At 72.5% G+C, this 55,121-nt stretch carries 57 protein-coding genes; 27 read left to right on the top strand and 30 right to left on the bottom strand.

What is annotated here, in order from left to right:
- The first annotated feature begins 97 nt into the window (after window positions 1-97).
- Entirely contained in the window at window positions 98-2,449 is a 2,352-nt protein-coding gene (locus tag VNL12_RS03810) for a sodium-translocating pyrophosphatase (protein WP_325591633.1), read from the top strand.
- Between the two features lie 125 nt (window positions 2,450-2,574).
- On the opposite strand, the gene VNL12_RS03805 is transcribed toward VNL12_RS03810, so the two are convergent.
- Complete coding sequence (locus tag VNL12_RS03805) at window positions 2,575-3,324, bottom strand: class I SAM-dependent methyltransferase (RefSeq protein WP_325591632.1); 750 nt, start codon at window positions 3,322-3,324, stop codon at window positions 2,575-2,577.
- 88 nt (window positions 3,325-3,412) lie between these two features.
- On the opposite strand from VNL12_RS03805, the gene VNL12_RS03800 reads away from it, so the two are divergent.
- Window positions 3,413-3,820 carry a RidA family protein gene (locus VNL12_RS03800; protein WP_325591630.1) on the top strand — a complete coding sequence of 136 codons (408 nt, stop codon included), beginning with the start codon at window positions 3,413-3,415 and terminating at the stop codon, window positions 3,818-3,820.
- A gap of 112 nt (window positions 3,821-3,932) precedes the next feature.
- On the opposite strand, the gene VNL12_RS03795 is transcribed toward VNL12_RS03800, so the two are convergent.
- Complete coding sequence (locus VNL12_RS03795; protein WP_325591629.1) at window positions 3,933-4,910, bottom strand: DUF7065 domain-containing protein; 978 nt, start codon at window positions 4,908-4,910, stop codon at window positions 3,933-3,935.
- A 60-nt stretch (window positions 4,911-4,970) separates the two neighbouring features.
- Between VNL12_RS03795 and VNL12_RS03790 the strand changes: the two genes are divergently transcribed.
- Window positions 4,971-5,366, top strand: a complete 396-nt coding sequence (locus VNL12_RS03790; protein ID WP_325591628.1) for an SCP2 sterol-binding domain-containing protein — start codon at window positions 4,971-4,973, stop codon at window positions 5,364-5,366.
- Complete coding sequence (locus VNL12_RS03785) at window positions 5,366-6,202, top strand: DNA-formamidopyrimidine glycosylase family protein (RefSeq protein WP_325591626.1); 837 nt, start codon at window positions 5,366-5,368, stop codon at window positions 6,200-6,202. The genes VNL12_RS03790 and VNL12_RS03785 overlap by 1 nt, the downstream gene beginning before the upstream one ends.
- 21 nt (window positions 6,203-6,223) lie before the next feature.
- Here VNL12_RS03785 and VNL12_RS03780 read toward each other — a convergent pair whose 3' ends face one another.
- A complete protein-coding gene (locus VNL12_RS03780) occupies window positions 6,224-7,213 on the bottom strand; it encodes a malate dehydrogenase (RefSeq protein ID WP_325591624.1) in 990 nt (329 codons plus the stop codon).
- Between the two features lie 48 nt (window positions 7,214-7,261).
- Here VNL12_RS03780 and VNL12_RS03775 point away from each other — a divergent pair, with 48 nt between their 5' ends.
- Genes VNL12_RS03775 through VNL12_RS20795 form a run of 4 tightly spaced genes read left to right on the top strand, consistent with a single transcriptional unit; the run spans window position 7,262 to window position 9,018 of the window.
- Entirely contained in the window at window positions 7,262-7,807 is a 546-nt protein-coding gene (locus VNL12_RS03775) for a gamma-glutamylcyclotransferase family protein (RefSeq protein WP_325591622.1), read from the top strand.
- Between the two features lie 41 nt (window positions 7,808-7,848).
- On the top strand, window positions 7,849-8,118 hold the full coding sequence (locus tag VNL12_RS03770) for a hypothetical protein (protein WP_325591620.1): 270 nt from the start codon (window positions 7,849-7,851) through the stop codon (window positions 8,116-8,118).
- Between the two features lies 1 nt (window position 8,119).
- Window positions 8,120-8,500 carry a hypothetical protein gene (locus VNL12_RS03765; protein ID WP_325591619.1) on the top strand — a complete coding sequence of 127 codons (381 nt, stop codon included), beginning with the start codon at window positions 8,120-8,122 and terminating at the stop codon, window positions 8,498-8,500.
- Window positions 8,497-9,018 carry a DUF4031 domain-containing protein gene (locus VNL12_RS20795; protein WP_349257789.1) on the top strand — a complete coding sequence of 174 codons (522 nt, stop codon included), beginning with the start codon at window positions 8,497-8,499 and terminating at the stop codon, window positions 9,016-9,018. Before VNL12_RS03765 ends, VNL12_RS20795 begins: the two co-directional genes overlap by 4 nt.
- On the opposite strand, the gene VNL12_RS03760 is transcribed toward VNL12_RS20795, so the two are convergent.
- From VNL12_RS03760 to VNL12_RS03720, 9 genes are all read right to left on the bottom strand, one after another.
- Complete coding sequence (locus VNL12_RS03760; RefSeq protein ID WP_325591617.1) at window positions 8,912-10,342, bottom strand: aldehyde dehydrogenase family protein; 1,431 nt, start codon at window positions 10,340-10,342, stop codon at window positions 8,912-8,914. The two genes, VNL12_RS20795 and VNL12_RS03760, sit on opposite strands and share 107 nt — an antisense overlap.
- 203 nt (window positions 10,343-10,545) lie before the next feature.
- A complete protein-coding gene (locus tag VNL12_RS03755; protein ID WP_325591616.1) occupies window positions 10,546-11,220 on the bottom strand; it encodes a hypothetical protein in 675 nt (224 codons plus the stop codon).
- Between the two features lie 135 nt (window positions 11,221-11,355).
- A complete protein-coding gene (locus VNL12_RS03750; RefSeq protein WP_325591614.1) occupies window positions 11,356-12,573 on the bottom strand; it encodes an NADP-dependent isocitrate dehydrogenase in 1,218 nt (405 codons plus the stop codon).
- Window positions 12,574-12,642: 69 nt separating this feature from the next.
- A complete protein-coding gene (locus tag VNL12_RS03745) occupies window positions 12,643-12,915 on the bottom strand; it encodes a hypothetical protein (protein WP_325591612.1) in 273 nt (90 codons plus the stop codon).
- 143 nt (window positions 12,916-13,058) lie between these two features.
- Entirely contained in the window at window positions 13,059-15,236 is a 2,178-nt protein-coding gene (locus VNL12_RS03740; protein ID WP_325591610.1) for a DUF4012 domain-containing protein, read from the bottom strand.
- The gene (locus VNL12_RS03735; protein ID WP_325591608.1) at window positions 15,233-15,583 is read right to left on the bottom strand and encodes a hypothetical protein; all 351 of its coding nucleotides are present in this window, start codon (window positions 15,581-15,583) and stop codon (window positions 15,233-15,235) included. Before VNL12_RS03735 ends, VNL12_RS03740 begins: the two co-directional genes overlap by 4 nt.
- Before the next feature lie 107 nt (window positions 15,584-15,690).
- Window positions 15,691-16,575 (bottom strand): methylenetetrahydrofolate reductase, encoded by an 885-nt coding sequence (locus VNL12_RS03730; RefSeq protein ID WP_325591606.1) that lies wholly within the window; start codon window positions 16,573-16,575, stop codon window positions 15,691-15,693.
- Between the two features lie 65 nt (window positions 16,576-16,640).
- A complete protein-coding gene (locus VNL12_RS03725; protein WP_325591605.1) occupies window positions 16,641-17,732 on the bottom strand; it encodes an alpha/beta fold hydrolase in 1,092 nt (363 codons plus the stop codon).
- Between the two features lie 160 nt (window positions 17,733-17,892).
- Window positions 17,893-18,192 carry a hypothetical protein gene (locus tag VNL12_RS03720; RefSeq protein WP_325591604.1) on the bottom strand — a complete coding sequence of 100 codons (300 nt, stop codon included), beginning with the start codon at window positions 18,190-18,192 and terminating at the stop codon, window positions 17,893-17,895.
- Between the two features lie 326 nt (window positions 18,193-18,518).
- Here VNL12_RS03720 and VNL12_RS03715 point away from each other — a divergent pair, with 326 nt between their 5' ends.
- Both VNL12_RS03715 and VNL12_RS03710 read left to right on the top strand, forming a co-directional pair.
- Entirely contained in the window at window positions 18,519-19,523 is a 1,005-nt protein-coding gene (locus VNL12_RS03715) for an ATP-binding cassette domain-containing protein (RefSeq protein ID WP_325591602.1), read from the top strand.
- Window positions 19,520-20,410 carry an ABC transporter permease gene (locus VNL12_RS03710; RefSeq protein ID WP_325591600.1) on the top strand — a complete coding sequence of 297 codons (891 nt, stop codon included), beginning with the start codon at window positions 19,520-19,522 and terminating at the stop codon, window positions 20,408-20,410. The genes VNL12_RS03715 and VNL12_RS03710 overlap by 4 nt, the downstream gene beginning before the upstream one ends.
- An 82-nt stretch (window positions 20,411-20,492) precedes the next feature.
- Here the strand turns inward: VNL12_RS03710 and VNL12_RS03705 are convergent, their stop codons facing one another.
- The 3 genes from VNL12_RS03705 to purN all read right to left on the bottom strand — a co-directional run bounded on the left by VNL12_RS03705 (window position 20,493) and on the right by purN (window position 23,750).
- Window positions 20,493-21,380 carry a bifunctional 5,10-methylenetetrahydrofolate dehydrogenase/5,10-methenyltetrahydrofolate cyclohydrolase gene (locus VNL12_RS03705; protein ID WP_325591599.1) on the bottom strand — a complete coding sequence of 296 codons (888 nt, stop codon included), beginning with the start codon at window positions 21,378-21,380 and terminating at the stop codon, window positions 20,493-20,495.
- Window positions 21,381-21,478: 98 nt separating this feature from the next.
- Complete coding sequence (purH, locus tag VNL12_RS03700; protein ID WP_325591597.1) at window positions 21,479-23,134, bottom strand: bifunctional phosphoribosylaminoimidazolecarboxamide formyltransferase/IMP cyclohydrolase; 1,656 nt, start codon at window positions 23,132-23,134, stop codon at window positions 21,479-21,481.
- Between the two features lie 4 nt (window positions 23,135-23,138).
- Window positions 23,139-23,750 (bottom strand): phosphoribosylglycinamide formyltransferase, encoded by a 612-nt coding sequence (gene purN, locus VNL12_RS03695; RefSeq protein ID WP_325591595.1) that lies wholly within the window; start codon window positions 23,748-23,750, stop codon window positions 23,139-23,141.
- Between the two features lie 135 nt (window positions 23,751-23,885).
- On the opposite strand from purN, the gene VNL12_RS03690 reads away from it, so the two are divergent.
- On the top strand, window positions 23,886-25,154 hold the full coding sequence (locus tag VNL12_RS03690) for a hypothetical protein (RefSeq protein ID WP_325591593.1): 1,269 nt from the start codon (window positions 23,886-23,888) through the stop codon (window positions 25,152-25,154).
- A 171-nt stretch (window positions 25,155-25,325) separates the two neighbouring features.
- Here VNL12_RS03690 and VNL12_RS03685 read toward each other — a convergent pair whose 3' ends face one another.
- The 3 genes from VNL12_RS03685 to sucC all read right to left on the bottom strand — a co-directional run bounded on the left by VNL12_RS03685 (window position 25,326) and on the right by sucC (window position 28,337).
- The gene (locus tag VNL12_RS03685) at window positions 25,326-26,075 is read right to left on the bottom strand and encodes a hypothetical protein (RefSeq protein WP_325591591.1); all 750 of its coding nucleotides are present in this window, start codon (window positions 26,073-26,075) and stop codon (window positions 25,326-25,328) included.
- Between the two features lie 218 nt (window positions 26,076-26,293).
- Window positions 26,294-27,178 carry a succinate--CoA ligase subunit alpha gene (gene sucD, locus VNL12_RS03680; protein ID WP_325591590.1) on the bottom strand — a complete coding sequence of 295 codons (885 nt, stop codon included), beginning with the start codon at window positions 27,176-27,178 and terminating at the stop codon, window positions 26,294-26,296.
- 19 nt (window positions 27,179-27,197) lie between these two features.
- The gene (gene sucC / locus VNL12_RS03675) at window positions 27,198-28,337 is read right to left on the bottom strand and encodes an ADP-forming succinate--CoA ligase subunit beta (RefSeq protein WP_325591588.1); all 1,140 of its coding nucleotides are present in this window, start codon (window positions 28,335-28,337) and stop codon (window positions 27,198-27,200) included.
- 149 nt (window positions 28,338-28,486) lie between these two features.
- Here sucC and VNL12_RS03670 point away from each other — a divergent pair, with 149 nt between their 5' ends.
- Window positions 28,487-29,035, top strand: a complete 549-nt coding sequence (locus VNL12_RS03670; RefSeq protein ID WP_325591586.1) for a hypothetical protein — start codon at window positions 28,487-28,489, stop codon at window positions 29,033-29,035.
- 83 nt (window positions 29,036-29,118) lie between these two features.
- Here the strand turns inward: VNL12_RS03670 and VNL12_RS03665 are convergent, their stop codons facing one another.
- Genes VNL12_RS03665 through VNL12_RS03655 form a run of 3 tightly spaced genes read right to left on the bottom strand, consistent with a single transcriptional unit; the run spans window position 29,119 to window position 34,210 of the window.
- On the bottom strand, window positions 29,119-30,627 hold the full coding sequence (locus VNL12_RS03665; RefSeq protein WP_325591584.1) for a class I adenylate-forming enzyme family protein: 1,509 nt from the start codon (window positions 30,625-30,627) through the stop codon (window positions 29,119-29,121).
- Window positions 30,624-31,844, bottom strand: coding sequence for an alkaline phosphatase PhoX (locus VNL12_RS03660; RefSeq protein WP_325591582.1), 1,221 nt, complete (start codon window positions 31,842-31,844; stop codon window positions 30,624-30,626). Before VNL12_RS03660 ends, VNL12_RS03665 begins: the two co-directional genes overlap by 4 nt.
- A 50-nt stretch (window positions 31,845-31,894) precedes the next feature.
- Window positions 31,895-34,210: a UvrD-helicase domain-containing protein gene (locus VNL12_RS03655; RefSeq protein WP_325591581.1), complete on the bottom strand. Its 2,316-nt coding sequence runs from the start codon at window positions 34,208-34,210 to the stop codon at window positions 31,895-31,897.
- A gap of 299 nt (window positions 34,211-34,509) precedes the next feature.
- On the opposite strand from VNL12_RS03655, the gene VNL12_RS03650 reads away from it, so the two are divergent.
- Complete coding sequence (locus VNL12_RS03650; RefSeq protein ID WP_325591580.1) at window positions 34,510-35,631, top strand: lysylphosphatidylglycerol synthase transmembrane domain-containing protein; 1,122 nt, start codon at window positions 34,510-34,512, stop codon at window positions 35,629-35,631.
- Between the two features lie 45 nt (window positions 35,632-35,676).
- On the opposite strand, the gene VNL12_RS03645 is transcribed toward VNL12_RS03650, so the two are convergent.
- The 3 genes from VNL12_RS03645 to guaA all read right to left on the bottom strand — a co-directional run bounded on the left by VNL12_RS03645 (window position 35,677) and on the right by guaA (window position 38,594).
- Window positions 35,677-36,078 carry a DUF393 domain-containing protein gene (locus tag VNL12_RS03645; protein ID WP_325591578.1) on the bottom strand — a complete coding sequence of 134 codons (402 nt, stop codon included), beginning with the start codon at window positions 36,076-36,078 and terminating at the stop codon, window positions 35,677-35,679.
- 102 nt (window positions 36,079-36,180) lie between these two features.
- The gene (locus tag VNL12_RS03640; protein WP_325591577.1) at window positions 36,181-36,561 is read right to left on the bottom strand and encodes a hypothetical protein; all 381 of its coding nucleotides are present in this window, start codon (window positions 36,559-36,561) and stop codon (window positions 36,181-36,183) included.
- A 455-nt stretch (window positions 36,562-37,016) separates the two neighbouring features.
- Window positions 37,017-38,594 (bottom strand): glutamine-hydrolyzing GMP synthase, encoded by a 1,578-nt coding sequence (gene guaA / locus VNL12_RS03635; RefSeq protein WP_349257792.1) that lies wholly within the window; start codon window positions 38,592-38,594, stop codon window positions 37,017-37,019.
- 89 nt (window positions 38,595-38,683) lie between these two features.
- Between guaA and VNL12_RS03630 the strand changes: the two genes are divergently transcribed.
- From VNL12_RS03630 to VNL12_RS03615, 4 genes are all read left to right on the top strand, one after another.
- Window positions 38,684-38,914, top strand: coding sequence for a DUF4160 domain-containing protein (locus tag VNL12_RS03630; RefSeq protein WP_349257788.1), 231 nt, complete (start codon window positions 38,684-38,686; stop codon window positions 38,912-38,914).
- Between the two features lie 9 nt (window positions 38,915-38,923).
- Window positions 38,924-39,220 (top strand): DUF2442 domain-containing protein, encoded by a 297-nt coding sequence (locus VNL12_RS03625; protein ID WP_325591572.1) that lies wholly within the window; start codon window positions 38,924-38,926, stop codon window positions 39,218-39,220.
- Between the two features lie 156 nt (window positions 39,221-39,376).
- Window positions 39,377-40,450 (top strand): hypothetical protein, encoded by a 1,074-nt coding sequence (locus VNL12_RS03620; protein WP_325591570.1) that lies wholly within the window; start codon window positions 39,377-39,379, stop codon window positions 40,448-40,450.
- A complete protein-coding gene (locus VNL12_RS03615; RefSeq protein WP_325591568.1) occupies window positions 40,447-41,199 on the top strand; it encodes a hypothetical protein in 753 nt (250 codons plus the stop codon). Before VNL12_RS03620 ends, VNL12_RS03615 begins: the two co-directional genes overlap by 4 nt.
- 13 nt (window positions 41,200-41,212) lie before the next feature.
- Here VNL12_RS03615 and VNL12_RS03610 read toward each other — a convergent pair whose 3' ends face one another.
- From VNL12_RS03610 to VNL12_RS03595, 4 genes are all read right to left on the bottom strand, one after another.
- Window positions 41,213-42,322 (bottom strand): GuaB3 family IMP dehydrogenase-related protein, encoded by a 1,110-nt coding sequence (locus VNL12_RS03610; protein ID WP_325591566.1) that lies wholly within the window; start codon window positions 42,320-42,322, stop codon window positions 41,213-41,215.
- 36 nt (window positions 42,323-42,358) lie between these two features.
- Window positions 42,359-42,751 carry a hypothetical protein gene (locus VNL12_RS03605; protein ID WP_325591564.1) on the bottom strand — a complete coding sequence of 131 codons (393 nt, stop codon included), beginning with the start codon at window positions 42,749-42,751 and terminating at the stop codon, window positions 42,359-42,361.
- A gap of 60 nt (window positions 42,752-42,811) precedes the next feature.
- Window positions 42,812-43,321 carry a YqgE/AlgH family protein gene (locus VNL12_RS03600; RefSeq protein WP_325591562.1) on the bottom strand — a complete coding sequence of 170 codons (510 nt, stop codon included), beginning with the start codon at window positions 43,319-43,321 and terminating at the stop codon, window positions 42,812-42,814.
- Between the two features lie 104 nt (window positions 43,322-43,425).
- Window positions 43,426-44,865 (bottom strand): pyridoxal-dependent decarboxylase, encoded by a 1,440-nt coding sequence (locus VNL12_RS03595; RefSeq protein ID WP_325591560.1) that lies wholly within the window; start codon window positions 44,863-44,865, stop codon window positions 43,426-43,428.
- A gap of 90 nt (window positions 44,866-44,955) precedes the next feature.
- Between VNL12_RS03595 and VNL12_RS03590 the strand changes: the two genes are divergently transcribed.
- From VNL12_RS03590 to VNL12_RS03580, 3 genes are all read left to right on the top strand, one after another.
- Window positions 44,956-47,202 carry an IMP dehydrogenase gene (locus VNL12_RS03590; protein WP_325591558.1) on the top strand — a complete coding sequence of 749 codons (2,247 nt, stop codon included), beginning with the start codon at window positions 44,956-44,958 and terminating at the stop codon, window positions 47,200-47,202.
- 136 nt (window positions 47,203-47,338) lie between these two features.
- Window positions 47,339-47,743 (top strand): hypothetical protein, encoded by a 405-nt coding sequence (locus tag VNL12_RS03585; protein WP_325591557.1) that lies wholly within the window; start codon window positions 47,339-47,341, stop codon window positions 47,741-47,743.
- Complete coding sequence (locus VNL12_RS03580) at window positions 47,740-47,922, top strand: hypothetical protein (RefSeq protein ID WP_325591555.1); 183 nt, start codon at window positions 47,740-47,742, stop codon at window positions 47,920-47,922. Before VNL12_RS03585 ends, VNL12_RS03580 begins: the two co-directional genes overlap by 4 nt.
- Before the next feature lie 91 nt (window positions 47,923-48,013).
- On the opposite strand, the gene VNL12_RS03575 is transcribed toward VNL12_RS03580, so the two are convergent.
- Complete coding sequence (locus tag VNL12_RS03575) at window positions 48,014-48,961, bottom strand: cytochrome c oxidase assembly protein (protein ID WP_325591553.1); 948 nt, start codon at window positions 48,959-48,961, stop codon at window positions 48,014-48,016.
- Window positions 48,962-49,145: 184 nt separating this feature from the next.
- Here VNL12_RS03575 and VNL12_RS03570 point away from each other — a divergent pair, with 184 nt between their 5' ends.
- From VNL12_RS03570 to VNL12_RS03550, 5 genes are read left to right on the top strand one after another with little or no spacing between them, the layout of a single operon-like run.
- A complete protein-coding gene (locus VNL12_RS03570; protein WP_349257791.1) occupies window positions 49,146-49,673 on the top strand; it encodes a heme-copper oxidase subunit III in 528 nt (175 codons plus the stop codon).
- On the top strand, window positions 49,670-50,635 hold the full coding sequence (locus VNL12_RS03565) for a c-type cytochrome (protein WP_325591549.1): 966 nt from the start codon (window positions 49,670-49,672) through the stop codon (window positions 50,633-50,635). Before VNL12_RS03570 ends, VNL12_RS03565 begins: the two co-directional genes overlap by 4 nt.
- On the top strand, window positions 50,632-51,606 hold the full coding sequence (locus tag VNL12_RS03560) for a ubiquinol-cytochrome c reductase iron-sulfur subunit (protein WP_325591547.1): 975 nt from the start codon (window positions 50,632-50,634) through the stop codon (window positions 51,604-51,606). The genes VNL12_RS03565 and VNL12_RS03560 overlap by 4 nt, the downstream gene beginning before the upstream one ends.
- Window positions 51,606-53,054, top strand: coding sequence for a ubiquinol-cytochrome c reductase cytochrome b subunit (locus tag VNL12_RS03555; RefSeq protein WP_325591545.1), 1,449 nt, complete (start codon window positions 51,606-51,608; stop codon window positions 53,052-53,054). Before VNL12_RS03560 ends, VNL12_RS03555 begins: the two co-directional genes overlap by 1 nt.
- Window positions 53,054-53,515, top strand: a complete 462-nt coding sequence (locus VNL12_RS03550) for an ankyrin repeat domain-containing protein (protein ID WP_325591543.1) — start codon at window positions 53,054-53,056, stop codon at window positions 53,513-53,515. The genes VNL12_RS03555 and VNL12_RS03550 overlap by 1 nt, the downstream gene beginning before the upstream one ends.
- A 23-nt stretch (window positions 53,516-53,538) precedes the next feature.
- On the opposite strand, the gene VNL12_RS03545 is transcribed toward VNL12_RS03550, so the two are convergent.
- Window positions 53,539-53,715 carry a hypothetical protein gene (locus VNL12_RS03545; protein ID WP_325591541.1) on the bottom strand — a complete coding sequence of 59 codons (177 nt, stop codon included), beginning with the start codon at window positions 53,713-53,715 and terminating at the stop codon, window positions 53,539-53,541.
- A gap of 477 nt (window positions 53,716-54,192) precedes the next feature.
- On the opposite strand from VNL12_RS03545, the gene VNL12_RS03540 reads away from it, so the two are divergent.
- Window positions 54,193-54,426 carry a hypothetical protein gene (locus VNL12_RS03540; protein WP_325591539.1) on the top strand — a complete coding sequence of 78 codons (234 nt, stop codon included), beginning with the start codon at window positions 54,193-54,195 and terminating at the stop codon, window positions 54,424-54,426.
- A complete protein-coding gene (locus VNL12_RS03535) occupies window positions 54,423-54,854 on the top strand; it encodes a TA system VapC family ribonuclease toxin (protein WP_325591538.1) in 432 nt (143 codons plus the stop codon). The genes VNL12_RS03540 and VNL12_RS03535 overlap by 4 nt, the downstream gene beginning before the upstream one ends.
- Window positions 54,855-55,121 lie beyond the last annotated feature (267 nt).

Here is a 55,121-nt window from a genome sequence, read left to right as displayed (position 1 = left end):
AGTCCCGCTGCCGGGCGGCTGGGTGACGCGCGGCCCCTGTGCTGCAGACGGTGCGGCTCGTACCCCACGAGCTGCGAGCCCCACGAGAGGTTGACGAATGTCCTACGTGCTGGCCGAGGGTGGTTACCAGGCCTTCGACCTGAGTGGCACCGACACCACGGTGTTGCTCATCTCGCTGCTCATCGCCCTCGGCGCGCTGGCGGTCGCCTTCGTGATGATGCGCGGCGTGCTGGCCGCGGATGACGGCCCGAAGGAGATGACCGTCATCTCCGACGCCATCCACGAGGGGGCGATGGCCTACATCACCCGCCAGTTCCGCACCATCGCCGTCATCGTGGTGCCCCTCGCCGTGGTCGTGTTCCTCACCTCGACCCAGATCGACCAGACCGAGACCGAGGTCGCCCTCAGCTTCTTCCAGTCCGGCCTCTTCCGGACGGTGGCGTTCCTCGTCGGCGGAATCGCCTCGGCCGCCATCGGCTTCCTCGGCATGTGGCTCGCCACCAAGGCCAACGTCCGCACCACCGCAGCCGCCGTCCGGTCCGACTTCGCCGGGGCCTTCCTGGTGGCCTTCCGCACAGGTGGCGTCGTCGGCCTCGCCACCGCCGGCCTGGGGTTGCTGGGCGCCACCACCATCATCTTGATCTTCCAGAACACCTCGACGGCCATGCTCGTCGGGTTCGGCTTCGGCGGCTCGCTCCTGGCCCTGTTCCTCCGCGTCGGTGGCGGCATCTTCACCAAGGCGGCCGACGTGGGCGCGGATCTGGTGGGCAAGGTAGAGGTCGGCATCCCCGAGGACGCCCCCCGCAACCCGGCCACCATCGCCGACAACGTGGGCGACAACGTGGGCGACTGCGCCGGCATGGCCGCCGATCTCTTCGAGAGCTTCGGCGTCACCCTGGTCGCGTCGATCATCCTCGGCGTCACCGCCTTCGCCGGGATCGGCCTCGGCCCCGACGTCGCCGCCCGCGGCCTGGTCTTCCCGGTGGGCGTCATGGCCATCGGCGTCGTCGCCTCGATCATCGGGCTCTACCTGGCCAAGGCCCGCGCCGGCGAGGACGACGCCCTCAAGATCATCAACCGGGGCATCACCATCGCCCAGGTCATCTCCATCGCCGGGGCCGCGGTGCTCGCCTTCGCCTACGTCGGCAACCCTGACGGGGCCACCGTCTCCCAGCCCGGGGCTCGGATGTTCGGGGCCATCGTGGTCGGCGTGGCCCTCGGCTTCACCGCCTCCCGCATCACCGCCTACTACACCGCCACCACCCAGAAGCCGGTGCAGGACATCGCCAAGGCCAGCCGCACCGGCCCTGCCACCACCGTCCTCGAGGGCATGAGCCTCGGGCTCGAGTCTGCGGTGTGGGGCCTGATCGCGGTGGCCGTGGCCATCGGCGGGGCCATCGCCCTCGGCGGCGGCAGCTTCAAGTTCTCCACCTACCTGGTGGCCCTCGCCGGCATCGGCATGCTCTCGACCACGGGCATCATCGTGGCCGAGGACACCTTCGGCCCCGTCGCCGACAACTCGGCTGGCATCGCCGAGATGTCGGGCCACTTCGAGGGTGAGCCCGAGCGGATCATGGTGAGCCTCGACGCGGTGGGCAACACCACCAAGGCCGTCACCAAGGGCTTCGCCATCGGCTCCGCCGTCATCGCCGCGGTGGCCCTCTTCGCCTCCTACGGCGAGACGATCATCGAGGAGATCACCCCGGCCGGTTCGCCGCTGCCCGACGCCTCCTACCCGATCAACGTGGCCGAGCCCAAGGTGTTCATCGGCCTGCTGATCGGAGGCTCGATCGCCTTCATCTTCTCCTCGCTGGCCATCCGGGCGGTGTCGCGGACCGCCGGCGTCGTGGTCGAGGAGGTCCGACGCCAGTTCGCCGACGGCAAGATCATGAGCGGCGAGAAGCAGCCCGACTACGGCCCCGCCATCGACATCTGCACCACCGCATCGCTGCGCGAGCTGGCCACGCCGGCGCTGATCGCGGTGCTCACACCGGTCATCATCGGCTTCGGCCTCGGGCCCATCTCCCTGGGCGCCTTCCTCGCGTCGGTGATCGTCGTCGGTCAGCTGATGGCCAACTTCCTATCCAACGCCGGCGGCGCGTGGGACAACGCCAAGAAGTACATCGAGGACGGCGCCGAGGGCGGGAAGGGCTCCGAGCCCCACAAGGCGGCCGTGATCGGCGACACCGTCGGCGACCCGTTCAAGGACACCGCCGGGCCCGCCCTCAACCCGCTCATCAAGGTCATGAACCTGGTGTCGCTGCTGATCCTGCCGGCGATCATCGGCTTCTACGACGAGGCGGCCCTGCGGGAGCTCCGCCAGGTGGGCGAGCCCGCCGGCATCGCCATCGCCGTCGTGGCCGCGGTGGTCGTGGTCGCCGCCATCGCCTTCTCCAAGGGCGTGTTCACCCGCGACGCCGGCGAAGCCGCGGCCGACGCCGCCCCCTGAACCCCTGCCCCGAGCGAACTGGGGCACGCGCTGGTCGCGGGGGCGACCAGATCATGCCCCAGTTCGCTCGGGTTCCGGTCGTCTCGCGGTGCCCACCCGGCCCGCGCCAGGTCGAAGCGTCCGCCTCAGCCCGGCGCGACGGCCACCCAGCGGGAGCGCTCCCCCGCCACCGCCCCGGGGATCTCGTCACCACGGACCAGGCCGGCGGCGGTGAGGGCGGCACGCATCTCGTCGGTGGTGAACAGGCCCAGCTCGTGATGCTCGGCGAAGGTGTCGGTGCCGGATGGGGTGGTCACGACCCAGGTCATGTCGAGCACGCTCGTGCGACCCAGCCGCCACGACCGGGTGGTGCGCGCCACCGCCCGGCCCGGCACCGACGCCGCGTCCGCGTGCACGTGGCCGTCGACCCAGGCGTCCGGCGTCAGCCACCCGTCGACTACCAGCACCCCGCCGGGGACGAGGTGGTCAGCCATGGCCCGGACGGCCCGGACCAGGTCTTCAGGCGTGCGGGCGTACCCGATGGAGGAGAACAGGCACGTCACCGCGTCGAAGCGTCGGCCGAGGGCGAAGGTGCGCATGTCGCCCTCGTGGACCGGGACCGACCCCAGCCGGGCCCGCGCCCGGGCCGCCATGTGGGAGCTGAGCTCGACGCCCTCCACCGCGAACTGCTCGCGGAGGTGCACGAGGTGCCCGCCCGTCCCGCAGGCCACGTCGAGCAGCGTGCGCGCCGCGGGCCGTCGGGCCCGCACCAGGGCGGTCACCTCGACCGCCTCGGCGGCGTAGTCCTTGCCGATGCCGTCATAGATCAGGTCATACGCGTCGGCCGACCGGCCGTAGGCCGCGTCGGCTCCGCCCGGGGTGTTGTCGTCGGCCATGCCCCATGTTGCGGCATCCGGCCGGCGGGGACACCACGCCTTGGGTCGGGCGTCCGGGCACCTTTCGGCCGGCGCATAGCCTGCGCCGATGGACGAGCCGCGCCAGAACATCTCCTCCGGCAGCCCGTGGGAGCTGCTCATGGGCTACTGCCGGGCGGTGCGCGTGGACAACCAGATCCACGTCGCCGGCACCTCGCCCCACCTGCCCGACGGCACCGTCGACCCCGACGCCGAGGACCAGGCCCGCCGGTGCCTGGAGATCATCGAGGGGGCTCTGCTGGAGGCCGGCGGGCAGCTCTCCGACGTGGTCCGGACGCGGGTCTACCTGGTCGACGCCGCCGACTTCGACGCCGTGGCCCGGGCCCACAGCACCTTCTTCAACGACGTCCGCCCGGCCAACACCACGGTCGTGGTGGCCGGGCTGCTCGACGCGCGGTGGAAGGTCGAGATCGAGGCCGACGCCATCATCGGCGACCCCGCCCGCGTCCGTCACTGACGAGCATCCGGGTCACCCCCCCGCCCCCGCCCCCCGCCGAACTGGGGCACGCGCTGGTCGCCAGGACGACCAGATCACGCCCCAGTTCGGCTGAGGGCTCAGGTCTCAGGGCTCAGGTCTGGGGCTGGGGTTGGTTCCACTCGGTCCAGCCGACGCCGGTGCGGCCGTCGCGGGCGGTGTAGCGACACAGGGCGCGGGGAAACCGCGAGGCCTGGCCCTCCGGACCGGTGAGCAGCACCGGGGCGAAGGCCACCGGGGTGATGTCGAGGGTGACCTCCGCAGGCCCCTCACCGTCGCCGCCGAAGCCGACCCACCCGGAGCTCGGCAGCCCGTCGGCCCCCAGCTCCTGACCCCGCTCGACCCGCTCGACCCCGACCGGGACGCCCCCCGGGGCCTGGAGGTAGCCGGTGCCGTAGAGGAGGGCGTCGCCCAGGGTGACGTGCGTGGCGTGGGTGCGGGTGCCGTCGTCGAGGGCGCTCGACGTCCAGCACCAGCCGACCGACCACCAGTCGCGCACGCCCCAGGAGTGGTCACGCTGACCCGACCCGTCGATCTGGATCCGCTCCTGGCCCACCAGCACCTCACCGCTCACCCGGCACGGCACCTCGTAGCGATCCACGCCGGGATAGGGGTACGCGCCGCCGACGGTCTCCCACTCGAGGTCGAAGCCGAAGGGCACCCGCTCGCCGCGCAGCGCGCCGTAGACCTCGGCCGGGTCGTCGACGCTCACTGCGAACGCCTCGCACCCGAGCGACCAGTGGTCGAACGCCGTCTCCAAGTTGTGCGCGGCCCACAGGCCCTCGGAGCGCACCTCGAGCCCCGAGCCGGGCAAGGGGACCTCGTGGTCGATCACGGTGACGAGCGGTCGATCCTCGCCGACCACGCAGGCCCAGTACCAGGCCACGCCCAGGTTCGGGTACAACCCGAGCCGGACATAGCCCCCGAGCCGCCCGTCGTCGGCCGCCCAGTCGAAGTACCACGACTCGTTCCAGAGCGCCTCGGGGCCGGGGGGGTGAGGCCCCTCGTCGGACGGGGTGAGGGTGGGCGCCGGTGGAGCGCCGCCCTCGGACGGGGGATCGGGGTGCGACATCGGCGCCGATGGTAGGTCGCGCACCGCCGAGCCGGGAGACGCCACCGGTAGGGTGCGGCGATGCCCGCGGCGTGGTCGGAGGAGTGGATCGGGGCGCTCGACGCCGCGGCCCGCGCCGATGACAGCCTCCGCGAGGCGTCGCGGGGGCGTCACGTCGTGATCGGCCAGGAGGTGGTCGACGGCGAACGGCTGACCCGGTGGCACGTGGTCCTGAACGACGGAGCCGTCGCGGTGCGCCCGGGCCCGGCCGAGGCCCCCGACGTCACCTTCTCCCAGGACGCAGAGGTCGCCGCCGCCGTCGCACGAGGCGAGGTCGCGGCCCGCACCGCCTTCGTCCTCGGCCGCATCCGGGTCGGCGGCGACGTGAGCATGCTGCTCGAGCTGGCTCCTGCGCTCTCGGGCCTGGGCGACGTGTTCGCCTCGGTGCGGACCGCCAAGGACGCCGAGGAGAGCTGATGCCAGAGCTCCCCGAGGTCCGGGCCCACGCCGAGCGCCTCGACCGCGACCTCGCCGGCACGACCCTCGTCCGCTTCCGGCCGCTCTCCTTCACCGCCCTGAAGACCGCGGACCCGGCGCCCGATGCGGCGATCGACCACCCGCTCGCCTACGTCGGCCAGCGGGGCAAGCACCTCTTGTTGGACTTCGGCGTGGCGACCTTCGTGATCCACCTCATGCAGGGCGGCCGGCTGCGCCCCGATCCCAAGCCGGCGGCCAAGCCGCGTGGCGGGGTCGCCCGCTGGGAGCTGGCCGACGGTCGGAACCTGCTGCTCACCGAGGCCGGCACCGAGCGCAAGGCGGGGGTGTGGGTCGTCGCCGGTGACCCGGAGGTCGCGCCGCCGCTCGACCGCATCGGGCCCGACGCCGACACCGTCACCGCCGAGGCGCTCCACCGGCTCCTGCGCGACAAGCCGTCTCGCCTCCACGGCTTCCTGCGCGACCAGCGGGTGATCGCCGGCCTCGGACGCCGCTTGGCCAACGAGGTGTGCCACCGGGCCCGGTTGTCGCCCTTCGCCCCCACGGGGCGGGCGAGCGCAGCCGACGCTGAGCGGCTGGTCGAAGCCATCGCCGCCTGCGTCGGTGAGGGCATGTCCTTCGAGCGGGGCCGCGACGACATGAGCTCGTCGCGCCAGCGGCCCGGTGCCGTCCACCACCGCAAGGGTGAGGAGTGTCCCGACTGCGGCGATGTGGTCCGCACCATCGAGTACAAGACCTACGAGGTGGCGTACTGCGCGGCGTGCCAGACCGGCGGCAAGGTGCTGGCCGACAACACGACCAGCAAGTTCCTCAAGTAGCCCGTACGGACGCTCGGTCGCTCAGATCAGGCCGAGCTCCCTGACCGCGTCGCGCTCCTCGACCAGCTCGGCCACCGACGCCTCGATGCGGGGGCGGGAGAAGTCGTCGATCTCGAGGCCACCGACGATCTCCCACTCACCGTTCCGCGTGGTGCAGGGGAACGACGACACGAGACCCTCGGGCACGCCGTAGCTGCCGTCGGACACGACCGCCATCGACACCCAGTCCCCTTCGGGGGTGCCGTGCACCCAGTCGCGCACGTGGTCGACCGCCGCGCTGGCCGCCGACGCGGCGGAGGACGCGCCGCGCGCGTCGATGATGGCTGCGCCCCGCTTGGCCACGGTGGGTATGTACTCCTCGACGACGAAGCTCTCATCGCCGACGGCGTCGAAGGCCGACCGCCCGTCGACCTCGCAGTGGACGAGGTCGGGGTACTGGGTGGTGGAGTGGTTGCCCCAGATCGTCATCTTCTTGATGGCGTTCACCGAGACGTCGAGCCGAGCGGCCAGCTGGGCCTTGGCCCGGTTGTGGTCGAGGCGGGTCATGGCCGTGACCCGGCGGGGATCGAGACCCTCCGCGTTGCCGATCGCGATCAGGGCGTTGGTGTTGGCGGGGTTGCCGACGACCAGGGCCTTGACGTCAGGCTTGGCCGCCTGGGCCAGGGCCTTGCCCTGCGGGCCGAAGATGCCACCGTTGGCGCCGAGCAGGTCGGCGCGCTCCATGCCCGCCTTGCGGGGCATGGCCCCGACGAAGAGCACCACCTCCGCGTCGCCGAACGCCGTCTCTGCGTCGTCGGTCTTCACGATGTCGGCGAGAAGCGGGAACGCGCCGTCCTCGAGCTCCATGGCCACACCGTCGAGGGCGCCCAGGGCGGGGGTGATCTCCAGCAGCTGGAGGGTGACGGGCACCTCAGGGCCGAGCATGGCGCCACTCGCGATGCGGAACAGCAGGCTGTAGCCGATCTGGCCGGCGGCCCCGGTGACGGCGACGCGGACGGGCTCGGTGGTCATGACGATCGGGCTCCTGGGGTCGTGAACGATCCGTCCGGCACGTTACCGATGCCCTCGCCCCCACCCGAACCGGCGGTGGACCTCGGGGCGACGTCGGAGTCCGCGGGGTCGGGTCGGCGCGTCCGCCACCAGTCGCGGAACGGCGGCGGTGCCTCGATCGACCAGCGGGTCAAGGTCAGCACCGCGACGGTGCCGCCCACCGGCTGTGCGACGCTGGCGGCGATGGCGCCTCCGCTCTTCGTCTACGGCACCCTCATGCCCGGCCACCTGCGGTGGGGGGTGCTCGAACAGCACGCCGTCGGCTGGCGGCCCGCCGCGGTCGAGGGCCGCCTCCATGACACCGGCGAGGGGTGGCCGGCGGCGGTGTTCGTGCCCGGCGACGACCTGATCAGGGGCTGGGCCGTCGACCTCCGCCCCGAGGTGGCCGAGGTGGTGATGGTCCACCTCGACGAGGTCGAGGGCGTGACCCAGGGGCTGTTCCTCCGTGTGGAGGTCGCCCTCCTCGGCGGCGAGCCTGCGGTTGCCTACCAGCTCGGCTCTGACCCCGGCGGCCTGGCCCGCATCGCCCGGTGGGACGACGAGCGCGAGGCGTGAACCCCTGTCGCCTCTTCCCACCGTGGTAGTAAGGTCCGCCCGTGGCCGCTCGAAAGTACTCCGCCTCCATGGACGAGCACCTCCTCGACGAGGTGCAGCAGACCGCCGAGGGCGAGGGGCTGACCGTCTCCGCCTTCCTGGCCCAGGCGGCCGCCGACCGAGTAGCGCTCCTGGGGCTCCAGCGCCTGGTCGACGACTACGAGACCGAGCACGGCGCGTTCACCGACGAGGAGCTGGCCCATGCCGACGCTCTGCTCGATGCGGCTGGTGTCGCCGACAACCGGGCCCGACCGCTGCGGCCCGGGTCTTGAGGTGGCCGGCTCGCTCACCCTCGACGCGGGAGCCCTGATCGGTCTCGACCGCCGCGATCGGACGGTGTGGCTTCTCCTCCGCCGGGCTGTCGACCGAGGGGTGCGTCCACATGTCCCCGCTCCAGTCGTCACCCAGGTCTGGCGCTCATCGCGCCAGGCCAACCTGGCCCGGGCCCTGAAGCAGTGCCGGGTCGAGGCCACCGACGACGCCCTGGCCCGCCGGGCGGGGAGCCTCTGTGCCCTGGCCGACCGTCATGACGCGGTCGACGCCATCGTGGTCGCCAGCGCCGCCCGGCGGAGCGACGCCATCGTCACGTCGGACTCGTCGGACATCGCCGCGTTGGTGGCGCACGCTCCCGGCGTGGCTGTCATCGAGGTGTGATCCTGGTCGACCGGCCGATCTGGCCGGCGCACGGGCGGCGCTTCGCCCACCTGGTCAGCAACGAGTCCTTCAACGAGCTCCAACGCTTCGCCGCCGACCTGGGCCTGCCTCCCCGGGCGTTCCACCGCGACCACTACGACCTGCCCGACGCCTGGTGGGACGTCGCCGTGGGCGCCGGGGCCGGCGTCGTGGAACCAGGCCGCCAGCGCAACGGCCGTCGCGTCCGCGTCGGGCTCGTGGGGCACCAGGCGCGCCGCCTCGCGCCAGACCTCCTCGACGTGTTCGACCGTGTGGTAGCGGCGGTGCGGCTCACCGTGGCGTTTCGCCAGGGCGGCGAGCAGAGCCTCGACGGCGGCCGGGTCCCCGTCGGGGGTCTCGGGGGCTCGCGCTCCGGCCGCGCCACGAGGCCGGCTACCGCTGCAGGGCCTTGGTCTGCAGGAACTCGTCGAGGCCGTACTTGCCCAGCTCGCGACCGATGCCGGACTGCTTGTAGCCGCCGAAGGGGGCAAGGGGGTTGAAGGCGCCGCCGTTGACGTCGACCTGACCGGTGCGCATGCGGCGGGCCACGGCCACGGCCGCATCCTTGTCGGCGCCCCACACGCCGCCAGCGAGGCCGTAGGGGGAGTCGTTCGCGATGCGCACGGCGTCGTCGACGTCGTCGTAGGGGATGACCGAGAGGACCGGCCCGAAGATCTCCTCCTGGGCGATGGCCATGGCGTTGTCGACCCCGGCGAACACGGTGGGGCGCACGTAGTAGCCGGTGGGGAGGTCGTCGGGGGCCTCGGCGCCGCCGGTGATGAGGGTCGCGCCCTCCTCCACGCCCTTCTGGATGTAGCCCCGGACCCGCTCGCGCTGGCTGTCGGAGATGACCGGCCCCAGGCGCCCGGCCCCCGCCGCCGGGTCGCCGAGCGTGTAGACGCTCTCGACCTCGTCCCGGATGATGTCGACGATCTCGTCGTGGCGCGGGCGAGGGACGAGCATGCGGGTGAAGGCGGTGCAGGTCTGGCCCGAGTTCAGGTAGCAGGAGCCGACGCCCTTGCGCACCGCGGCATCGAGGTCGTCGCCGTTCAGGTCGTCGAGGATCACGTTGGCCGACTTGCCGCCCAGCTCGAGCGCCACCCGCTTCACCGTCGGGGCGGCCAGGGCGGCGACCCGGGTGCCGGCGCGTGTCGAGCCGGTGAAGCTCACCATGTCGACGTCGGGATGCGAGGCAATGGCCTCACCGACGACCGGGCCGACACCGGAGACCAGGTTGAACACGCCGGCGGGCAGGCCGATGCCGTCGATGATCTCGGCCAGGATGAAGGCGTTGAGGGGAGCGACCTCGCTGGGCTTGAGCACGACGGTGCAGCCCGCCGCGAGGGCGGGGGCGACCTTGGCGATGATCTGGTGGAGCGGGTAGTTCCACGGGGTGATGGCGCCGACCACGCCGATGGGCTCCTTCACCACCAGGCTGTTGCCGACCTCCTCCTCCCACACGACCTCGTCGATCAGCTTCACGTAGGTGCCGGCGATGGCGGTGGGCAGCCCGGCTTGGATCAGCTGGGAGAGGAACAGCGGCATGCCGACCTCGCCGGTGATGGTCTCGGCGATCTCCTGGTTGCGGGCGCCGAGACCGTCGGCGAGGGCCTGGAGGGCCTTGGCCCGCTCGGCGGGGTCGGTGGCCGACCACCCCTCGAAGGCGGCCTTGGCGGCGGCGACGGCCCGATCGACGTCGGCCGGCGTGCCCTCGGGGATCGACCCCATCACCTCCTCGGTCGAGGCGTTCACCACGTCGATGGTGGCGGTACCGGTGGAGGAGACCCACTGGCCGTCGATGTAGAGGGAGTCAAAGGCGCGCATGGGCGACAGGATACGGCGTCGGCGGGCTCGACACCCTCAGGGCGGCGGTCGGCGCCGGTGGCGCTGCGGTCGGTGCGCGACACCCCGTCCATGCTCACCGCCATCACGCCGCCCAGGTCAGGGCCCCGACGCGACGGGCGACCCGGCGCTGCGGCCCGGGCGAGTGGCCGTGGTCGTGCAGCCGTCAGCGGGGGACTGCCCGGTCACTCCTGCCAGAGCAGGGGCTCGTCGAGCTCGCCCAGGTACTCGATGCCGCTGAGCTCGGCGCCCTCGCCGACCAGGATCACCTTGCACCCCTCCACGGTGTCACCGGCCGCTGAGTCGGAGAGGAAGCTGCCCGACGTGCACTGGTCGAAGCCGATGGTGATCAGTGTGCCGGCTCGGGCGCCGTCGCCCAGGACACCGCTGAGGTCAGCGTTGACCGAGGCGCCGGCGACGTCGACGTCGGTCAGGTTCGTGGCCGAGTAGTCGACGAGGTACGGCACCTGGCCGGCCACGTCGTCACCCACGTCGAGACCAGCCGCGGCCAGCTCGTCGAGCGAGGACTCCTCCACGCCGGTCACGGTGACCTCGAACTGTGCCGTCTCGTCGTCGCTGGTGACGTACTCGACGACAGCGGGATCGCCGAAGGCCAAGGTGGTCCCTCCGGGCGTGGCCTCCTCCTCACCGCCGGGCGATCCCTCGCCCTCGGTCGTCTCGGAGGGATCGGGTTCGGACCCGCTTGGCTCCGACGTCGTCGGTTCCTCGGCCTCGGAGGTGGTGGTCTCCTGGGAGGAGGGCTCCGTGGTGGTGCCCTCGTCCGGGGAGTCGTCGTCACCTCCGCACCCGGCGAGGAGCAGACCGGTGACGGTGATGGCGGCGAACATGGATCGTCTCAAGATGGTTCCTCGGTGTGGTGGATCGGTCGTCCCGGCACGGCAGCAGCGGGGTACCCCGGTCGGGGACGGGGAAACGGTGAGGCCGCCCCGGTCGGGTCCGTCGACCCTGCGCTCCGGGACCGGTCAAGTCGGCGATCAGGCCATCTGCTGCTGGAGGCCGTCGTCGAGGGCGGCGAGGAAGTCCTCGGTGGTGAGCCACTCGGCGTCGCCCCCGACGAGCAGGGCCAGGTCCTTGGTCATGCGGCCGCTCTCGACGACGTCGACGCACACCTTCTCGAGGGTCTCGGCGAAGGCGGTGACCTCGGGGGTCTCGTCGAGCTTGCCCCGGTGGGCGAGCCCGCGGGTCCAGGCGAAGATCGAGGCGATCGGGTTGGTCGAGGTCTTCTCGCCCTTCTGGTGCTGGCGGAAGTGCCGGGTGACGGTGCCGTGGGCGGCCTCGGCTTCCACCGTCCGCCCGTCGGGCGTGGAGAGCACGGAGGTCATGAGCCCGAGGGAGCCGAAGCCCTGGGCGATCGTGTCGGACTGCACGTCGCCGTCGTAGTTCTTGCAGGCCCAGACGTAGCCGCCCTCCCACTTCATGGCCGCCGCGACCATGTCGTCGATGAGTCGGTGCTCGTAGGTGAGCCCGGCGGCGTCGAAGTCGGCGGAGAACTCGTCGTCGAAGATCTGCTGGAAGATGTCCTTGAAGGCGCCGTCGTAGGCCTTGAGGATCGTGTTCTTGGTCGACATGTACACCGGGTAGCCCCGCGCCAGGCCGTAGGCGAGCGACGCCCGGGCGAAGTCCTCGATCGACTTGTTGTAGTTGTACATGCCCATGGCCACGCCGCCGCCCTCGGGATAGGTGGTGACGAGGTGCTGAATGGGCTCGGAGCCGTCGGTGGGCGTGAAGGTGATGGTGAGGGTGCCGGGGCCGGGCACCTTGAAGTTGGTGGCCTTGTACTGGTCGCCGTGGGCGTGGCGGCCGATGATGATCGGCTTGGTCCAGCCCGGCACCAGGCGGGGCACGTTGCTCATGATGATCGGCTCGCGGAACACGACGCCGCCGAGGATGTTGCGGATGGTGCCGTTGGGCGACACCCACATCTGCTTCAGGCCGAACTCGGTGACCCGAGCCTCGTCGGGCGTGATGGTGGCGCACTTCACGCCGACGCCGTGGCGCGCGATGGCCTCGGCGGCGTCGACGGTCACCTGGTCGTCGGTGGCGTCGCGGTGCTCGATGCCGAGGTCGTAGTAGTCGACCGCGACATCGAGGTAGGGGAGGATGAGCTGCTGCTTGATGAACGCCCAGATGATCCGGGTCATCTCGTCGCCGTCGAGCTCGACGACCGGGTTCTGCACCTTGATCTTGGCCATGGGCCCGGATCGTAGTTGTCTCAGACTTGTCTCAACGGACGGCGGACCGTGCTGTCCCGCGCCCCGGCGTCAGACCGAGAGGTGGGCCGGTCGGCGCCGGCTCGCCACCACGGCCACGGCGCCGCCGGCCAGCAAAACGACCGAGACGCCGGCCAGGAGGCCCACCTCGGAGCCGGTGCGGGCCAGGGGTGCCGCGCCGGCATCATCGGACCGGTCGGCCTCCTGCTCGACCGACGGAGGCGACCCTTCGCCGGTGGGCGGGTACTGCTGGGCGGCGGCGGTCGACGCCGCGAGGAGCGGCAGGGCCAGGGCGAGGAGGACGAAGGCGAGCAGGCGGCGCATGGCAGAACCTCTGGCGTGGAACCGTTGGTGAAGATCGTCGCCGGTCCACGACCCGCGGACGACATCCGGAGCGTACCACTGAGCGTGGTCGACATCCAGGGCGCACCTCGCAGAGTGCCGAACGGGCGGGGATCGAGGACAGCTCAGTCGGCGCCGTCCCGGTGCACTTCGGCCACCAGCGCCCAGGTGCCGCGCGACGCGGCGACGCCGGCGTGCACGCGGTGCTCGTCGCCCTCCACCCCGCCCTCGGGGGCCGGGGCCGTCGGCACCGGTGTGAGCCGGCCACCCCGCACTGCGACCTCCACGTCGACCCGGTCGGGGAGCACCATGGCCTGGGGCAAGAGGTCGAAGCGGTACCGCCCGGAGGAGAGGTCGACGGCGCCGGCGAGCTCGATGGTCACGTTGGCCGAGGCCCCGGCGGGCACGTCGACGAACGCCGACCACACGTTGCGCCCCAGCTCGCGGCCGACCTCGAGGGTGACCGGCTGCCCGTCGACCTCGGCCGTCACCAGCTCGAGGGGCGAGTAGATCGACAACCACATGCGGTTCGTGCCCGGGGGGGCGTCGATCAGGTTGCCGATGAGGTACGGCGGCTCACCGGTGGTGGGAGCGCGGTTGGCGAGCCCTATCTCCGCGGTGGCCTCCACCCGACCGGTGGCGGCATCGACCTCCGCCCGGTACTGGATCGTGCGCTGCAGGAAGGCGTCGACCTTGTTGCCCGCCGCGTTCTGGGTCACCACCCCGAAGCCGTCGCCCTGCACCTCGGGCACCGCGCCGGTGGCCCCGAGGCGCTCGACGAGGCGCTGGGCGCGGGGCGACCGCAGCCACAGCGACACGTTGCCGCCCCGGACCGCAGGGCCCAGCGTGCGGGCCAGGCGGGCCGGGGCCACGCCGTCGTCCCGGATGAGGGCGTCGAACACCTCGGCGGCGACGTCGCCGAGCAGGTCCACGCGCTCGGCGCGGTCGGTGAAGCGGCGGTACTGCTCGACCTCGAGGAACGACACCACGTTCTGGGCGTCGAGGACGAAGGGGAGGCCCGGCACCTCGACCGGTCCGGTGACGCGCAGCAGGCGCGACAACCCGGTCGGGTCGATGCGCAGCACCCCGTCGACCTCCTGGCCACCCGACTGCGGGTAGAGCTCGGCCATCACCTGGGCCGCGGTCGGCCCGTCGGGGGTGAAGGTGACGTTCTCCCAGGTCGACCCAGGCTCGAAGCGGGAGTAACGCGCCAGGTAGTCTGGGGGGCCGCTGATCTCCTTGCGCACGGGACCGGCCGCGTTGAGGTCCTTGTTGCGCCCGACGATGGTGAGGTTGATCTCGCCGTCGGTCACCGTCAGCAGGCCGTAGCTGCCGAGGAACCCGGTGCCCCGGGCCTCCGACGGCGTGACGAAGGCGACGAAGTAGCGGGCCTCACCGTCCGCGCCCAGCAGGGCGGGACCCACCTCGGCGGCGAGGGCACCGGTGCGGGCACTGCCCTCGGCGTCGGCCAGGCGGTCCTCGAAGCGGTCGAGGGCCTCCGCGACGGGAGCCAGCTGCCACGCCGACCCCCGGCGGCCCCCGAGCGCACGACGCAGCCGGGCGGTCCCGTCGGCCACCCCGTCGAGCACGGGGCCGACCTCGGCGACGACGATCGGGTCGAGGCGGCCGTCGACGAGCCGGAGGCGCTCGCTGTCGATGCGCCCCGCGCCGTCGGCCGCCAGCTCGGCCGTCTCCGCGCCCCCATCGGCCATGGCGTCGAGGCCCGCCAGCTGCGGGGCGACGAGGGGGACGTGGCGGGCCGGGAGCGACCACCACGCCCGGGTCGCGCCGCGGGCGGCACCGAGGTCGTCGGTGGCGGCCCGGAAGTGGGCCTCGGCCTCGTCCTGGTCGCCGTCGCGCACGGCGGTGAGCCCGTCGTCGGTGGCCTCCCCCCCAGCCTGGAGCGATGAGGCGGCGCGCAAGGCGGCGACGGTGCCCGAGACGAGGCCGAGGGCGACGACGGCGACGAGGCCCACCGCCACCCGCCGCCAGGTCCGTCGGGTCGGGCGGGAGAGCCCCCTCCAGCCCGACCACACGACGGGCGCCAAGCCGACCGCGGCCACCAGCGCGGAGCCGCGCACCGGTGCGCCGAGGGGCAGGCGGAACAGCACCTGGACGACCAGCAAGGCGACGACGGCGGCGACCACGCCCCGCACCGAGTGGAGGCCGACGGGGTGGGCGGAGTCGTCGGGGCGTGGCGGACCGGCCGCGGGCGAGGTCTCGGAGGCTTCATCGTCGGCGGTCCCGGGCGGCGGGTACGGTCGCCGGGCCGCGCCGAGGCCGGCCGCGCGATGTCGGGTCACGGCGAGGCCGGTGGCCCCAGCACGGCGACCAGGCCCGCGGCGCGCAGCGCTCCCCCCTCCCCCGCCACGGTCGCCACCGCGGCCCCCACGGCGAGGGCGAGGGGTGACGCTCGCGAGCCCACTGCCACGACCGCGGCCCCGAGCAGACCGGCCAGGGCGACGTCGGTGGGGCGAGCACCCGTGGGGGCGGCGCCGACCCGGCCGGCGAGGAGGGCGGACGCGGCGGCCAGCACGCCGACGATCAGCGTCTCGACCTCGGCGCGGGTCAGCCGGAGAGCGAGCGCCGCGAGCGAACCAGACGACACGGGCTCTCTGACGGCGGAGCCTGCGGAGCCGGCAGCGCTCATCGGTCCCCCGCAGCCACGACCCGGCCCCAGATCTCCACGACAGTAACGGTGCACCGATGAGCGAGCGCGACGACCTCCGGGGCAACGCTCGCGTCGGCCACGGCCCGTCAGGAGGGCGGGGAGCCCGCCTGTCCCTCCTGGAGCAGACCGAGGTTCGTGCAGACCTGGCGCACGGAGGCGGCCCGGTTCATGGTGTAGAGGTGCAGCCCGGGCACGCCGGCGGCCAGCAGCTCGGCTCCGAGCTCGCTGGCGACCTCGACGCCGAGGGCTCGGGTGGCGTCCTTGTCGCCCTCGACGCGCTGCAGGCGCGCGTCGAGCGCCGCGGGGACGACGCTGCCGTTCATCGCCGACATGCGCCGGACCCCGGGCACGCTGATGAAGGGCATGACGCCGGGCACGAGCGGCTTGTCACACCCCAGCGCGCTCAGCTCGTCGACCATGCGGAGGTAATCGGCGGCATCCCAGAAGAACTGAGTGATCGCGTAGTCCGCGACCTCGAGCTTGGCCGCCAGGAAGCGCCGATCGACGGCTACGTCGGCCGACCGGGGGTGGACCTCGGGGAAGGCGGCCACGCCGACGGAGAAGTCGCCCACCTCGGCGATGAGCTCGATGAGCTCGGTCGCGTAGGTGAAGTCGCCCCCCGGGTCCGACCCGTCCGCCGGTGGGTCCCCGGCGAGGGCCAAGACGTTCTCGATCCCCGCATCGCGGTAGTGGGTGAGCAACCCGGTCATCTCGGCGCGGTCGTGGCCCACGCAGGTGAGGTGGGGCATGGCGGGGAACGGTCGCTCCTTGTCGACCCGGATCACCACGTCGCGGGTGGTGTCCCGGGTGGTGCCGAGGGCGCCGTAGGTGACCGAGACGAAGTCGGGGGCCAGCCGGGCGAGGTCGTCCATCGTCTCGTCGAAGGCGACGAGGGCCTCGGGTGTCTTCGGCGGCGGGAACTCGAAGGAGACCGTGCGCCGGGCGGCGAGGAGGTCAGCGATCTGGGCCATACGAGCGTGGAGGTTAGGCCAGGGCCCCCGGGGGGCCGATTCTCCCCGCCACGGCCCGACGGTCGTCAGCCGGAGGGTGGAGCAGGGCTGGCCTCGTCGCCCTGGGCCGCGATCTCATCGGGCGTGGCGAAGCCCGGGCCCTCATCCACGCACCCGGCATCGGGCTCGTCGGTGGGTTGGGCGACGAAGGCCTCGAGCACGCCCAGGCCGCACTCACCGGCGGCCGTCAGCGGGGCGTGGCCCACGCCGGGCACCTCGACGTACCAGGCGGTGTCGGCTGCGTCGGCGACGGTCTCGCCGTAGGAGGGAGGGGTGATCTGGTCGAACTGTCCGGTCACGACGAGGAGCGGGACCTCGGTGTCCACGGGCTCGAAGGTCTCCTCGTCACCGGCTTCGACGTCCCACACCTCGCACAGCTCCCACAGCGTGGACCCGATGACCGGGTTGCTCTCCACGAGCCGGGAGCCCACGCCGAGGTCGCCGGTGGTGAGGTCCTCCGGGTCCGCGACGGCGGCCTCCTCGGCGCAGAGGAACGACAGCTGTTGGCCCTGGCTGACGACCGCGGGTGAGGGCTGGGAGGCGAGGCCTTCGAGTCCACTCAGGTCGCCGGCCGCGAGCGACGTCACCAGGAACGGGATCGTCGCCGGGCCGTCAGGGATGTAGAAGAGGCCGAAGAGGATCGTGGCCAGGGCGGCCCCGTCGACCGGCACCTGGGCGACCTGTTCGGTCGCGGGGTCGGTCACCTCGACCATCGGCGTGGCGTCGAGCTGCTCCACCAGCCGCTGCACGTTCTCGGTGACGTCGGGGTAATCCGCACGGCACGTGGGGTCGGCCGCGCACTCGTCACCGACGGCGGCGATGGCCCCGTCGAAGGACTCGGCCGCGACCACGTCCCGAGAGGCGGCGAGCTCCAGGAACGGCGCGTCGGGCGTCAACGCCCTCGAGGAGCGGGACCACCGTGTGCTCTCCCGGTCCCCGCCGAGCAGGAAGATCGGTGTGGCGTCGGAGTCATCCGCGGCGGGAAGCGTCGCAACGGCGAGATCGATCATGTCGGCGTTGGGGTCGTCGTGGTCGGTCGGCACCGCGATGGTGCCGCACGTGATCTCCACGTCTGGATCGGTCTCGACCGGGCAGTCGCCTTCTTCGAGCTCGCTCACGGGCGGGCTCGACGTGGTCGTCGCGCCCTCCGTCGTCGAGGCCTCCGTCGTCGAAGAACGTCAGGGTCGTCGTCGCCGGTGCATGCGGTCAACGCCGCGCCCACGACGACGCACGCCAGGACCCGGGAGCAACGTCGAGCGGTCTGCCGGTGTCAAACGCTCATATGATGAAGCCCTCGCCGAGCTTGGTCTCGTTCCCGTCGATCTCGATCCAGTAGGTCTCCCCACCGAGCCCTGCCGCCTTGAGGTTGACCCGCACCCGGAACTGGCGCCCGGCTCCGTCGGGCCCACCGGGCAACGCACCCTCGAGCCAGTGGTCACCGGTCACGGCCTTGATCATGTCCTGCACCTCGCCGTCGACCTTGAGGGCGAAGCGTCCCGCCCAGGGCCCCGATCGGGCCTCGACCTCGATCTTGTGGCCGTCGATCGTGGCGGCGAAGGAATCCTGCGTCAAGCCCATGGTCAGCTCCTGTCGTTGGGGACGTGTGGATCGTGCCCGTCTTCCACGCGGCAGGAACCTCGCGGCCAACGGCGGCCGACCTCGGCACGGACCGCAACGGGAAGCCCTCCCTGCGACGCACCTGCGTCCCGCACCGATGAGTTCGTGACGCCCCGGACGTCCAAGACCGTGACCCCGCTGTTCCCCGATCGAACGCCCGAACACCCGTCGGAAGCTCCACACCCCCCACGATGACCAACTGGCACGATGAGAAGCTGCCCGTCGGCGCTGGTGTCGCCCCGCCCTCCCATCCCGTTCCCTCCCTCCCCTGCACCACGGAGACCCGCATGTCCCCCTCCCTCGCCATCGAAGCGCACGGCCTGGTCAAGCGCTACGGCGACAAGGCCGCGCTGGTCGGCGTCGACATCGCCGTCCCCATCGGCACGGTGACCGCGGTCCTCGGCCCCAACGGCGCCGGCAAGACGACCGCGGTGCGCATCCTCACCACCCTGTCGGAGCCCACCGAGGGCACCGCCACCGTCGCCGGCTTCGACGTCCGCTCCCAGGCCACAGAGGTCCGGCGCCGCATCGGCCTGGCCGCCCAGGACGCGACGGTCGACCCGCTCCTGACGGGCCGCGAGAACCTGGTGATGGTCGGAGAGCTGCACCAGATGCCCCGCCGGGAGGCCCGGACACGGGCCACCGAGCTGCTCAGCCAGTTCTCGCTCGCCGACGCCGGCGACCGCGTGGCCTCGGGCTACTCGGGCGGCATGCGCCGTCGCCTCGACCTGGCCGCCACCCTGGTGGCCCGGCCCGAGGTGCTGTTCCTCGACGAGCCCACCACCGGCCTCGACCCCCGGGCCCGGGCCGAGCTGTGGGAGGTGCTCGACACCCTCGTCGGCAGCGGGACCACCCTGCTGCTGACCACCCAGTACCTCGAGGAGGCCGATCGTCTGGCCGACGACATCCTCGTCATCGACCACGGCCTGGTGATCGCCCGCGGCGACGCCCGCAGCCTCAAGCGCCAGGTCGGCGGGGACAACATCGGCATCGTGGTGTCGGACCCCGCCCGCCTCGACGAAGCCTCGGGCATCCTGGCCCGCACCACCGGCTCCGAGCCGGTGGTCGACCGTCCTGTCCGGTCCGTCGTGGCGCCCACCACCGACGGCGTGGCCGGCCTGGCGGCCGTGGCCAACGCCCTCACCGAAGCGAGGCTCGGGGTCGAGGACCTCGGCCTCCGACAGCCCACGCTCGATGAGGTGTTCCTGACCCTCACCGGGTCCCCCATCGACACCGATCCGACCACCGACGACGACCCCGCCACCGACGCACCCCAGGAGGCCCTCCGATGACCGCTCCCACCGCTCCCACCGCCCCCACCCGAGCAACCGCCGGCGAGCTCACCATCGAGGCCGCCGAGCCGGCCACCTCGCGGCACCCCCGCAGGGGCCTGGCCCACGACACCTGGGTCCTCGCCCGCCGGGGCTTGATCCACATGAAACGCCAGCCCGAGCAGCTGAGCGACGCCACCATCCAGCCGGTGATGTTCGTGGTGCTCTTCGCCTACGTCTTCGGCGGCGCCATCGTGGTGCCCGGCGGCGGCAGCTACCGCGAGTTCCTGATGGGCGGCATCATCGCCCAGACGCTGGTCTTCACGTCGTTCGGCGCAGCGATGAGCATCGCCAACGACCAGAAGAACCAGGCCATCGACCGGTTCCGCTCCCTGCCCGTCGCCAAGGGCGCGGTGATGGGCGGCTACGCGGTGTCCAACATGATCAAGACGATGCTGCCGATCGTGATCATGTCGCTCACCGGCCTGCTCATCGGCTGGCGCATCCGGGGCGGGTTCCTCGACGCGCTGGCGGCCTACGGGCTGATGATGGCCTTCGCCTTCGCCATGATCTGGGTCGGCATCCTCCTGGGCGCCCTCGTCGGCACGCCCGAGGGCGTCACCGGCATCGGCTTCGCCACGATCTTCCCGCTCACCTTCATCGCCAGCACCTTCGTGCCGGTGGCGTCGATGCCGGGCGTGGTGCGCACCATCGCCGAGTGGAACCCGGTCACCACCCTGTCCGACGCGCTGCGGGTGCTCTTCGGCAACCCGAACACCCCGGTGCAGCCGGGCGACCCGTGGTCGATCGCCCACCCGGTGGCCTACACCTGGATCTGGATCGTGGGCATCACGATCGTGTGCGCCCCACTCGCGGTGCGGGCCTACACCCGCAAGAACGTGAAGTAGCCCTCACCGGTCGCGGGCTGCGTTCTGGGGCACGACGTGGCCGCCCCGGCGACCGATCCATGCTCCAGTTCGGGTCGGCGGCTCAGCCGCCGGCGTTAGCCGTGGCCAGGGCGGCGGCGCGGCGCTCGGCGGCGCGCACCGTGTTGACCATGAGCATCGCCCGGGTCATGGGCCCGACACCCCCCATGCGGGGTGACAGCCAGCCTGCGACCTCGGCCACGTCATCGGCCACGTCGGAGACGACCCGACGACCCTCGAAGGTGACCCCGCCGGCCACGACGGCGGCGCCGGGCTTCACCATCTCGGCGGTGATCAGCCCCGGGGAGCCCGCCGCCGCCACCAGGATGTCGGCCTGACGGGTGTATGCGCCCAGGTCGCCGACGCCGGTGTGGACGACGGTCACCGCCGCGTTGGCGTGCGGTCGCTTCAACGTGAGCAGGTTGGCGAGCGGGCGCCCGATGGTGAGCCCCCGACCGACGATGACGACGTGGCGGCCCTCGATGGGCACGTCGTAGGCCACCAGCAGGGCGACGATGCCCGCCGGGGTGCAAGCCACGGGTGCGTCGACGCCCATGACGAGGCGGCCGAGGTTGACGGGGTGGAGGCCGTCGGCGTCCTTGTCGGGGTCGAGGCGGCGGTACAGCGCCTCGTAGTCGAGGTGGGGCGGGAACGGGTGCTGGGGCAGCACGGCGTCGACGGCGGCATCGACGTTCCACCGGTCGATGACGGCCTCGATATCGGCCGCGGAGGCGTCGGCCGGCAGCCGCTCGTCGAACGAGGCGATCCCGAGCTTGGCGCCGTCGCGGTGCTTCATGGCCACGTAGTTGGCGCTGGGGCCGTCGTCGCCGACGAGGAGGGTGCCGAGCCCAGGTGGCGTTCCGGTGGCCTCGGTGACGGCCGCGACGCGCGCCCGCAGGTCGTCGCGAATCCGGGTGGCGAGAACCTCGCCGTCCATCGTGATCGCGGTCATGCAGCGGTTCTCCTGCGTTCTGGTCGCCCTGGCGGGTGAGAGCGGACCCCGAAGGCGGCCGTTTCGAAGTTGTAGGGGTGTTGGTGGCGGGGTGGTCGTCAGTGGAGGAAGTGGCGCTCGCCGGTGAACAGCATGGCCAGGCCCAGCTCGTCGGCCTTGGCGATGATCTCGTCGTCGCGCGCCGAGCCGTCGGGTCGGCCGGGCTGCACCACGACGGCGACGCCGGCGGCGGCGGCGGCCTCGATGCCGTCGGGGAAGGGGAAGAAGGCGTCGCTGGCGCACGCGCCGCCGGCGGCCCGGCCGGCCGCCTTGGCGGTGGCGATCTGACCGGCCTCGACCCGGTTCTGCTGACCGGCGCCGATGCCCCACGCCACCCCGCCGCGCACCAAGACGATCGAGTTCGACGTCACCCAGCCGCAGAGGCGGAAGGCGAGGGCGGCGTCGGCGCGCTCCGGGTCGGTCGGCTGGCGGGTTGTGACGACGCGCCACGACTCCGGGGGGCTGACGAACCGGTGCGGCTCCTGCACCAGGTAGCCGCCGGTGACGGGTCGGACGTGGAGGGGATCCGGCGTCGGGGCGGGCGCGTCGAGCAGCCGGGTGTTCTTGCGCTTGGCCCGCAGGGCGTCGATGACGCCATCGTCGTAGCCGGGGGCGATCACCACGTCGGCCTGGGCCGCGGCCACCATCTCGTCGACGGTGGCGGCGTCGATGGGCGCCGAGGTGGCCACGATGCCACCGAAGGCCGAGCGCGGGTCGCAGTCGAAGGCGGCCTGGTACGCCTCCGCCGCGGTGGACGCGACCGCCGCGCCGCACGGGTTGGCGTGCTTGACGATGGCGCAGGCCACCTGGCCGGTGGCCCGGGCCAGGTCGTGGGCCAGCAGCCACGCGGCATCGGCGTCGTAGAGGTTGAGATAGCTGAGGGCCAGCCCCGAGTGCTGGGTGACGTGTGCCCACCACGGATCGGCCCCTTCGGTGCGGTACAGCGCGGCGCGCTGGTGGGGGTTCTCGCCGTAGCGCAGGGCGATCGGATCGCGCCCGGCGGTGATGCGGAGCGTCGACGGCAGCGGGTCCGTGCCCCCGTCGGCGGCGGGTCGGGTCGCGGCGTCGGCGGGAACGGCGAGATCGGCGGGCTCGGCGGGCTCGGCGTCGGCGGGCTCGGGAGGGGGCCCGGTGCCGATGTCGGCGGCGAACCAGGCCGCGATGGCGGTGTCGTAGGCGGCGGTGGTGGCGAAGGCCTTGGCCGCCAGCGCGATGCGGGTCGTCTCCGAGACGACGCCCGAGGTCTGCACCTCGGCGAGCACCGGCCCGTAGTCGGCGGGGTCCACCACCACCGCCACGTGGGCGTGGTTCTTGGCCGCGGCGCGGATCATCGCCGGCCCGCCGATGTCGATCAGGTCGACGGCTCCCGCCGATCCGCCATGGCTGAACGCCGTCGGGTTCGACCCGAAGGGGTAGAGGTTCGATACGAGGAGGTCGATGGGTGAGATGTCGTGCGCGGCCATGTCGGCCTGGTGCTCCGGGTCGTCCCGGTCGGCCAGGAGGCCACCGTGGACCTTCGGGTGCAGCGTCATCACCCGGTGCCCGAGGATCGCCGGGGCCCCGGTGAGCTCGGCCACGTCGGTCACGGCGATGTCCTCGGCGGCGATGGCGCGGGCGGTGCCCCCGCTGGAGACGAGGTCCCAGCCGGCGGCGGCCAGGCCGCGGGCGAGGTGGACGATGCCGGACTTGTCGTAGACCGAGAGCAGGGCACGCACCGGGTCAGGCCTCCTGGGCGGTCATGGGCTCGGGGGCCGTCGGATCATCGACGGGGAGCACCGACCCGCGGTCGATGATCGCCCGCACCGTGGCGGGGTAGAGGCGCCGCTCGACGACCTTGATGCGCTCGTGGAGCGAGGCCTCGTCGTCACCGGGGAGGACGGGCACCTCCCCCTGGGCGAGGATCGGCCCGGTGTCGACCTCGAGCCCGGCGACGTGGATCGTGCACCCGGACCGAGAGACGCCGGCGGCGAGGGCGTCGCGCACCGCGTGCCATCCCTTGAACGCGGGCAAGAGCGCCGGGTGGGTGTTGACCAGCCGACCGCCGTAGGCATCGTGGGCGGCGCGTCCGAGGATGGTGCCGAAGCCCGCCATGGCGACGAGGTCGATGTCGTGGTCGCGGAGCACCTCGACGAGGCGCGCCGAGTAGCCCTCGCGGTCGAAGCCGGCGTCGAAGCGGTCACGGACGACCAGGGCGCTGTTCAGGCCGGCCGCGGTGGCCCGGTCGAGCGCCGGGCAGGGTCGATCGGCGACCACCAGGGCGACAGCGATGCCGTCGCCCACGAAGGCGTCGAGGAGCGACCCCGTTCCCGACACCAGCACCGCGACGCGCACGGGAAGCGAACCTACCAGCCGCCGCCGGTTCGCCGTCCCGACGCACGGGTACACAGGCGCGGTCCCGACCGGTGGGCACCGTCCGCCGCGTCGGCTAGACCGATCGTCCTCATCCCCGTCCCAGGAGGCCCCTTCGTGGCCTGGCCCCAACAAGCCCAACCGGCCCCGAAGGCAGCCCTGCCCCTCGGCGCCATCGTCACCGCCGTCGCGGGGTTCCTCACCTTCATCTTCTCCTTCGTCCAGATCGCCAAGGTCGACGTGGGCTTCGGAGGCGGCGACGTCGGTTGGTCGGTGTGGACCGTAGACAATGTCGGCCCGGGTCTCTTCGGCGTCGGCACCTACATCCCCCTCTTCGCCCTGATCGCAGCCGGTGTCGCCCTGGCCGGGGCGTTCGCCAAGGGCCTGGCCGGCAAGGCCATCGGCGGCTTCACCCTCGGGCAGATCCAGCTGGTGGCGGCGGCCTTCGCCTTCCTCCTCTGGTTGGGCTACCTGGTCAACATCGTCCTGGGTGAGGCCGATCCGGACCTCGGCCTGCTGCTGCTCTTCATCGGCACCGCAGGGGTCGTGGGGGGCACGGTCCTGACCATGCTCGACGCCAAGAAGGCCGGCGTGGCCACGGCCCCGGCCTACCCGGTGGCGGGTGCGGCGCCCAGCTGGCCGCAGTCCGGCCCTCAGGCCGAACAGCCTCAGTGGAACCAACCCGGGCCTCAGGCCGAACAGCCTCAGTGGCAGCAGCCCGGGCCTCAGGCCGAACAGTCCCAGTGGAACCAGCCTGCGCCCCACGCCGATCCCACCCAGTGGCAGCAGCCTGGCCCTCAGCCCGAACAGCCTCAGTGGCCGCAGCCCGCCGCGCCTCAGCAACCCGAGCAGCCTCAGTGGAACCAGCCTGCCCCTGCGCCGCCGCCGGAGCAGCCTCACTGGCAACAGCCGGCCGCCCCTCAGCAGCCCCAGTGGCAGCAGCCTGCCGCCCCTCAGCAGCCGGAGCAGTGGGACCAGACCCTCGCCCCGGGCCAGTGGCAGCCCGATCCCTCAGATGTCACGTCGGCCTCGCCGCCGGCCTGGGACCAGACCATCGTCGGTGGCCAGCCCGGAGCACCCGGCGCGGATCCCGGTCAGTGGCAGCAGCCGGTGGCCTCGCCCACCGAGCCTCAGCCCTGGCAGCCTGCGCCGGCGCCTCCGGGGCCGCAGCCCGACCCGGGCCCGGGCCCGCTCGATCCGCAGCCCGCACCGCCGATCGACCCCCAGCCTGAGCCGGCGCCGGCGGTCGACCGCAACGTTCTCTTCGACTCCGGCACGCAGGTGATCCCCGGCCCGCCACCGGCGCCACCGGCCGACGAGGTCGAGCGCCCCGAACGCCCCGAGGACCCCGGCTTCCCGTCGCCCCCGCCATCCAACACCCCGTAGCCGCCCGATTCCAGCCGTACTGGTCGGCGATCTGGGTGCTGGAGCCCCCGATTCGGCTACCAGTTCGGGGTTGGGGGCCAGGAGAGCCGGTCGTGGTCACGGATCTGGGTGTGGGGACCCCCTGATCCATGACCAGTTCGGGTCGAGGCGGGGCTGGCGCCGACGGCGACCTCAGCGGGGCCGGACGCTCCGGGGCGAGACGCAGTTGGCCGCCAGCTCTGCGTAGAGCGGCAGGCTGGCCTGGATGAGGTCACGCAGGCGGGGGTCGTCGACGGTGGGCGGCCCGCCGGCGCGGAGCGGGGCGAAGCCGGTGCTCTCGGCCGAGGCGCCGTACCAGTCGCGCCACCGCTCCCACTCGGGACGCATCCCGGGCTCCCAGCCCAGGGCCGTGGGGTCGGGGTCCAGGTCCATGGCCGCACACCATGCCTCGACGACGCCGGCGGGGTCGCGGCACAGGTCGTCGCTGTCGATGACCACCGGGTCGCCTCCGGCCTCGGGCACCCGGTCGACCGCCCGCGCCAGAGCGGTGAAGCCGGCCTCCTCCTCGGTGAGGTCGGGCCAGATGCGCGCCATGGACGGGATCGACCACCGCGGGTCGCGCACCAGGAACGAGTGGCACCAGGAGGACGACAGGGCGCGGTCCAGCTCGGGGCCGGGGTGGTAGGCCATGTCCTTCACGAACACCGGCTCCCGCCGGGCGGCGCGATCGACGTCCGCGACGATCCGGGCGACGGTGGCACTCGGCTCGGACACCGGGTAACGGGGGCTGCGGCGCTCGGGGCCGTGGTAGTACGCCGCCGAGAAGGGCTCGTCGAGGACGTGGTGATCGCCCCGTTCGATCACCATGCGCTCGAACGCGGTCGACGCGCTGCGGGGCACGGCCCACAGGGCGCGCACCGGGTGGACCGGGCCCTCGTCCATGGAGGGCGAGCCTAGAGGCGTGGCCGGGCGCGGGCGGCGGCCGAGCGCAGTCCGTTGCAGTCCCAGGAGGTCAGGTTCGCCTGCTCGTCCGCCACTCTCGACGCAGGCGCTCGACGAGACGTGAGGTCGACGGGGGGCGCCTCGCGCGCGATGAGGTGGGCGGCCTGACCACCGGAAGGCGCACGGCGCCACAGCCGTGCGCGAGCAGTTCGGAGCCCTCAGAGCTCCTTGACGATGTCGACCATGTGGGCGCCGGCCTCGGTGGGGTTCTGGCCGATGCGGACGCCGGCGGCCTCCAGGGCCTCGATCTTGGCCGCGGCGGTGCCCTTGCCGCCCGAGACGATGGCGCCGGCGTGGCCCATCTTCTTGCCCGGGGGGGCGGTGACACCGGCGACGTAGGCCGAGACCGGCTTCGACATCTCGTCCCTGATGAACTCGGCGGCCTCCTCCTCGGCCGAGCCGCCGATCTCGCCGATCATCATCACGGCCCTGGTCTCGGGATCTGCCTCGAAGGCCTCGAGGCAGTCGATGAAGCTGGTGCCGGGGACGGGGTCACCACCGATGCCGACGCACGTGGTGACGCCGATGTCGGCCAGCTTGAGCTCGTAGAGGGCCTGGTAGGTGAGCGTGCCCGAGCGGCTCACGATGCCGACGGGGCCGCCCTCCTTGGCGATCTCGCCGGCGGTGATGCCGATGTTGGCCTTGCCGGGGCTGATGAGCCCGGGGCAGTTCGGGCCCAGGATGCGGGTGCCGGGGTGGTCTCGCTTGACCTTGTTGAAGAACCAGGCCTCGTCCTGGGCGGGGACGCCCTCGGTGATGACCACGACCAGCTCGAGACCGGCCTCGGCCGCCTCCATCACCGCCGCCTTCACGCCCGGGGCGGGGATGAAGACGCACGACGCGGTGGCGCCGGTGGCCTCTCTGGCTTCGGCGACCGACGCGAAGATGGGGATGCCATCGACGTCGGTGCCGGCCTTCTTGGGGTTGGTCCCGGCCACGACCTGGGTGCCGTAGTCGCGGTTGCGGAGGCCGTAGAAGCGGCCCTGCGAGCCGGTGAGGCCCTGGTAGACGACCTTGGTGGCCTCGTCGACGAAGATGCTCATTTTGCTGGTGCTCGTTCCTTCAGCTGCCGGCGAGCTCGACGGCAGCCTGGGCGGCCTCGACCATGGTCGGCTTGGAGATGACCTTCTCGGCGCTGGCGGCCAGGATCTTGCGGCCCTCGGCCGCGTTGGTGCCGTCGAGGCGGATCACCATCGGGAGGTCGATGTCGACCCGCTGGAGGGCCTGGACGATGCCGTTGGCGACCTCGTCGCCCTTGGTGATGCCGCCGAAGATGTTGATGAAGATGGCCCGCACGTTCTCGTCGCCGGTGATGACCTCGAGGGCCCCGGCCATCACGTCCGCGTTGGCGCCGCCGCCGATGTCGAGGAAGTTGGCCGGCTGGCCGCCGACCTGGTTGATGATGTCGACCGTCGACATGGCCAGCCCAGCACCGTTGGCGATGACGCCCACGTTGCCGTCGAGGCCCACGTACTGGAGGCCCCTCTCGTGGGCCGCCTGCTCGCGCGGGTCGCGCTCCTGGGTGGCCTCGTACTCCGAGAGGTCGTGGCGGAAGGCGGCGTTGGCGTCGAGGGTGACCTTGGCGTCGAGGGCGTGGACCTGGCCCTCGGGGGTGAGGATCAGCGGGTTGATCTCGGCCAGGTCCGCGTCGCCCTCGGTGTACGCGGTGTAGAGCTTGCGGAGGATGTCGACCGCGCCCTCGGTGGCCTGCGGGTTCAGCTTCGCCGCGGCCACCCACTCACGGGCGGCTTCCTCGGTGAGGCCGTCGACGGGATCGATCCAGGTCTTGGCGATGGCGTCGGGGTTGGTCTCGGCCACGGCTTCGATCTCGACGCCGCCCTCGGCCGAGAGCATCCCGAGGTGGGTCTTGGCCGAGCGGTCGAGGGTGAAGCTGGCGTAGTACTCCTCGGCGATGTCCGACGCCTTCTCGATCCAGACCCGCTCGACGGTGTGGCCCTTGATGTCCATGCCGAGGATCGCCTCGGCATGGATGCGCACCTCCTCGACCGTGTCGGCCAGCTTGATGCCGCCGGCCTTGCCCCGTCCGCCGACCTGCACCTGGGCCTTCACCACGACCGGGTAGTCGGCGATGGCCTCGGCCACGGCGACCGCCTCGTCGACGGTGGTGGCCACATCGCCGGGAGACACCGGGATGTCGTAGCGGGCGAAGAACTGCTTGCCTTGGTACTCGAACAGGTCCATGCGGGGGAGCGGTCTCTCTGGGGAGGAGGGGTGCGGAAGCGCCGGGGCGACTCGATGCCGGCGGGCCCGGGCAGGGATACTACGCAGGTGTCTCCGACGACCAGTCTGACGCCTCCTCCCACTCGGCTGATCCTTCGACGGGGCCGCCGGTGAGCCCGGTCGAGCCGTCGCGCCGCCACGCAGGGCGGGCCCTGGCGGTCTCCGGCGTCGGCATCGCCCTGGTGCTGTTGGTCCTCTGGGGGGCGTCGGTGCTCACCTCGCGCCAGGACAGCTTCGACGTGCGCCTCGGTGACCAGACCTTCCAGGGCGGCAACGCCGAGCGGCTGGCCGGGGAGATCGACGAGCGGGGTCCGATCATCTACGGCGACGTCTCCGGTGGCCAGGACCGCGACCTCATCCTCCAGCACCTCGGCGACGACGTGGACCGAGGCTGGTACGCCTTCCGGGCCCAACCGCCCGACAAGGACCGCGACTGCGTGTGGGAGTGGCGGCCCGACGAGGAGCAGTTCCGCGCCCGGTGCGACGCCTCGCTCACCGCGCCGGCGGACGGCGAGGGCCTCGAACGGTACCCCGTCACCGTCGACGACGGGAAGCTCGACGTCGACCTGAACTTCGAACGCCGGCCGAGCACCACCGATGCGCCCACGACCACCATCATCGAGTCGGGCGACGTCCCCGACACCACCGAACCCGGCTGATCCACCCTCGCTCCTCGATGAACTGGTCGCGGGATCCGTCCCTCCAACGACGGAAACCGCGACCAGTCCGAGGATGGCCGGGCTCAAGCGTCGGTGAAGAGGGCCTTGACCTCGGTGCGCTGGATCTTGCGGGTGCCGCTGGTGGGGAGCGCGTCGACGACGAGGACCCGCACCGGCACCTTGTAGGAGCTGAGCTGCTCCTTGGCCCAGGCCCGAATCTCGTCGGGCGCGGCCGTCCGGCCCGGTGATAGGCGGACGGCGGCGACCGGGACCTCGCCCAGGCGCTCGTCGGGGAGGCCGACCACGGCGGCCTCGGCGACGGCCGGGTGGCGCTCGAGCGCTTGTTCGACCTCGACGACGTAGACGTTGTAGCCCCCGCGCACCACGATGTCCTTGGCCCGGCCCTCGAAGGTGAACAGCCCGAAGGCTCTCCGGCGCACCAGGTCACCGGTGCGCAGCCACCCGTCGTCGGTGAGCACGCCGGCGGTGGCCTTGGCGTCGCCCCGGTACCCCTTCAACCCGCCGGGCCCGGAGAGGTGGAGCTCGCCGCCCTCACCGCGCCGCACCGGCCGTCCGTCGTCGCCGAGGACGCGGGTCTTGTACCCGGGCAGGGGGACACCGAGGCGCGACAGTGACGCCGGCAGGAACGGGAGCGCGATTCGGACCGCCGCGCCGCCGGCCGTCTCGACCAGGCCGTAGCCCTCGGCGAAGACGGCCCACCCGACCGTCCCGACGCCCGGGAGGTCGGCCAGGGCACCCATGCGTGCGAACCGCTCGGACAGCTCGGCGGGCATGGCATCGGCACCGGAGATCCACAGCCGGATCGACGACAGGTCGCGCTCCTCCGCCCCGGCGTCGAGGAGCATCCGGTACATGGCGGGCACGCCGACGAACACGCTGGCCCGGCGCGCCTCGATCTGGTCGAGAGCGAGCTCGGCGTCGAAGCGGGGGAGCGACCGCACCGGTATCCCGGCACAGGCGAGACCGGCGGCGGCGACGAAGCCCATGATGTGGGCCATGGGCAGGCCGACCACAGCCTCGTCGTCACGCAGCCCGGCGGGCAGGAGCGCGGCCACGTTGATGCCGCCGAGGATCCCGTGGTGGGTCAGCTCGGCCCCCTTGGGCCGTCCGGTCGTGCCCGAGGTGTAGAAGACGGCGCCCACGTCCGACGCCGAGGTCAGGTGGGCAGCACCAAGGCGGTCGCCCGCCGGCAGGTCGTCGGCCGATCGCAGCACCAGCAAGGCGCCGGCGTCGGCGACGACGTGGTCGATCTCCTCGTCGCGCATGCGGTCGTTCACGGGGGCGGGGAGGGCGCCGGCGCGGCTCACGGCCAGGCAGAGGAGGAACTGGTCGTAGCCGTTGGGCGTGGCCACGACGACGACGTCACCGGGCGAGGTCCGCGCCGCGATGGCGCCCGACCACCGATCGACGGCTTCGGCCGCCTGAGCGACGGTGCGACGGTCGCCTCCGATCTCGTCGACCAGGACCCGGTCGGGATCAGCGTCGGCCAGGCGCTCGAGCAGCGTCCCGAGGGTGAGGTCGTGATCGAAGGCGAGGCGCACCCGGCGGAGCTGGCGCAAGCCCGGGGTCACCGGTCGGGCTCGGCGTGGGGGAAGGGGCCGGTCACCTCGTAGGTGACGCCCGGGTTGCGCTGGGAGCTGAAGTAGAGGCGGGTGCCGTCGGGCGAGAAGGCGGGACCGGTGATCTCGGAGCCCTCCACCCCGTCGAGCCGGGCGACGGGCTCGACGAGGCCGTCGGGGCCGAGGCGCACGACGTCCATGGTGCCGCCGTCCTCGGCGACGTAGCGGTCACCGCCGGCGTCGACGGCGATGTTGTCGACTCCTGTGAGCACCGGGTCGGCCCCGTCCATGGCCTCGGTGGTGGCGGCGTCGTAGACGATCTCGACGTCGTCGCCGTCGAGGGCCCAGATGCGGTTGTCGCCCTTGGTCGCCAGGTAGGTCGTGCCCTCGAAGTGAGCCAGGCCCTCGCCCCCGTTGAAGCGGACCACGTCGGCGACCTGGTTGCGGGTGGGAGAGGCGGAACCACCGCCGGCGTCGGTCACCTCGGCCCAGCGCCGTTCGTCCTCGGGCCCGGCCAGGACCTCGAGCCGCCCGGCCTCGAGGGAGGGCCACTCGGCGGGGACGAACCGGTACAGGGCGCCGTCGGGCTCGTCCTCGCTCAGGTAGAGCACCTCGGCCTCGGCGTCGACGGCGACCGCCTCGTGCTTGAACGTCCCGAGCGCAGGGCGGACCACCGCCGGCTCCTCTCCCCGTGGATCGCACTCCCAGACCCGGCCATCGGGATGCTCCTCGCAGGTGAGCCACGTGTCCCACGGCGTGGCGCCCCCGGCGCAGTTGATGCTGGTCCCGTCGCAGATGCGGGCCGCCTCGGTGATCTCGCCCTCGGGGTCGAAGCGGACCATCGACACCCCGCCGGTACCGGCCTCCTCGCAGTTCGACACGTAGATCCAGCCGCCGTCGTCCTGGGCGAAGCAGGCGCCGCCGTCGGGGTTGCCGTGCCACGTGTAGCCGGTGCCCGTGACCTCCTCGCCGCTGCGGGCCACGATCCGCGAGGTGAAGCCCTCGGGCAGCTGCAGCCCGTTGGCGTCGGGCTCACCCAACGGCCCGACGGGGCCGGGGGGCCGGGTCGTCGTGGTCGGTCCCGCCGTGGTGGACGCCCCCGTGGTCGGGCCACCGGACGCGCCGTCGTCGTCGGACGAGCACGACGCCAACCACGGCACCGCCGCGGAGGAGACCAGCCCCATGCCCATCAGGCGCAAGGCGGCGCGGCGGTCGAACTGGGTCTGCATGGCGCGACGGTACCGCCCACCGGGAGAACGCGTTCGGCGCCAGGCGCGGGTCAGGTCGCTCGCTCGACCGGGGCCCAGGCGAGGAGCAGGCGCTTCTCGCCCACCGACGGGAAGCGGATGAGGGCCTCGGTCTTGTCGCCCTGGCCCTCGATGTCGAGGATCACGCCCTCGCCCCACTTGGCGTGGTGCACGTCGTCGCCCGTCCGCAGCCCGAGGGCGACGGCCCCGATCGCCTCGGGCGCGGCTGCCGGGTGCAGGGCGGCGTCGACCCGGCGCTCGCGAGTCGCCTCGCGCCGGGCCCGGGCCGGGCTGACCTCGTCACGGCCCCGGCCGCTCCCCCACGTCGTCGACGTCGGGGTGTCGTCCCGATTGCCGCCGCCCCACGACGAGCGGCCGGAGCCGCCCCAGGAACCTCCTCCCCGCGACGACCGGCGGCGCCCCTGGATCTCGGTGACCAGGTCGGCGGGGATCTCCTCGAGGAAGCGGCTCGGCGGGTTGTACTGGGTGGAACCGAACATGGTGCGGGCCCACGCGTGGCTGAGGTGCAGCTGCTGACGGGCCCGGGTGATGCCCACGTAGGCGAGGCGCCGCTCCTCCTCGAGCTCGGCGGGCTCGGTGAGGGCGCGGATGTGGGGGAAGACGCCGTCCTCCATCCCGATGATGAACACCACCGGGAACTCGAGGCCCTTGGCCGAGTGGAGCGTCATCAGCACGACCTGGGACTCATCGGCGTCGAGGGCGTCGGTGTCGGCCACCAGGCTGATCTGCTCGAGGAACACGTCGGGCGCGGTGACCTCCTGGGCCGCACCCACCAGCTCGGCGAGGTTCTCGATCCGCCCCTCGGCCTCGATGGAGTGCTCGGCCCGCAGCTCGGCCACGTAGCCGCTGCGGTCGAGCAGCACCTCCAGCATGGGCCCCGGCCCCTCGTCGCGCACCACCTCGGCGGCGGCGATGACCTCCAGGTAGGTGTCGATGCCGTTCACGGCACGGCCCCCCACGCCGGCGTCCCCGGCGCGGCGCAGGGCCTCGGTGAAGGTGAGGCCACCGCTCGCCGCCCACGCGTCGAGCCGGGCGATCGAGGCGTCGCCCACGCCCCGCTTGGGGGTGTTCAGGATCCGCTTGACCGCCACCTCGTCGGCCGGGTTCACGACCGCCTTCAGGTACGCGACGGCGTCCTTCACCTCGCGCCGGTCGTAGAACCGGGTGCCCCCGAGGACCTTGTAGGGGATGCCGCTGCGGGCCAGGGACTCCTCGAGCACCCGGCTCTGGGCGTTGGTCCGGTAGAAGGCGGCCATGTCGCCCCAACGCTCGCCCTGGTCGTGCAGAGCGGACATGCGCCCCGTGACCCACTGGGCCTCGTCGGACTCGTCGTCGGCGTGGAAGCGCAGGATCGGCTCGCCCGCACCCTGGTCGGTCCAGAGCTCCTTGGGCTTGCGGGCCACGTTGTGGGCGATGACCGCGTTGGCGGCGTCGAGGACGGTCTGGGTCGAGCGGTAGTTCTGCTCCAACAGCACCACGTTGACCTCGGGGAACGCCGTCTCGAAGTCGACGATGTTGCTCATCTCAGCGCCGCGGAAGCGGTAGATCGACTGGTCGTGGTCACCGACCACGCAGACGTTGCGGTGCTCGGCACCGAGGAGCATGACCAGGTCGTTCTGGACCGGGTTCGTGTCCTGGTACTCGTCGACGAGGATGTGGCTGAAGCGGCGCTGGTAGTGCTCGAGGGCGTCGGGGAAGGCCCGGAGCACGTCGACGGTGACGCCGAGCAGGTCGTCGAAGTCCATGGCCCCCGCCTTGCGCAGGCGGGCCTGGTACTCGCGGTAGGCCTCGGCGTAGCGACGCTCGAAGGGGTTGGTGGCCTGCTGCTCGTAGCGCTCGACGCCGATGCCCTTGTTCTTGGCCGCGCTGACGGTGGCATGGACGGTGCGGGGCGTGAAGCGCTTGGTGTCGATGTCGAGGTCGCGCAGCACATAGCCGGTGAGGCGCACGGCGTCGGCCTGGTCGTAGATCGTGAACGACGACGGGTAGCCCATGCGGGTGGCCTCGCGCCGCAGGATCCGCACGCAGGCGGAGTGGAAGGTCGACACCCACATCTTCTGGGCGACGGGCCCGACGAGGCCCGCCACCCGTTGCTTCATCTCATCGGCGGCCTTGTTGGTGAAGGTGATGGCGAGCACGGCGAAGGGCGACACGTCGTGATCGCGGATGAGGTGAGCGATGCGGTGGGTGAGGACGCGGGTCTTGCCCGAGCCCGCACCGGCCAGCACCAGGAGGGGTCCGTCGACGTGGGTGACGGCGTCGACCTGGGCCGGGTTCAACCCGGCGAGGAGGTCGAGGTGATCGCCGAAGCGGTCGGGCGGGGGCATCGAGGCCACCCTACCGATGCCCTGTGACGGCCCTGCGGCCGGTCCCGGCGACCCAGCACGCGCCGCGCGCCGCGCGCCGCTGGGGCTCGCGGTCGCCGGACGACCGTCTTTCCTGGGACAATGAGCCCATCGCCGCCCATCCCCCCCCGAAGGATCCCTCGCCTGCACCACGTCGAGTGGCGGGACAAGGGTCCGGCGCCCCGTCTGAGGGCGCGCTCGCCTCCTCGCCCCCGGCGACCGGGAACGCTGGGTCCAACGGTGAGACCGACGGCGAGGGCGACGGTCTGCTCGGCACGTCGGTGACGACCGAGAGGCTCAAGGTCACCGGGGCCAAGACCCTGAAGCGGACCCCGCTCATCATCGCCTTCTTCCTGGTCTTCAACTACCTGGTGGTGCCCCAGCTGGGCGGGGCCCGCCAGGCGGCCGACAAGCTGAGCGCGGTCAACCCCATCCTCCTGCTGGTCGGCCTCGGCCTGGAGCTGACCGCCCTCGTCGCCTACGCCCAGCTCACCCGGGTGACCCTCCCGCCGACACCCCGCCTCTCCATGTCGACGGTGCTGCGCATCCAGCTCTCGACCAAGGCGGTCACCAACCTGGTGCCGGGAGGCTCGGCCGCAGGGGGCACCCTTGGCTACCGGCTGCTCACCCAGTCGGGCGTGAACGGCGCCGCCGCCGGCTTCAGCATGGCCACCGTGGGCCTGGGCTCCGCGGTGGTGCTGAACCTCCTGCTGTGGATCGCGCTGCTGGTCTCGATCCCCCTCGACGGGTTCAACCCCGTCTACGGCACCGCCGCCATCGCGGGGATGGTGCTGCTCGCCGTCTTCGCCGGGCTGGTCGTGCTGCTCATGAAGGGTCGCGACCCGGCCATCCGGGTGGTGCGGGCCGTCGCCGACAAGGTGCCGTTCCTCGATCCCGACACCGCCGAGCGCTTCATGCTCACCCTCGTCGCCCGCCTGCAGGACCTCATCGAGGACCCCACGCTCATCAGGCGGGGCATCCTCTGGGCCTCGGTCAACTGGCTGCTCGACGCAGCTGCGCTCTGGGTGTTCATCCGGGCCTTCGGCCCCACCCTGAACCCGGTCGATGTGATCGTGGCGTTCTGCGTGGCCAACATCCTCGCCGTCATCCCGATCACACCCGGCGGGCTCGGCTTCGTCGAGGCGACGCTCATCGCCACGCTCGTCGGCTTCAGCCTCGACAGCAGCACCGCCGCCATCGCGGTGGTCACCTACCGCCTGGCCCAGTTCTGGATGCCCATCCCCCTCGGGGCGATCAGCTACGCGACGCTGCGCGTGGGGCCCAGGTCGATCCACAAGATGCGGAGCCGACATCCGATCCGCGACCTCACCGGCGACACCATCGACGTGGCCGGAGTCCGGGTGTGGGACGTCGAGGACGAGAGGTCGACCCCGACGGGGTAGGGCAGGCCCCGACCGTCGATCGGGGCCATGGGGGTCGAGCGGCGTTCAGGGATCGAGGCGACAGGCGTCGGTGGAGCCGGGCAGGCGGTGGCGGTTGCGGGCGACGAGCCGGTAGGCCAGCGCCGCAGCCCACGAGGCCGGGGGCAGGCGCAACAGGCGTCCGGCCAGTGACCATGCCCCACCCATGGCCTCCAGGGCCCGGCTCACGGCCCGGTGCCCGCCGTGGTTGTGGCCCTCGGCATCGACCCACCACACCTCGGTGCGGGTCTGGCGCTCGGTGAGTCCGAAGCGGTCGAGGTCGAGCGCCTGCCAGGGCTGGACGGCGACCTCGGACGCCTTGCGGCGGCGGCCGAACCAGCTCGCGGTCGCCGTGCAGAACCCGCAGTCGCCATCGTAGATCAGCCGCCCGATGGTGGGGGTGGCGGGTTCGGTCGCCGTGGGGGCCATCGCCCCCACGGTACCCAGCCCCGGCGCCCGCCCCTCGGCCGGCCCTTCAGGATCGTTCGTCAGGTGAGGCGGACGGTCTCGCCGGGTTGACCGATCTCGCGCTCAGGAGGCGGGGCAGCGGGCCCGGAGGCGACCGTCGACCGGGCCCTCGTCGCCGGCTCGAGCCTGCTCGGGGCCGAAGGTGGCGCGCACGTCAAGGGCATCGCCGCGACGGTCGATCAGCGGCTCGGTGGCATCGGGGTCGGTGAGGTCGAGCCCGGCGCCGTCGACCCCGGCGGTGGTCCGCTTGGCCTCGGGAGGATCGTCGGGGGCAGAGCCATCCGCGCACGCGGTGACCGCGAAGGTTAGCTCCTCGATGCCGATGATCGCCGAGCCCTCCCCCGGCTCCACGTCGTCCAGCGCGTCGAAGCGGTCGGTGGCCGGCGCGCTGACGGGTGCGCCGTCGTCGTCTCCGTCACCCCCGCCCGCGCACGCGGCGCCCACGAGGAAGGCCCCGTGAGGGCCAGCGCCGGGATCCTGCGGCGCAGCCTCAACACCGGCCCCCGTCGCTCGCACCGACACGACCCACGACCAGCGGCGCCTGCACGCGAACGAGGTGGATGCCTGACGCGGACGTGAACCAGTCGCTCCGCAGCGAGCAGTGAAAGTCGAGGAAGGGCCGTGGGGCATCCACCGCAGCGGAGCGCAGCAGCGAAGCGAGCGCCAGCGAGCGCAGCCAGAGCGAGCACCGAACGGTGGGTGCCCCACGGCCCACCCCGGCGACCACCAATCGCCAACGCCGACTCGGCCCGAGGAGCGAGGCGCGTTCGGAGCCCTCGATCACTCCCACTCGATCGTGCCGGGGGGCTTGGAGCCAGGGCCCGAGCGGCCGAGAGCGGGACACGCAGTGTCGTCGACGGGACCTCCGCACCGCCCCCCGCTCACCGCGACCCCGGCGATCACTCCCACTCGATCGTGCCGGGGGGCTTGGAGGTCACGTCGTAGGCGACGCGGTTGACGCCGACGACCTCGTTGATGATGCGACTCGACATGCGCTCGAGAAGCTCGTGGGGCAGGCGGGCCCAGTCCGCGGTCATGGCGTCCTCGCTGGTGACGGCGCGGATGATGATCGGGTACCCGTAGGTGCGCTCGTCGCCCTGGACCCCGACGCTGCGGATGTCGGGCAGCACGGCGAAGGCCTGCCAGATCTCGCGCTCGAGCCCGGCGGCCCGGATCTCCTCGCGGACGATGGTGTCGGCCCGCTGGAGCAGGGCGACCTTGTCGCGACTGACCTCACCGATGATGCGGACCCCCAGGCCGGGTCCCGGGAAGGGCTGGCGCCACACGATCTCGTCGGGAAGGCCGAGCTCGGTGCCGAGGGTCCGGACCTCGTCCTTGAACAGGCTGCGCAGCGGCTCCACCAGCTCGAACCGCATGTCCTCGGGCAGACCGCCCACGTTGTGGTGGCTCTTGATGGTCGAGGCACCGTCGCCCCCGCCGGACTCGATGACGTCGGGGTAGAGGGTGCCCTGCACCAGGTAGCCGGCGTCGGAGATGCCGCCGGCGGCCTCCTCGAAGACCCGGATGAACTCCTCGCCGATGGCCTTGCGCTTGTCCTCGGGATCGATGACACCCTCCAACCGGGCGAAGAAGCGGTCCTCGGCCCGGACGTGGATGAGCTCGATGCCCTGGTGCCGGCGGAACGTCTCGACCACCTGCTCGCCCTCGCCCTCGCGCATCAGGCCGTGGTCGACGAAGACACAGGTGAGCTGCGGGCCGATGGCCCTGTGGACGAGGGCGGCGGCGACGGCTGAGTCGACCCCGCCGGAGAGGGCGCAGATCACCCGGGCGTCGCCGACCTGGGCCCGCACCGCCTCGACGCCGCTCTCGATGACCGAGGTCATGGTCCAGTCGGGGGCGCAGCCGCACACCTCGTAGAGGAACCGCTCGAGCACCTGCTGGCCGTGGGGCGTGTGGACCACCTCGGGGTGGAACTGCACGGCGTGGATCCGGCGCTCCACGTTCTCCATGCCCGCCACCGGGGCATCGGCGCTGGTGGCGGTGACGGTGAAGCCCTCGGGGGCGACGCTGATGGAGTCGCGGTGGCTCATCCACACCTGCTGGTGCTCGGGCTGGCCGCCGCCGAAGACGACGGCGTCGGGGTGGGTGACGTCGAGCGGCGTGCGGCCGTACTCGCCGCGTCCGGTGGCGGCAACGGTGCCCCCCAGCTGGAGGGCAACGAGCTGGGCGCCGTAGCAGATGCCCAGGACGGGCACGCCGATGTCATAGACGCCCGGGTCGATCGAGGGGGCACCCTCGACGTGCACCGACGCCGGACCGCCGCTGAAGATCACCCCCGCAGGGTTGCGGGCCGCGATCTGCCCGGCCGTGAGCGACGCAGGGACGATCTCGCTGTAGACGTGCGCCTCGCGGACCCGGCGGGCGATCAGCTGGGCGTACTGGGCCCCGAAGTCGACCACCAGGACAGGCCGGTCCTCGGGGGCGGGGCGCCCGTCGGCGGCGGGTGCGAGGTCGATTGTGGGGGCCACGACGGAACCGTACTAGCCGCCCCAGACTGTCTGCTCCGCAGTGGAAGCGGCGCGATCTGAGCGAGTTCTACGGGATCGTGGTCTACATGTACTTCGTTGATCACAACCCGCCTCACTTCCACGCGATCTACGCCGAACATGAGGCGCTGGTGCGGATCGACGATGGTTCGATCATCCGGGGTGAGCTGCCCAAGACTGCGGCGCGGCTGGTCGAGCAGTGGCGGGTGCTGCACGCGGCTGAGCTGGAGGAGACCTGGGAGCTCGCGCGGGAGCCGGCTGCTCTCGGATCGATCGAGCCACTCCAGTAGGATGAGATTATGGCTGGCCTTGCTCGTGTCACCGATGTCAAGTACCTCGGCGAGCGCGTGCTGCGCATCGTGTTCTCCGACGGTTTGGTCAGAGAACTGGACTTTGCCGAGGTGTTGTCCGGCGTGTTGGCGGCGATCGACGACGACGCCATGTTCGCGGCGGTCGAGGTCGACGATGTTGCTGGGACCGTGTGTTGGCCGAGCGGCATCGATTTCGATCCCGATGTGCTCCACGGTGACAACACGGCCGCGACGGGTCATCAGCCGAATGTCGTGCGTGCCTATCGGCTCGAGCAAACCCGCTGACCGTACAGTGCGACCGGCACACTGCCGGCGAGGACGCAGTTGAGGGCGTCGGGAGCTGCCCGAGGATCGCCGTCGGCCACCGCCGGGAGACGACAACGCGGCGAGGGGTGGGAGGTGGTCGCTGGGTGGGGGGTGGTCGCTGGGTAGGTTCGCTCGATGCTCGTGCGCCGGTGCCTCTCCCTGGTCGCCGGACTCGCGCTCGTCGTGGTGGCGTTGGTCCGGCGCGAGGGGGGCGGGGACGGTGACGGCCCGAGCCAGTACGACCGAGGTGAGCGGGCGGCGGTGACGGCCCTCCAGCGGGCGTCACCCGAGGCGCTGGACCGCCTCGCGGAGGAGGGCAGCGGGTACGACCTGGCCTTCCGGCCCCGCTTCGAGGAGGCACCGACGCTGGTCTGCGCCTCGGAGCTCGCCGAGGCGTGCCGGAGGCTCGGGCGACTCGGGTTCGAGGTGCTCGATCAGGAGGGCTGGACGACCCTGGCCCGGCTCCGCGACAGCGAGGACGTCGACATCGACGCGTGGGTGGGGCCCGAGGCGCTGTTGACCCTCGGCGTGGCCGCCTCCGAAGGCGACCTCGAGCTCGGCTCCGCTCCGCTGGCCGATTCCCTCGTCGCCGCCGTGTCCCGCCCGGGCCCGGGTCCGTCCGCCACCTGCCGGTCCTCCGCGACCCCGCTCACCTGCCTGGTCGGCGCGGCCGAGCGCCTCACCGTGGCCGACCCCGGGACCTCGGCGGCGGGGGCGGCCGTGGTGATCGCCCTCGCTCGCGAGTCGGGCGGCTCCGGGCCCGACGACCTGGCCGCGGCGGCCGAGCTCCTCGCCGATGCCCAGGTGACCGCGGCTCCCGTCACCGAGCTGCTGGCGGTCGGCGCCCCGGCGGGCGAGGTCGCCCTGGGCACGGATGCGGCGGTGGGCGCCGCCTTCGGGTTCGGACGCACCGAGGACGGGGACGAGCCCGAGCCACCGTCGGTGGAGGTGCGCTGGTCGCGCACGTCGGACTCGGTTCCCCTCGCCGTGGCCGTCGACCCCGATGACCGGCGCTCCGACCGCATCGTCGCCCTGTTCCGGTCGAGGGCGGCGGGGTTCAGCTTCGAGCAGAACGGCTACCTGGCCCTCGACGACACGTTGTACGTCGACGACGACGGCCCCCTCGCCGATCGTCCGGGGGCACCGGCGCCCGTTGCGGCGGCGGACCTCGAGGCCGCCCACCAGGCCTGGCAGGAGCGCGACCGGTGAGCCGCGGCGCCTCCTCGACGGCGTCGGCCCGCGGCCTCGTCGGCTCCGGCGGCAGCTACCCCGATGCCCTGACCGGCCCGCTGGCGATGTTCGGCGGCCTGGCGACGGCTGCCCTGGTGCTGGGCACCGACGGGCCGGTCGGCCTGGCGCTGTTCCTCGGTGTCGCGGTCTGGGGAGCGGCGTCGATCCGAGCCCTGATGCGGGCGTCGGACGCGCGGACACGGGCGCGAGCCGTCGCCGACGCCGCCAGGGAGCGGCGTCGGCAGGCCATCGGGGACCGCCTCGACCGGTGGGAGCAGCTCGGGCGCACCGCCGATGACTCGGCGGCCCGCTTCGGTCGGGCGGCCGAGCGCTGTGCCCCGGGCCCCCTCAACGAACGGATCGACGAGATGCGGCCCGAGGTGACCCGGGCGCGCGACCGCGTGCACGCCCTCGTCGCCATCGGCATCGACCTGGAGGAGGCGCGCGCCGATCGGCGTCCGAGCGCCCCACCGCCGCGCCGCAAGGGCGGCCGGAAGCGCTCACCCGTCATCGAGCGGGACCCGCTGACCGCTCAGATCGACGAGGTCGAGCGGCGAGCCCAGGACATCGACACGTCCCTCGCCGCCGCGGTGGCGGTGGCCTTCGAGCTGGCCCTCGACTCGGTCCACCACGATGTCGACCGGGGCATGGACGACCTCGTCGCCGAGCTCGGGTCGCTGCGCGACGCCCTCGCCGAGCTGCGCGCCGAGCCCGATCCCACCCGCTGACCCGACAGGTCGCTCAGGCCGAGACCACCAGGTCGGCCTTCTGGAGCTCCTTCACGCTGGCGTAGCCGGTGAGGGCCATGGTGCGCCGCAGGGCCCCGACCAGGTTGGTGCCCCCGGAGTCGTCACGGGCCGGGCCGCAGAGCACCTCGGCCAGGGTCCCGACCGGCGGCACCCGCAGGCGCGCACCCCGGGGAAGATCCGCGTGCACCGCCGCCAGCCCCCAGTGCCAGCCCCGGCCCGGCGCCTCGGTGGCCGCCGCGAACGGCGCTCCCACCATCACCGCGTCGGCGCCGCAGGCGATGGCCTTGGCGATGTCGCCCCCGGTGCGGACCCCGCCGTCGGAGATGAGGTGGACGTCGACGCCGGTCTCGTCGAGGTGGCGCATGCGCGCGGCGCGGGCATCGGCGATGGCGGTGGCCTGGGGGACGCCCATGCCGAGGATCCGGCGCGTCGACGACGACGAACCGGCCCCGACACCGACGAGGATCCCCGCCGCGCCGGTGCGCATCAGGTGGAGCGCGGCGCGGTAGCTGGAGCACCCGCCGACGACCACCGGGATGTCGAGGCGGCGCACGAAGGTCTTGAGGTTCAGCGGCTCGGGGTGGCCCTTGGTGACGTGCTCGGCCGAGACGACGGTGCCACCGATGACGAGCAGGTCGAGCTCGGCCGCGACGAGGGCGTCGGCCAGGGCCTCGACCCGGTGGGGGGTGACCGCACCGCACGACACCTGGCCGCCGGCGCGGATCTCCTTGACGCGGTCGCGGATCAGCTCGGGCCTGACCGGCTCGGCGTAGGCCTGGCGCAGCCGGGCCCACGCCTCGTCGTCGGGGAGGACCGCGACGTCCGAGAGGATCGCCTCGGGGTCGTCGTGGCGGGTCCAGAGGCCCTCGAGGTTCAGCGTGCCGACGCTGCCCATCTCGCCGAGGGCGACGGCCGTGGCCGGGCTGACGACGCTGTCCATGCCCGAGGCCATGATCGGCACCTCGAAGCGAAAGGCGTCGAGCTCCCAGCTCGTGTCCACGTCATCGAGGTCACGGGTGCGGCGGTTGGGGACGATGGTGATGTCGTCCAGCCCGTAGGCGCGGCGTGCGTCCTTGCCCATCCCGATCTCGATGTTGCTCATCGCCGCAACCCTCCCACGCGGCGGCGGTGGGGCCGGTCAGCGTGGGCGCAGAGACTTGAGGATCTGACGCGCGACCTGCGCGTTCATCTCGTACACGGCCTGCTCGGCGACGTCGCGGGCGCGCTTGACCACGCTGCCGCCGGTGACCTCCTCGACCGAGTCGAGGCCGTCGATGATGGCGTCCTTGGTCGCGTCGGTGGCCTTGTAGCCCATGCCGGTGAGTGCCTTGACCACCTCGTGCTGGGCGATGGGCTCGGGCGCCGAGGCGGCGATGATGCGCAGCGCCTCCTTGGTGAGCTCGGCTCCCTGCTGAACGGCGTCGGCGGGGCTCATGGGGCCCGCCTTCTGGCCCTCGAGCGACGCCAGCCAGCGCCGCACCTTGATCACGAGCTCGCCGTGGGTCTCGCCCTCGAACGACAGGGTCGCCATGCCCGCAGGGTAGACCTGCCGCGCCGGCTCCGGGACGTCTCGTGGAAAGAAGGGGTCGGCTCAGCCGGTGCGGATGTCCTCGGGGAGGTTCGCGTGCCAGGCGGTGACGCCGGGCTGGCGACGCAGCACCCGCGCCCACAGCCCGTCGGGGTCGCGGGTCAAGGCGTCGTCGGGGTCGGCGTCGACGACCCACCAGGCCCGCTCACCGACCTCGTCCTCCACCTGGCCCGGCCCCCAGCCGCACTGGCCGGCGTAGAGACGGATCTCGTCGGGGGCGTCAGCGACCTCGTCGGGGTCGAGGTGGAGGTCGACCGCACCGCCCAGGGCCAGGCCGACCACGGTGCCGGAGTCGACCGGTCCGCCCACGAACACGACGCCCGGCGCCGCGACCCGGTGGCCCCACCCCACCAGCAGGTCGGCCGCAGGGTGGTCGGTCGGCCGGTTGAGGATCACCCCGAAGGCGCCCTCGTCGGAGTGCGCGAGCAGGAGCACGACGGTGCGTCGGAAGGTGTCATCACCGATGAGGGGTGTGGCCACGAGCAGACGCCCGGCCAGGGAGGCTTCGCCCATCCGCCCAGGATGCCGCATCGGGCGGGCGGCGCACGTCTCGGCGGTCGGGCCGGGCGGTCAGAGGAAGGCCAGGGCGTCGAGCTCGTCGAGCGGGATGGAAGGGGTCAGGGCGGCGGGGCGAGGCGGTCGATGAGGTCCCACAGCTCATCGGTGTGGGCGGCGGTCGTGGCGGTCTGGCCGACCGAGATCCGCAGCAGGTACCGGCCGTCGATCCGGGTGTGGGAGACGAACACCCGGCCGGTGGCGTTGAGCGCACCCAGGAGCGCCTCGGTGGCCTCGTCCCCACCGCGGTGGGCGACGCAGAGGAGGTTCAGCGGCGTCGGCACCGGCAACACGAAGCGGTCGTCGGCGGCGAGTCGGCGGGCCAGGTCCCGGGCCAGGTCGATGTGGCCATCGACCGCGGCCGCCAGGCCGTCGGAGCCGAAGCGGCGGATCACCGCCCAGAGCTTGAGGGCTCGGAACCGGCGGCCGAGGGGTACCTGCCAGTGGCGGTAGTCGACGACCCGACCCGACCCGCTCGCCGGGTTCCGCAGGTACTCGGGGGTGATCGACAGGGCGTCGACCAGCGGCTGGCGGTCGGCGACCCAGAGCGCCGAGCAGTCCATGGCGGTGAAGAGCCACTTGTGCGGGTCCATCACGTAGCTGTCGGCCCCGTCGAGCCCGTCGTGGATCCACCGGTGCTCGGCCACGAGAGCGGCGGCTCCGGCGTGGGCCGCATCGACGTGGAACCAGGCCCCGTGGGCCCGGGCCGCGTCGCCCATCGGCGCCAGCGGGTCCATCCCGTGGGTCGAGGTGGTGCCGACGGTGGCGACGACCAGGAACGGCACCCGACCGTCGGTGACATCGGCCGCCATGGCGTCGACCAGCAGGTCGGGACGGACGGCGCGGGCGGCGTCGACCGGCACCGAGCGCAGCTGCTCGCTCAGCAGGCCCGCCACCCGCAGCCCCTTCTCCACCGACGAGTGGGCGTCGGCCGAGGTGTAGGCGACCAGGTCGTCGAGGCGGGCACCGGCCCGGCGGGCCCGGTCGCGCGCCGCAAGGGTGGCCACGAGCGTCGAGGACGAGGCCGAGTCCTGGATCACACCGCCGCCGGCGCCGTCCGAGCGGAACGCCGACGGCAGCCCGAGCATCTCGGCCAGCCAGTCGAGCACCAGGGTTTCCAGCTCGGTGCACGCGGGGCCGGTCTGCCAGAGCATGCCCTGGGTGCCGAGGGTGGTGATGAGCGCCTCGGCCAGCACCGCCGGCGCCGAGGAGTTCGACTGGAAGTAGGCGTACCAGCCCGGCGACTGCCAGTGGCTGGTGCCGGGCACGACCACCCGGTCGAGGTCGGCGAGGATCTCATCCCAGCCCTCGGGGACGGCGGGCGGGTGCTCGGGCAGCTGGGCCCTCACCCAGCCCGGCGCGACGGTCGAGAGCACGGGCTGGTCGGCCACCCCGGCGAGGTACCGCACGGCCCACGCCAGCACCTCGGGCCCGGCTTCGGCCAGCTCGGCAGCCGGGGCGGCCCAGGGGCCGGGGAGCGGGGCGGGCGGCGGAACATCCATGGGACCCAGCCTGGCACCGGTCCGCCCCGTCCCGCCCGGTCGGGCGCGCCGGCCTCGCGCTCGCACCGGCCCGGTCAGTAGGATCGACGGATGGGAGAGACCGAGCGCCCCGCCACCGACGAGGGGGGGCCGCGGAGCGGTCGTCCCACCCGCTTCCCCGACGTGCCGGCAGGCGCCGGTGGGCAGCCTCCGAAGTTCGCCAAGGAGGGGCTCACGTTCGACGACGTGCTGCTCGTCCCGGCCGCCTCCGCGGTGATCCCGTCGGAGGTCTCGACCCGCACCCGCCTCACCCCCCGCGTCGAGCTGGCCATGCCCATCGTGTCGGCCGCCATGGACACCGTCACCGAGGGCCACATGGCCATCGCCATGGCCCGCCACGGCGGCCTCGGGGTCATCCACCGAAACCTGTCGATCGAGGCCCAGGTGGCTGAGGTCGACAAGGTCAAGCGCTCGCAGTCGGGGATGATCGTCGACCCCGTCACCCTGCCGCCCCACGCACCGGTCACCGCGGCGCTCGACCTGATGGCCCACTACCGCATCTCGGGCGTGCCCATCACCGACCCCGACGGCCGCCTCGTCGGGCTCCTCACCAACCGCGACCTCCGCTTCGTCGACGACGTCGACCAACCCATCGCCGACGTGATGCGCCAACCGCCGCTGGTCACCGCGCCCCCCGGTACCACGCTCGAGGAGGCCAAGGCGCTGCTGTGGGAGCACCGCATCGAGAAGCTGCCGGTGGTCGACGACGACGGCTTCCTCCGCGGTCTCATCACGGTCAAGGACATCAAGAAGCGCACCCAGTACCCGGACTCCACCCACGACGAGCGGGGCCGGCTGCGCTGCGCGGCCGCCATCGGCGTGGGCGGCGACGCCCTCGAGCGGGCCGCCGCCCTCGTGCAGGCCGGCGTCGACGTGCTGGTCGTCGACACCGCCCACGGCCACTCCCAGGGCGTGGTCGACATGGTGAAGACCATCAAGGACCTCCACGGCGAGCAGGTCGACATCATCGCCGGCAACGTCGCCACCGCCGAGGCCACCGAGGCCCTGCTCGACGCAGGCGCCGACGCCGTCAAGGTCGGCATCGGCCCGGGGTGCTTCGCCGCCGGCACCCGCATACTCATGGCCGACGCCACCTACAAGGGGATCGAGGACGTCGCGGCGGGCGACCGGGTCATCAACATGCACGGCGAGCCGGTCACCGTCCTGCGGGCGTGGTCCACGGGCGTGCGAGACGTCATGGCCGTCCGTCACACCGCCTCGGCCCACGAGATGGTGATGACGCCGGACCACCAGTTCTTCGTCGGTGACCTCTCCACCACGAGCCCGGCCAGCGTCTCGGCACGCGGGTTCGTCGGGGTCCTGGAGAAGCCGACCCGGCTGTCGACCAGCAAGCTGGTGTGGAAGCCGATCGGCGACGCCGAGCGGGCGACGCTCCTCGCCCCCCGCTCGATCGCCTTCGACCTTCCCGACCACCTCGACATCGACCTCGGCGACTTCGCGGTCCGCGCCGCTCGGCTGAACGGATCGTTCCCCGAGGCCGCCCTCGAGCCCGGTTCCGCCGGCGGGCTCACCGGCACCGACGACTCCCGCTGCCAGCCGAGCTACCGCATTCGCTTGAACCTTCGCCACCGGCGGCGCCACCTAGCAGATCACCAGGTCGTGAAGCAGCTCGAGCGGCGCGACCTGGGGATCTCGGTGCCGGTGTACGACATCGAGGTCGACTGCCCGACGCACAGCTTCATCGCCGAGAACGTGATCGTCCACAACTCGATATGCACGACACGGGTGGTCGCGGGGGTGGGCGTGCCGCAGGTGACGGCGATCTACGACTGCGCCGTCGCCGCCGCCCGCCGAGGCGCCACGGTGATCGCCGACGGTGGGCTCCAGTTCTCCGGTGACGTGGCCAAGGCCATCGCCGCCGGCGCGGATGTCGTGATGATCGGCAGCTTGCTCGCCGGGGTCGACGAGTCGCCCGGCGAGGTCGTCTTCCACCAGGGCGAGCGGTTCAAGGAGTACCGGGGCATGGGGTCGATGGGCGCCATGAAGGCCCGTTCGTACTCCAAGGACCGCTACTTCCAGGGCGACGTCACCGAGGCCGAGAAGCTGGTGCCCGAGGGCATCGAGGGGCGGGTCGCCTACAAGGGCCCGGTGGCCAACGTCGTCTACCAGCTCATCGGCGGTCTCCGGGCGGCCATGGGCTACTGCGGCACCCCGACCGTGCCCGAGCTCAAGGAGCGGGCCCGCTTCGTGCGCATCACCGGCGCCGGGCTCCGCGAGAGCCACCCCCACGACGTGCAGATCACCGCCCAGTCCCCCAACTACGGCACCTGGGGCTGACGCCTCGAACCGGTCGCGATCCCTGTCCCGAGAGCGACGGGATCCGCGACCGGAACGACGGCCGGCTGTGCAGCCGTCGAGGATGGCGGTCGATCCGGTCCGGGCCGCGCCTGGCCCGGTCGGTACGCTCACGCTCGTGCCCGTCGACGCCCGCTGTGCGCTGGAGCGGTTGCGACGTGCCATCGACTCGGGCGAGCTCGACGTTGCCCTGGACGGTCTCGGCATCGACGTGATGGGCGCGTTCGGCAGCGCGACCCGGCCTGACGGGGAGCCCGCCGACCTCGACATCGGAGCGCGGTTCGCCGGTCGTCCGGACCTGCTCGGGCTCATCGACCTGCTGGTCGCCACCACCGGCTTCGACAAGATCGACGTCGCCGTGATCGAGGGCGAGCACCCGGTCCTCGATGCCGAGGCGCTCTGTGGGGTGCCCCTGTACGAGCGCACCCGAGGCGGGTTCGCCGAAGCGCAGATGGCAGCGCTCGGGCACCGGCGCGACACCGCCCGCTTCCGCGCCCTCGACCGGGAGCGGATGGCGCGGTGACGCCCGACCGCTTCGACGGCGACGCGGTTCTACGACGCCTGCGCCTCATCGAAGACGTGCGGGTCGACCTTGTGGCCGCGGCGATCGAGTCGGTGCTGAACCAGTTCCCGGCCTACGTCACCGCCGTCGCTCGCGTCCTGCGGGCCGAGGACCAAGGGGGCGTTCCTCGACCAGGCTGACCCCGGACCGAGCGGGCTTCCCACGCAAGCTTTGTGCGGAAGTGCGCCACGGACGACCACTTCCGCACAAAGCTCGCGAAGGCCAGGCTGATCAGGTCTTCGGCACCGGTGTCACCGCGACCCTGCCCCTCCGAGCGGCATCCTCGGCCTCAGAGGTCCGGTCGATGCGAGACCGTCGGAGCGCGGCGTCGAGGCGGATGTCCTCTCGGGCCTGGCGGCGGCTCTCGGCGGTCATCCACCCGGCGGCCACGATGAGCACGAGGACCACGCCCCACAGCTCGCCCAGGCCCCACAGCACGCTCGCCGCAGTGCGCTGGTCCGAGGCCAGCGACGGGCCCCAGCTGCGTTCGACGGCGCCGTAGACCTCGGCACCGAGGGGCCGATCGGCACCGGCCTGCAGCGCGAGGCCGAGGATGGCGTGGAGGGGCACGGTCATCACCACCGCCAGCAGTCGCACCGCGTGGGGCGAGTGCCGGCGGGCGACGTCGACGCCGAGCACCGACCAGCAGAACAAGAAGCCCGAGGCGACGAAGTGCAGGTGCACGGCGGTGTGCACCAAGTCGTTGCGCAGCGACAGCTCGAACAGCGGCGTGAAGTAGAGGGCGAAGAGGCTGAGGCTGAAGAGCGACCAAGCCACGAGGGGGTGGGTCGCCACCCGTGCGACGGGGTGGTTGAGGAGGCGCAGCAGGGCGACGTGGCCGGGGCGGAACAGGCCCTGGAGGGCCAGGGTGACCGGAGCACCGAGGGCGAGCAGGAGCGGGGCCACCATGCCGAGGCCGAGGTGCTGCACCATGTGCAGGCTGAGCAGCACGCCGTCGTAGCGGGCCAGGCCCAGCTGGGTGGCGCCGAGCAGGACGGCGACCCCCCCGCCGAAGGCGACGCCGCGGCCCACCGGCCAGGGCCGGTCGGGGTGACGGCGGCGCCGCGCCCGGACGAGGAGCCCGTAGCCACCCCCGAGCAGCAGCCCGAGCAGCAGGAAGGCGGGGTCGACCGCCGGCTCCAGCAGGGTGCCGGCCGAGGGGGCAGCGATGGCGTCCACGGTGCTCCCGACGGTACCCGCGAGGGACACCGTTCCGGCCCGACATCGGGCCGGGCGACGCGATAGGAAAGGTGCCGTGGCCGATGTCGACACCGCGGCTGATCCGGCGGCGGCCGGAGGTCACGGCCCTGACGGTCGGGGCTCCCCGACCGATGCACGGCGAACCGGAGCCGGACGCCCCTCGATCCTGGGGGTGGGCGTCGTGGTGTGGCTGTCGTCGGAGCTGATGTTCTTCGCCGGGTTGTTCGGCGCCTACTTCACGCTCCGTTCCTCCACTGCCGTCTGGCCGCCCACCGACGTGCACCTGGCCGTGGGCCGCACCGCCCTGGCCACCGCGGTCCTGGTCGCCTCCAGCGCCACCATGCACCTGGGCGTGCGGGCCGCCGAGCACGGTGACCGAAAGGGACTGGTGCGGTGGCTGGCGGTCACCGCCGTGCTCGGCACCGTCTTCCTCGCCAACCAGGTGCTCGAGTACGCCGAGCTCGAGTTCTCGATCTCGAGCCACGCCTACGGGTCGTCGTTCTACCTGATGACCGGCTTCCACGGCCTCCACGTGGCCGGCGGCATCCTCTTCATGGTCGCCACCATCGGCCTCGTCGCCGGCCGCAGTGAGGCCCCGCCCGGGCCCCCGGTGACGGTGTGCGGCTACTACTGGCACTTCGTCGACGTCGTGTGGGTCGCCATGTTCGCCACGATCTACCTGATCCAATGACCGAGCCCTCCGTCCGGACGGCCACCGCCTCGCCCCGGCGCGCCCGCCGCCTGCTACCCGTGCTGGCCTGCCTGGCCGCCACTGCGGTGGTGCTCGGGATCAGCGGCGGGTCCAGCGCCGCGGAGGAGGTCACCCCCGGACGCCAGAGCACCGCGGAACGGACGCCCGACGAGCTCGTCACCGCCGGCCGCGCCCTCTTCGCGACCGGGTGCGTGAGCTGCCACGGCGTCGACGGCCGAGGCCAGGATACCCCCGACGGCTCCCTGCGGGGCCCGACACTGGAGGAGGCGGGTGAAGCCGGCGCGTACTACCAGCTGACGACGGGGCGCATGCCGCTCGCGAACCCCGGTGACACCCCGCAGCGCAAGGAGCCGGCCTACGCCCCGGACGAGATCGATGCCCTCGTGGCCTACGTCTCGACCCTGGGCGACGGGCCCGAGCTCCCCGACGTCGACATCGCCGCCGGTGACCTGGCCGAGGGCGGCGAGCTCTACCGGAACAACTGCCAGGCCTGCCACTCGGCCACCGGGGCTGGAGGCGCCCTCAGCTACGGGCGGGCTGCACCGCCCCTGGCGGCGGCCACGCCGACCCAGGTCGGCGCGGCGATGCGCTCGGGCCCCGAACCCATGCCCCGCTTCGGTCCTGACCTCCTCGACCAGGAGGAGCTGAACAGCGTGGCTCGCTACGTGCAGTACCTCGGGGATCCCGACGACCGCGGCGGCCTCTCGCTTGGTCGCCTGGGCCCCATACCCGAGGGCTTCATGATCTGGGTGGGCGGCCTGGGGCTGCTCCTCGTCGCCGCCTACTGGATGGGCGAACGCCGTGACACGGCGGAGACGGTCGACCCGGTCCCCCCCGGTGAAAGCGACGCGGAAGGTGACCCCGGCACCGAGGGCGTCGACGCCGGCGGCAACGCTTCGCTCGCCCGGGCGGAGTCCCGAGGTCGAGAGGAGGAACCATGACCACGCCCAACTCGCAGAGCGATGCGGCCCCGGCCGAGGGTCGCGGCTGCCTCGGCTGCGAGGGCGGAGGGGGCTCGACCTCGCCGCCCCTCGACCCGGTGGCGGACCGCCGGGCTGAGCGGGCCGTGGCCTCGGGGTTCCTCGTGAGCACGGTCGGGGCCCTCGGCCTCGGCGTCGTCTACTGGCGGGGGGGCCAGCCCCAGCTCGAAGGCCTGTTCCTCGCCCTCGCCCTCGGCGGACTCGGCCTCGGGTTCATCCTCTGGTCGCGGCGCTTCATGCCCCACGAGCCGGTCGTCGAGGCCCGACACCCGATCGCGTCGACCGACGAGGAGGTCGAGGCCTTCCGCGAGGAGTTCGACCAGGGCGAGATGATCCTCACCCGGCGCAAGCTCCTGGTCCGCTCGGCCGGCGCCGCCGTGATCGCCCTCGGTGGCGCCCTGCTCTTCCCCATCCGCTCGCTGGGCCCCCGACCCGGGCGGGGGCTGAAGGAGACACCCTTCGAGAAGGGCGTCTACCTCGTCGACGCGGAGAACGAGCGGATCCGCGCCGACGACGTCAACGTCGACGGCGTGCTCACTGTGTTCCCCGAGGTGACCCCTGAGCCCGACTCGGAGGAGCCTCCCCGCCCGGCCCTGCAGGCCGACAGCCCCACCCTGCTCATCCGGCCTAGCGGGACGGTCCGGCCCCGCGACGGGCGCGACGGCTGGACCGTCGATGGGCTGGTGGCGTACTCGAAGCTCTGCACCCACGTCGGCTGCCCCGTGGGTCTCTACCAGGCCGACGAGCACCTCTTGCTCTGCCCGTGCCACCAGTCGACCTTCGACGTGCTCGACGGCGCCCGCCCCGTGTTCGGCCCCGCCACCCGTTCGCTGCCGCAGCTGCCCATCGCCGTCGACGACGAGGGCTTCGTGGTCGCCGAGGGGGACTTCTCGGGCCCCACCGGGTCGGGCTTCTGGGATCGGGACCGCTGATGGCCCGCGACCGCCTCATCACCCGCCGCCTCGCCCGCTGGGTCGACACCCGCACCGGCTCGGCCACGTTCGCCCGCACCGCTCTCGGAAAGGTCTTCCCCGACCACTGGTCGTTCCTGATCGGCGAGATCGTCCTCTACTCCTTCGTCGTCATCCTCGTCACCGGCGTGTACCTGACGTTCTTCTTCGACCCGAGCACGAACGAGGTCATCTACGACGGCAGCTACGCGCCACTGCAAGGCGTGCCCATGACCGAGGCCTACGCCTCGTCGCTCGACATCAGCTTCGACGTGCGGGCCGGGCTGGTCATGCGCCAGATCCACCACTGGGGTGCGCTGCTGTTCCTGGCGTCGATGGTGGTGCACCTCATGCGGATCTTCTTCACCGGTGCGTTCCGCCGCCCCCGCGAGCTCACCTGGATCATCGGCGTCACCCTGTTGATCCTCGCCATCTTCAACGGGTTCGCCGGCTACTCGCTGCTCGACGACCAGCTCTCGGGCACGGGTCTGCGCATTGCCTACTCGATCACGCTCTCCATCCCCCTGATCGGCACGTGGCTGGCGTCGTTCCTCTTCGGGGGCGAGTTCCCCGGTCCCGACATCATCAACCGGCTCTACATCATCCACATCCTGTTGCTGCCGGCGTTGATAATCGGTCTCATCGGGGCCCACCTCGGGCTGGTGGTGCGCAACAAGCACACGCAGTTCGGCGGGCGGGGTCGCACCGAGAAGAACGTGGTGGGCGAACCGGTGTGGCCCCGGTTCGCGTTCAAGTCGATCGGGCTCATGCTGCTCACCGCCGCGGTGCTCTCCGCGCTCGGCGGTCTGGCCCAGATCAACCCCATCTGGCTCTACGGGCCCTTCGAGCCCGCCGATGTGTCCTCGGCCTCCCAGCCCGACTGGTACATGGGCTGGCTCGACGGCGCGCTCCGCGTGTACCCGCCATGGGAGCTGCGCGCCTTCGGCTACGAGGTCCCGTCCGCGTTCTTCCCGGCGGTGCTGCTCGCCGGCATCACCTTCGGACTGCTCTACGCCTGGCCCTTCCTCGAGGCCAAGTTCACCTCCGACACCGTCGAGCACCACCTGCTCGACCGGCCCCGGAACCGCCCGGTGCGCACGTGCATGGGCGCCGCGACCCTCGCCTTCTACAGCGTGCTCACCCTGTCGGGCGCGACCGACGTGATCGCCACCACCTTCGGAACCTCGGTCAACGCCGTGCTCATCGCGGGTCGGATCGCATGCCTGGTGGTCCCGCCCGTGGTGGCCCTGGTCACCTACCGCCTGTGCCGCGAGCTGCAGCTCCGCGACGAGGACGCCGGCCTGGCGCCGCCCGAGAGGCCCCGCATCCGCTGGGAGCTGCTGCGGCTGTGGGAGTGGCCCGGTCGCCGCAAGGAGGCCAAGGCGGCCATGGCCCGCTCGCAGGCCGAGCCCACCACCGCGGTGGACTGATGGCGCCCGCCCCGCCCCCTGGCGCTGACGGGTCCGGCGACGACATCGACTCCGACGACGTTGACTCTGACGATGTGGAGGAGCTGGCCACCCGGCTCTTCACCATGGCGCGCCAGGGCGACGCCGATGTCCTCGACGCCTACGTCGCCGCCGGGGTGCCCGTCGACCTCCGCAACCAGTCCGGTGACTCGCTGGTGATGCTCGCCGCCTACCACGGCCACGCCGGCGTGGTGGAGGTGCTCCTGGCCCGGGGGGCGGATCCGGACCTCCCGAACGACAAGGGCCAGACACCCCTTGCGGGTGCGGTGTTCAAGGGAGAGGACGACGTGGTCGACGCCCTCCTCGCCGGCGGGGCGGACCCCCGGGCCGGGCAGCCGACGGCGGTCGCCACCGCCGCCATGTTCGGACGCACGGACCACCTCGAGCGCTTCGGCGAGACCCCCAGCCCCGACGACGCCTGAGCGCGCCGGGCGGGAGCGAGCCGCTACTCCTCGTCGGTGTCGTCGACCGGGGTGAGGCCCTCGGACTCGAGGCGGTCCTCGAGGTCGTCGGCCTCTTCGTGGACCTCCTCGACGGCCTCCTGGGCCGCCTCCTTGGCCTCACGGGTGCCCTCGATCATGTGCTCGGTGGTCTCGCGGTCGTTGTCACCGTTGGTCGCCATGCCCCCAGGCTACGACGACCGCCCGCCGATGCCATGGCCGAACGCCGGTGAGGCGCATCCCGGTGGACGAAGCCGCCAGATCGCGCCAGGTGACCGTGGCCGAGCTGTGGCTGGTCGACACCCCCGCCGAGGTGGTGCTGGTGCATCGCCGCTCCTCGCCCCAGATCACCACGTTCGACATCGTGGGTGAGATCGCTCGCCACGAGACCTCACCAACCCGCTGCTCGACGGCTTCACCCTGGAGCGGGACGACCTGTTCGCCTGAGCCGCACAGGCACCGACGCTCGTACCGACTCGCGACCCGCTCCTCCCGGCCCAGAACCCGGCCGACGAGGCGGAGGTGCTCGTCGACGCTGAGACCGTAGCGGTCGATCAGCACGGTCGGCGCGATCCCCGACCGCTCCTCGTCGCGCTCGCTCGGCGGTCGAGGGTGAGGGGCGTGGCTGCTCGCTGAGTTGATGCACTAGCATTTGATGTGTGCGCACCACGCTCAACCTGGACGATGACGTGCTCCTGACCGCCAGAGACCGGGCTCGTCGCGAGGGCCGCAGCATCGGCGACGTGATCTCGGAGCTCGCTCGCGAAGCACTGACCGGGCGCGCGCCCAATCCGCCCGGCGAGCAGTCCCACGGGTTCCGTCCGCTGCCGTCCCGTGGCCGCCCGGTGTCGAACGCGGTGATCGACGACCTACGGGAGGACGAGGCGGAGTGAGCCGAGCTCTGCTCGACATCAATGTCCTCCTGGCGTTGCTCGACAGCGATCATGTCGACCACGTGCTGGCGCGGGAGTGGCTCGATCGCGAGATCGAAACCGGCTGGGCGTCGTGTGCGATCACCCAGAACGGTGCCGTTCGCATCATGAGCCAGCCTCGGTATCCGAGCCCGGTGGCGCCCGCCGTGGTCGCCGAGCTGCTCGAGCACGCCTGCGCCACGCCCCACCACGAGTTCTGGCCGTGTGAGATCAGCCTGCTCAACCAACAGGTCGTCGACCGCCGCCGGTTGCACGGACCACGGCAGGTGACCGACGCGTACCTGCTGGCCCTGGCGGTGCACCGAGAGGGCCGGTTCGTGACCTTCGACCGCTCGGTGGTCATCTCGGCCGTCCCGGGCGCGGGGGTGGGATCCCTCACGGTCCTGTGATTGGTGGGCCCGCGAGCCGGGCCGCTTCAGGCTCGGTCCCAAGGTCGACTCGGGCACGCTGGTCCCGACACTTGACGCGGCGCCGTCCGCCGCTCAGAGGCGGCGGCGGCCCTGGCGGATCATCCCGGCGAGCGACCAGGCCAGCAGCACCGATGCGGGGATGAGCAGCCACCGGCCGAGCAGCAGGCCGTTGCCCACCAACACCATCGAGCCACCGATGGCGAAGGGCCAGATGCTCGCCTCGGGGAACCACACGCCGTCGTGGGG

The organism is Iamia sp. (genome assembly GCF_035575815.1).
Classification (GTDB): Bacteria; Actinomycetota; Acidimicrobiia; order Acidimicrobiales; family Iamiaceae; genus Iamia.
Note: the sequence above shows the minus strand (reverse complement) of the source record. Positions and strands in the feature narration are given on the sequence as shown.

What these genes read in the sequence shown, in the direction of transcription:
- VNL12_RS03810 (WP_325591633.1), top strand. Translation starts at nt 98, where the DNA reads ATGTCCTACGTGCTGGCCGAGGGTGGTTACCAGGCCTTCGACCTGAGT.
- VNL12_RS03805 (WP_325591632.1), bottom strand. Translation starts at nt 3,324, where the DNA reads ATGGCCGACGACAACACCCCGGGCGGAGCCGACGCGGCCTACGGCCGG.
- VNL12_RS03800 (WP_325591630.1), top strand. Translation starts at nt 3,413, where the DNA reads ATGGACGAGCCGCGCCAGAACATCTCCTCCGGCAGCCCGTGGGAGCTG.
- VNL12_RS03795 (WP_325591629.1), bottom strand. Translation starts at nt 4,910, where the DNA reads ATGTCGCACCCCGATCCCCCGTCCGAGGGCGGCGCTCCACCGGCGCCC.
- VNL12_RS03790 (WP_325591628.1), top strand. Translation starts at nt 4,971, where the DNA reads ATGCCCGCGGCGTGGTCGGAGGAGTGGATCGGGGCGCTCGACGCCGCG.
- VNL12_RS03785 (WP_325591626.1), top strand. Translation starts at nt 5,366, where the DNA reads ATGCCAGAGCTCCCCGAGGTCCGGGCCCACGCCGAGCGCCTCGACCGC.
- VNL12_RS03780 (WP_325591624.1), bottom strand. Translation starts at nt 7,213, where the DNA reads ATGACCACCGAGCCCGTCCGCGTCGCCGTCACCGGGGCCGCCGGCCAG.
- VNL12_RS03775 (WP_325591622.1), top strand. Translation starts at nt 7,262, where the DNA reads ATGCCCTCGCCCCCACCCGAACCGGCGGTGGACCTCGGGGCGACGTCG.
- VNL12_RS03760 (WP_325591617.1), bottom strand. Translation starts at nt 10,342, where the DNA reads ATGCGCGCCTTTGACTCCCTCTACATCGACGGCCAGTGGGTCTCCTCC.
- VNL12_RS03750 (WP_325591614.1), bottom strand. Translation starts at nt 12,573, where the DNA reads ATGGCCAAGATCAAGGTGCAGAACCCGGTCGTCGAGCTCGACGGCGAC.
- VNL12_RS03745 (WP_325591612.1), bottom strand. Translation starts at nt 12,915, where the DNA reads ATGCGCCGCCTGCTCGCCTTCGTCCTCCTCGCCCTGGCCCTGCCGCTC.
- VNL12_RS03735 (WP_325591608.1), bottom strand. Translation starts at nt 15,583, where the DNA reads ATGAGCGCTGCCGGCTCCGCAGGCTCCGCCGTCAGAGAGCCCGTGTCG.
- VNL12_RS03730 (WP_325591606.1), bottom strand. Translation starts at nt 16,575, where the DNA reads ATGGCCCAGATCGCTGACCTCCTCGCCGCCCGGCGCACGGTCTCCTTC.
- VNL12_RS03720 (WP_325591604.1), bottom strand. Translation starts at nt 18,192, where the DNA reads ATGGGCTTGACGCAGGATTCCTTCGCCGCCACGATCGACGGCCACAAG.
- VNL12_RS03715 (WP_325591602.1), top strand. Translation starts at nt 18,519, where the DNA reads ATGTCCCCCTCCCTCGCCATCGAAGCGCACGGCCTGGTCAAGCGCTAC.
- VNL12_RS03710 (WP_325591600.1), top strand. Translation starts at nt 19,520, where the DNA reads ATGACCGCTCCCACCGCTCCCACCGCCCCCACCCGAGCAACCGCCGGC.
- VNL12_RS03705 (WP_325591599.1), bottom strand. Translation starts at nt 21,380, where the DNA reads ATGACCGCGATCACGATGGACGGCGAGGTTCTCGCCACCCGGATTCGC.
- VNL12_RS03685 (WP_325591591.1), bottom strand. Translation starts at nt 26,075, where the DNA reads ATGGACGAGGGCCCGGTCCACCCGGTGCGCGCCCTGTGGGCCGTGCCC.
- sucD (WP_325591590.1), bottom strand. Translation starts at nt 27,178, where the DNA reads ATGAGCATCTTCGTCGACGAGGCCACCAAGGTCGTCTACCAGGGCCTC.
- sucC (WP_325591588.1), bottom strand. Translation starts at nt 28,337, where the DNA reads ATGGACCTGTTCGAGTACCAAGGCAAGCAGTTCTTCGCCCGCTACGAC.
- VNL12_RS03660 (WP_325591582.1), bottom strand. Translation starts at nt 31,844, where the DNA reads ATGCAGACCCAGTTCGACCGCCGCGCCGCCTTGCGCCTGATGGGCATG.
- VNL12_RS03655 (WP_325591581.1), bottom strand. Translation starts at nt 34,210, where the DNA reads ATGCCCCCGCCCGACCGCTTCGGCGATCACCTCGACCTCCTCGCCGGG.
- VNL12_RS03645 (WP_325591578.1), bottom strand. Translation starts at nt 36,078, where the DNA reads ATGGCCCCCACGGCGACCGAACCCGCCACCCCCACCATCGGGCGGCTG.
- VNL12_RS03625 (WP_325591572.1), top strand. Translation starts at nt 38,924, where the DNA reads ATGGCTGGCCTTGCTCGTGTCACCGATGTCAAGTACCTCGGCGAGCGC.
- VNL12_RS03620 (WP_325591570.1), top strand. Translation starts at nt 39,377, where the DNA reads ATGCTCGTGCGCCGGTGCCTCTCCCTGGTCGCCGGACTCGCGCTCGTC.
- VNL12_RS03610 (WP_325591566.1), bottom strand. Translation starts at nt 42,322, where the DNA reads ATGAGCAACATCGAGATCGGGATGGGCAAGGACGCACGCCGCGCCTAC.
- VNL12_RS03605 (WP_325591564.1), bottom strand. Translation starts at nt 42,751, where the DNA reads ATGGCGACCCTGTCGTTCGAGGGCGAGACCCACGGCGAGCTCGTGATC.
- VNL12_RS03600 (WP_325591562.1), bottom strand. Translation starts at nt 43,321, where the DNA reads ATGGGCGAAGCCTCCCTGGCCGGGCGTCTGCTCGTGGCCACACCCCTC.
- VNL12_RS03595 (WP_325591560.1), bottom strand. Translation starts at nt 44,865, where the DNA reads ATGGATGTTCCGCCGCCCGCCCCGCTCCCCGGCCCCTGGGCCGCCCCG.
- VNL12_RS03590 (WP_325591558.1), top strand. Translation starts at nt 44,956, where the DNA reads ATGGGAGAGACCGAGCGCCCCGCCACCGACGAGGGGGGGCCGCGGAGC.
- VNL12_RS03565 (WP_325591549.1), top strand. Translation starts at nt 49,670, where the DNA reads ATGACCGAGCCCTCCGTCCGGACGGCCACCGCCTCGCCCCGGCGCGCC.
- VNL12_RS03560 (WP_325591547.1), top strand. Translation starts at nt 50,632, where the DNA reads ATGACCACGCCCAACTCGCAGAGCGATGCGGCCCCGGCCGAGGGTCGC.
- VNL12_RS03555 (WP_325591545.1), top strand. Translation starts at nt 51,606, where the DNA reads ATGGCCCGCGACCGCCTCATCACCCGCCGCCTCGCCCGCTGGGTCGAC.
- VNL12_RS03550 (WP_325591543.1), top strand. Translation starts at nt 53,054, where the DNA reads ATGGCGCCCGCCCCGCCCCCTGGCGCTGACGGGTCCGGCGACGACATC.
- VNL12_RS03545 (WP_325591541.1), bottom strand. Translation starts at nt 53,715, where the DNA reads ATGGCGACCAACGGTGACAACGACCGCGAGACCACCGAGCACATGATC.